Source organism: Streptomyces cellostaticus, from assembly GCF_023630175.1.
In the GTDB taxonomy this organism is placed as follows: domain Bacteria; phylum Actinomycetota; class Actinomycetes; order Streptomycetales; family Streptomycetaceae; genus Streptomyces; species Streptomyces cellostaticus_A.
The window spans coordinates 1-54,640 of record NZ_JALLIN010000011.1; the positions used below are offsets into that span (position 1 = coordinate 1).

Here is a 54,640-nt window from a genome sequence, read left to right on the forward strand (position 1 = left end):
CCGGGGGGCCGCCCCCCGACGCCGCGGGACCGTGTCCTCAGCGGATGCGGTTGCCGGCCGCGTCCTCGTGGGTGTAGTAGCGGTAGAACAGCACCACGAACGTGGGCACGGCGACCGCCAGGGCCAGGACCGCGGACTCCCACACACCGTGGCCGCGGCCGCTCAGGCTGTACAGGAAGCCGACCGCGATCCCCGTGAAGGCCGCCCACAGCAGCGCGTGCACCTCGCGCCGGCAGCGCGCGGCGAAGAACTCCAGGGCCCGGAACAGGGTGAAGAAGACGATGCCCGTCACCACCCCGAACAGCACGTTCCAGCCGGTGATGGGGCCGCCGTAGCGGGTGTTGGCGGCGGCCCAGTAGCCGTAGACGAGGCCGAGCACGATGGGCAGCACCCACCGGGCGATCGCGTGGGTCCGCTCGTCGAAGACGTCGGGCGGCCGGTTGCGGGCGGCCGTGTCCGGGCCGCCGAGTGCGGGCGGTTTCGTGTGCCCGGGCACGCCACCGGGCGCGGGTGCCGCTTGAGCCATGAGAGCACTCCTCTCGCTCCTCGCCCCCGCTCTCCAGAGCACACCCGGGAGGGACGGCCCGGCAAGTCGGCAGGACGGCCGGGGGCCCGGATGCGACGGTTTTGATCCCGTGCTTCGCTGAGGGGCATGGAGCGCTGCCCGCCGTGACGCAGATGGAGTCCTGGCGCCGGCGGCAGCCGCTGTGGACCGGCGGGCGGGCCGCGGTGCAGTTGCTGCCCCTGCTGCTCCTCGCCGGTATCACGGTGCTGGACTTCGAGACCGCCGAGTGGTTCCGGATCGTCTCCTGGATCGTCCTGGTCCCCGGCACGGCCGCAGCGCTCTGCGGGGTGTGGACGACCGCCGGGTACGCGGTGCTCTCCCTGTGCACGTACGTCGCCGTGGACCGGGCCTGGCCCAGCGAGCACCGGGCCGGTCTCGCCGACTTCCTGCTGGTCGCCCTCGGCGGCGCCCTCGCCACGCTGGCCGCCGCCGCGCGGGTGCGCAGGGAGCGGCAGATGCTGCACATGCGCAACATCGCCGACACCACCCGCCGCACCGTGCTGCGCGGGCTGCCGCCGAACTGGGGAGGGCTGGAGCACGCGGGCGCGTACCTCGCCTCCGACGTGGCCGCGCGGGTCGGCGGCGACTTCTACGACATCCAGCCCGGCCCGCACGGCACCCGCGTCCTCGTCGGGGACGTCCAGGGCAAGGGGCTGGGCGCGGTCGAGACGGCGGCCGCGCTCCTCGGCACCTTCCGGGAGGCCGCCTACCACGAGGCGGAGCTGACGGTCGTGGCCGAGCGGCTGGAGAACCGGATGACCCGGCACCGCCTGCACCGCATCGCGCTCGGCGAGGACGACGAGGACCGCTTCTCCACCGCCGTGCTGCTCGGCTTCCCGCAGGACGCCCCGGAGACGGTCGAGCTGATCAACTTCGGCCACGAGCCGCCGCTCGCCGTCGGCCCGCACGGCGTGCGCGCCCTGCCGGCCGGTGACGGCCTGCCGCTCGGGCTCGGCGACCTGGCGGCCGGACGTCCGCCGCTGCACCGGGTGCCGCTGGGCGGTGAGGAGACCCTGCTGCTGGTGACCGACGGGGTGACCGAGGCCCGGGACGGGGCCGGGGAGTTCTACCCGCTCGTCCCGGAGGTGACCCGGGCGGTCCTGGCCGATCCGGGCCGTGCCGAGCCGCACCGGCTGGTGCGCCGGGTCCGCGACGGTGTGCTCCGGCACACCGGCGGCCACCTGGAGGACGACACCACGGTGTTCGCCATTCGGCGGATGTGCGAAGACCCCGTACAGGGACGTTTGCGGTCCTGAGCCGACCCTTTGCAGCAGCAGCGGCTACGGTGCTGGCTGTAGGGCGATCCACAGGGGAGGGACGATGCCCGGAACCGTGCTGCTGCTCGCGGCCTCGCCGCTGGGCCGGGGGCGTCTGGTGGACGCGGCCGCTGTGCTGCCCGTCCTCGCCGCGGTCGCCCCCGCGGTGCTGTCCGGCACCGACACCGCGAACGTGGTCGAACTCGCCGACCCGCTCGAACCGCAGGCCGTCCTCACCCGGCTGCGCGCCGCCGCGGCCGCGCCCGGACCGCTCACCGTGTACCTCACCGGCCAGCTCCACCTGGACCGGCGCCAGCGCCAACCGCATCTCGGGCTGGCCCGCACCACCCCGGCGACCGTCCGCTACACGGCCCTGCCCTGGGCGTGGATCCGGGAGGAGCTGCGGCTGCGCTCCGCGGCCGACACCGCGCTGGTGGTCGATCTGCACGCCGACGCGGAGACCTGGCGGCACCTGGCCGAGCGCCCGCTGGACTCCGGGCGCACGACGTCGGTCCACGGCCGCATCGCGCCCCCGGCCAGGGGGCGGGGCCCGGCCGAGCCGGCGTACATGAAGGCGGTGGCGACGCTGCTGCGCAGCGGGCACCGGCCGCCCCTCGCCGAGCTGCACGAGCACGCCCTGGCCCGGATCGCCGAGCCGGGCCCGGTACGTGACCTGGTGCTGGCCGGTCCGGGGGGTTTCGCCCAGCGCACCGCCCCCCTGCCGGTGGTGCCCCGCCCGTACACGCCGGACGCCCCGCCGGCCGCGCCCCCCGCGCCGCCGGCCGCGCCGGGCGATCCGCACGCGGCCATCAGCGAGGCCGTCCGGGCCGGCCGGCACGCCGAGGCCGACGCGCTCGCCGCGCGGCAGGAGGAGGCCGCGGTGCGGGCCTTCGGACCCGCCGCCGGGGAGGCCCTGCACTGGGCGGAGGTCCGGGCGGACCTCGCCATGTTCGCGGGCGACGCGGCGCGGAGCTGCCGGGCCTGGCTGGTGGTCGCCGGGGTGCGGCTGGCGGCGGGGCAGACACCGGACACGCCCGCCGTGGAGGCGGCCGTGGACCGGGCCCATCACCAGTGGGGGAGCATCACGGACCCGGCGCGGGCCCGTGAGCTGGGGCCCGCGCTCGCGGAGCTGAGGCTGCGCGTGCCCGGCCGCCGGCGCGGCGCGCTGGAGAACGTCCAGCGGCACCTGCGGCAGCTCCAGGCGGGATGACCCCGCGCTACCAGGTGAATCCCGGCTGGACCGGCATGCAGGCGTCGGTCTTGCCGCCGTTCAGCACGGCCGCGGACTCGGGTGCCTTGGCCGGGGCCGCGGGCTTCGGGTAGCTGCCGCCGGTGCGCCAGTCGGCGCCCACGGTCAGGGTGACACCCTTGACGTCGGCGGACGGGCGCACCTGGGGCAGCGGGATGCCGAGGGCCTGGGCCACGGCCTGGGCGTCACCCTCCAGGTGGTGGTCCGGGTACAGGACGGTCGTGGTGGTCCCCGTCGCGGCCGTGGTGTCCACGGCGGCCTCGGTGTACCCCTTGTCCCGCAGCGCCCGGACGACGGCGTCGGCGCGGTGCGGCACGGGGGCCCGGGTGGTGGTTCCGGTGCCGTCGCGGACCTGTACGGCGAGGGCGCCGGCGGGGGCGGCGGGATCGTCCGACAACTGCTCCTTCGGCCCCGCCCCGCCGTCGAGCGGGGTGTCCGTGCGGACCATGGAGATGAGCTGGTCGGCGTCCTCGGCGGCGGGCACCAGCCGGTTGTGGTCCTGGGCCCACTGCACCGTGGGCAGCGTCGTCATCGTGATCCGCTCGGTGGGGACCTTCTGCAGCTCCGTGGACAGGTCGTACAGCTTCTTGACGGTGCCGAGACCCTCGTCGACCGTGAGCGCCTTCGTCGCGGTCTCCGCGAGCCGGCGCATCGCGGCGGGGTTGCCCAGGGTCGCGTTCTCACGGAGCTGGCGGACCATCGCGCTCATGTACATGTGCTGGGCGTGGGTGCGGCCGATGTCGGTGCCGTCCTCGAAGCCGTAGCGGGTGCGCAGCCACTGCAGGGCCTGCTTGCCCTTGACGTACGTGGTGCCCGCCTTCAGTTTGAGGCCCGAGCCGTGGCCCTCGGAGGTGTGCGACCAGACGTTCTCCTTGACGCAGACCGGGACCCCGCCGATGGCGTCCGCCATCGAGACCACGCCGGAGAAGTCGACCATCATGAAGTGGTCGATGTGGATACCGGTCAGCTTCTCCCAGGTGGCGACGGTGCAGCCGGGGCCCCCGCGGCCCAGCGACTCGTTGGCCATGGCCAGGTCGAGCGCGCCGTACACCTTGCCGCCGTCGGGGTCGGTGCACTCGGGGATCGGGATCATCGTGTCGCGCGGCAGGCTGACCACGGACATGTCGCCGCGGTCGGCCGAGACGTGCAGCAGCATCTGCACGTCCGCGAGCGGCGGACGGCCCACGTCGGCCCTGGAGCCGCCGAGCTTCAGGTCCGCCGCGGTGTTCCGGCTGTCCGAGCCGAGCAGCAGGATGTTGAGCGGGGTCTGGCCCGCGGCGTTCGGGGCCGCCCTGGGCGGCGTGGAGTCGCCGAGGTTGAGCCGGGCCTTGGTGATGTTGGCGTTGAGATGCTCGTAGTAGAGGTATCCGGCGACCGCGCCGCCGAACACGAGGGCCGCCAGGGTGAGGGCCGACCAGCGCAGTATCCGGCGCCCACGACGCGGTCCGCCGGATGTCCCCTCCTCGGTGCCGTCGTCGTGCCGGCCGGTCCCCTCCGGCCGCGCCTGTGCGTCCAGCGTCATTCTCTGCCTTCCCACCCCGACGGCGCCCGCCGCGTCTCCGGCTGCACCGGATCGCACACATTATCGGTGTGGCGCGATGGGATGGGGGGAGTGGTGAGAAATGCCACTCCCGTACAACCTTCGAAGGGGTTGACGAACTGGACCCGGGTCGCCTGCGGTTCGGGTGATGACGGGGTGTCAGGGATGGGCGCGGCCCACGGCCGGCGGGGCGGGCGCGTGGTCCGCGGCCCGGGCCGGCCCCGCGTTCGCCGCCGTGACCAGCGCCGCTATCGCGAGCACGGCCGCGGCGACGCCCCTGGCGGTGGGGGTCAGGCCGGCCGGGCGGGGCCGGACGGGGGTCGGTGCGCCAGGGTGTCCGTAGGGTTCGGATGTGCGTCCGGGCACGGCGACCTCGCAACGACAGCGGCCTGTTAAACATGCTTGATCCGCCGTTTAACCTAGAGGCTGACGGACGCGAACGGCAAGGCCCACCAAGCGAGTTGGGGGTGACGGGGAGATGCCGGAACGGGACGATCCGCAGGTCGTGGGGCGGCGCGTGCAAAAACTGCGCACCGAACGGGGCATGACCCAGAAGCAGTTGGCCGAGCCGGCCTACACACCCGCCTACATCTCCACCCTGGAGGCGGGCCGGGTCCGCGCCTCCGACGAGGCGCTGCGGCACATCGCCGGCCGGCTCGGGGTCGCCTTCGAGGAGCTGGCCGTCGGCCGGCCCGCCCATCTGGCCACCGGCCTGCGGCTGCGGCTCGCCGAGGCCCAGCGCGTCCTGGCCGACGGCGGCTGCGAGGAGGCCGCCGCCCGGTACACCGGACTGCTCGCCGAGGCCGAGGAGCACGGCCTGCTCGCCGAGGAGGCCACCGCGCTGCTCGGGCTGGGCGAGACCGCACTGCAGTCGGGCGAGCTGGGCCGGGCCCGCGAGCACTTCGAGCGGGCCGAGGAACGCCTGGCCGGCGAGTCGCTGCCGGCCCGGGTGCCGGCCGTCCGCGGCCGGGCGGTCTCCCACTACCTCGCCGGTGAACTCCGCTACGCCGTGTACCTCCTGGAATCCACCCTCGACGAGCTGAACCGCGGCGGCCTGCACGACCCGGACGCCCTGCTGCTCCTCTACGCCGGCGTCATCGGCCCCTACATGGACATGGGCGCCCACGCCCGCGCCGCCCAGGCCGCCGAGTTCGCCCTCGCCCTCGCGCCGCGGGTCGCCGACCCGGCGCTGATCGCCCGGATGCACCGCTCGGTCGCCCGCACGCTGCTCGCCGAGGGCCGCCTCGCCGAGGCCGACGCCTCCCTGGCCAAGGCCGCGGAGCTGAACCGGCAGCTCCAGCTCCGCACCGAACTCGCCAACTGCCACTGGATGCGGGGCTACGTCTGCGCCCAGAACGGCGAACTGGACCGCGCCGAGGCCGAGCTGCGGCAGGCCCTCGCGATGTTCTCCCGGACCCGGGCGGCCCTCTACCGCAGCCAGGCCGCCGTCGAACTGGCCGACGTCCTGCACCGGCGCGGCAGGTCCGCCGAGGCGGCCGAACTGCTGAACGGGGTCCTCGGGGACTTCTCCTCCGAGCGCGGCGCCGTGCACGCGGCCGCCGCGCACCGCCTCCTCGGCATCATCGCCGAGGACGCCCACGACACCGAGGCGGCCGAGGAGCACTACGTCCGCGCCCTCAGCCTGCTGGAACGGGCCGGGGCGGCCGGTGACCTGGCCGACCTGTGCCGGATGCTGGGCGACCTGCTGCGCCGCACCGGCCGGGTGGAGGCGGCCCTCGACGCCTACCGCACCGGCCTGGGCCACCGCACCGCCCCGGGCACCACCACCCTCGGCCCGGCCCCGGCCCAGCCCCCGCTGTGACGGTCCCCGGGCCGCGGTCCGGACGAGGTGCCCGCCGGGCGGGGCGGGGTCGGCCCAGCCGCCGGGCCCTTCGGCAAGGGCTCGGCTCCTCAGACCTGGGCGCGGCCCTGCCTGCGGACGTCCGCCAGGCGCAGCGCGCCGATCTGCACGGCCGCCTGGGTCGCCTCGTTCGGCACGTCGCCCAGGCCGCCGTTGGTGAGCGCGAAGGAGTCCTCTCCGACACGGACGGCGGCCACGTCCATCGTGAGGACGACGTCCCGGTCGTCGGACGTCGTGGTGTAGAGGGTCAGCCGCAGGCCCTGCCGCGCGTCCCCGACCTCCGGCAGCGGAGCCTCCTGCACCTGGACGTCCTCCACCAGGCCGTTCTCGGTGGTGGCGGTGAACCGCGCGCACCGCGCCGGCATCGTCCGCAGCCAGGCCAGGGCGGCGTCGACGTCGGCCGGGCGGCGCGCGCCGATCTGGAAGCGGAGCTGGGCGTCGGTGTCGGCGTCGTCCAGGCCGACGGCGACCCGGGCGGGGGCGCCGAGGAGTTCGTCGGCGTAGAGCGCGTCGAGCAGGTGCTGGCACTCCGCGGCCCCGGATCGCGCCTTCAGCAGGCCGTCGCGCCACGTGGCCGCCCCGCGCGTCGCCGCCCAGGGGGCGCCGAGGTCGTTCTGGGTCAGCAGCGCGGCCCGGGCCTGGTCGTCGCTGAGCAGGGCGCCGTCGCGCCCGTCGGGCGCCTTCGGCGTCGGTGAGGCCGGGCCGACGGTGGGCAGCGGCTGCTCGGCGGTCGGCGGGTGCTCCAGGCCGAGCGCCGCGCAGCCGGTGAGGCCGAGGAGGCCGGCCGCGAGAGCGGCGAGCGGAAGGGCACGGGGGCGTATCGCGGCGGTCATCGGTGGGCCTCCTGTGCGGGCCGGTGGTGGTGCCACCTCCCACGCCACCACCGCCCACACCGGCTCACCAGCGCTCCGGGCCGTCCGGGTGAGGAGACGCGGCCGACGGGGGACCCGCCCGGGACGAGCACCCGGCGGCCCTCCCGGGCGCGGCCGATCCGGCTCCGTCCCCGGCGGCCGGACGGGCGCGGAAGGGCCGCACGGTCCGGGCGCCCGGCCGTCCGGCCGGGCCGGGCCGCCCCTCCCGCGGGAGAGCGGCGCGGTCGCCGTGCGGCCGGGTACGGCGGGCGGCCGTAGGCTGAGGGGGCCTTCGTGGCGAGCCCTCGGGTCGAGGTGGGCGGAAGGAGACCTTCGTGTCCGGGCAGTCCGCTGTTCCTGTGATCATCGATTGCGACACCGGCGTCGACGACGCCCTGGCCCTGCTGTTCGCCGTACGCCACCCGGGGCTGGATCTGCGGGCCGTCACCTGTGTCGCCGGGAACACGGACGTGGACGGGGTGGTCCGCAACACCCTGACCGTGCTGGACCGGGCCGGTGCTCCCGACGTCCCGGTGGCGCGGGGCGCCGAGCGCCCCCTGATCGAGCCGGCCCGTCCGGCCCGGCATGTGCACGGCTCGGACGGCATGGGCGACCTGGGCCTGCCCGCGCCCACCCGCACCGCGGCCGACGTGGACGCCGTGACCCTGCTCCGCCGGGAGATCCTGGCCTCCGACCGTCCGGTCACCCTCGTGCCCACGGCCCCGCTCACCAACATCGCCCTGCTGCTGCGCACCCACCCGGAGGTGACCCGCAACATCGAGCGGATCGTGTTCATGGGCGGCGCGGTCGCCACCGGAAACGCCACGCCGGTCGCCGAGTTCAACGTCTGGCACGACCCCGAGGCGGCTGCGGTGCTGCTCACCGCCGGGGTGCCGATCACGATGTACGGGCTGGACGTCTTCCTGCGGGTCGTCGTGCCCGGCACCGATGTGCACCGGCTGCGCGGCAGCGCCGATCCGGGCACCCGGCTGGCCGGGGAGCTCCTCGCCCACCGGCCGGCCGCGCAGGGCGGCGCGCCGGAGGCCGAGGAGGCGGGCGGACTCGGTGACGCCGGCGCGGTGTGCGCGGTCGCCGATCCGGCGGGCATCACCACCCGGCTCCTGCCGGTCGAGGTGTCCCTGGCCCCCGGGCCGGCCCGGGGGCAGACGCTCGTCGACCGCCGCCCGCGCCCCGGCGAGTCCGAGATCCACGAGGGGGTACGCGAACAGGCCCTGGTGGACGTGGCGTTGCAGGTCGACGTGGACCGGTTCGTGAAGCTGTACCTGGAGACCGTCGAGGGGACCCGGGGTTCGGCCGGGTGAGCCGCGGGGGAAGGCCGCGGGCCCGGGGTCAGTCGGACGTCGCCGGGACCCGTGCCGCCCAGCGCTCCTCCACCCGTGCCAGCCGCCAGTACGCCAGCGCCGCCGCCCACACCACCACGAACAGCCCGACGATGACGTACCCGACGCTGTCCAGGTCCAGCCCGGCTATCCAGCCGGTCACGGCGTCGCCCAGGGCGAACTTCTCGTGCAGCACGCCGACCAGTTCGATGGTGCCGATGAAGAAGGCGACGGCGATGGACAGCCCGGTGATCGTGAGGTTGTAGAACACCTTGCGCACCGGGTTGGAGAACGCCCACTGGTAGGCGAAGTTCATGAACGTGCCGTCGAGGGTGTCGAACAGGCTCATCCCGGCGGCGAAGAGCAGCGGCAGGCACAGCACCGCGTACCAGGGCAGTCCGGCCGCCGCGCCCGAACCGGCCATCACCATCAGGGTGACCTCGGTGGCGGTGTCGAAGCCGAGGCCGAACAGGAAGCCCAGCGGGAACATCTGGCCCGGCCGGGAGACCGACCTGGTCAGCCGCCCCAGGACGCGGTTCATGAACCCCCTTGATTCCAGGTGCTGTTCCAGTTCCCGCTCGTCGTACGTGCCGGACCGCATCGCCCGGAACACCCGTAGGATGCCGGCCAGCGCGACCAGGTTGAGGGCGGCGATGAGGTAGAGGAAGGTGCCGGAGATCGTGGTGCCGGTCAGGCCGAGCACCTGGTGGGTGCGCGAGTGCTCGTCCATGACCCGGCCGGCGAGCCGGGTGCCGCCCGCGATCAGCAGGGCCAGCAGCACCACGACCCCGGAGTGCCCCAGCGCGAACCAGAAGCCCACCGAGACCGGCCGCTTGCCGTCGGCCATCAGCTTGCGGGTGGTGTTGTCGATCGCGGCGATGTGGTCGGCGTCGAACGCGTGCCGCATGCCGAGGGTGTAGGCGGTGATGCCGAGGCCGACGCCGAAGACGTCCTGGCCGACCCTGTAGTGCCCGGGGGCGACCAGCAGGAACAGCACTCCGAAGGCGACGACGTGCAGGGAGGCGATCACCGCCAGCAGCCCCGCTGTCCTGATCGTGTCCTCGCGTCGCCAGCGGAAGGCAGCGGCATGGGCCATCGGATTCACGCTCCAGCACCTCGTGGATCATCTCGTGAGCTGCCGTGGCCGGTCTCCTGGCTTACGGGGTGGTGCGTTCGCCGTCCCTGCCTTCCCAGCCGTGCGAACGGCCAGTGGCCCGGCGGACGCCGGACGGGACGGGAACTCCCCGATCACAGTGGCGAGGGCCGCTTCGGCATGGACCCCTGAGGGGCCGTCACCGACTTCCCGAGCACCACGGCCCGCCCACCGTAGGCGGGGCACCGCCCGCCCGTACAGCCGCGCACGGGTGCGGGTACCCAAGATCACACACGGCGCGACCCCCGCCGTCCCGCGGGCCTTGCGGCTGCCGCGAGGGGCGGGGGTCGTGGTGGGCGGGTGGCGGGGGCGGGCGGTCAGCCCTGGGCGCCCCGCCTGCGGCGGGCGAGGAGCACGAACGCGGCGCCGCCGGCGACGAGCACGGCGGCCCCGCCCGCGATCAGCCCCGAGTCGCCGCCGCCACCGGTCTCCGCGAGGTCGCCCCCGTCGTCACCGCCGCCGTTCGGCGTGGGGACCGAGCCGGCCCGCGACTCGGAGGGGGACGGGGCCGGCGCGGACTCCGAGGAGGACGGGGACGGTGCCGCGGACGACTCCGAGGCGCTCGGCCCGGGGCCGGCCGATTCCTCCGCGGGAGCGCTGGGCGACGGGGACTGCGGCTCCTCCGGGGTGCCGGTGCAGTCCTTGGCGCCGCCGTTCCAGGCCGCGATCAGCTTGTCCTTGATGACCGGGTGGTCGGGGCCCTTGGGCAGGTCCCCGTGCTCGAAGCCGTCGTTCGCGTCGGTCCTGCCGTCGAACCTGACCGCGCCCCGGTAGAGGTCGACCTGCGCGAAGCAGCCCGCGTCCGGTACCGCGATGTCGAGGGAGTCGGTCTCGCCCGGCTTGACGGCCACCGTGTCGAAGCCGACGAGGACCTGCTCGCCGGAGGTGGCGAAGCTCGCGCCGTGGGCGAGGTAGGAGGCGAGCGAGGCGGTGCAGCCGGCGGCGTCCTCGGCGGCGCGCACCTTGACGTGGACCTTGCCGTCCTCGGTCGGCCTGAGGTTCTGGTCGTCCACCTTCACCGAGTCGAAGAAGCTCACGCCGTCCAGCGAGAACTGGCAGCGGTCGGTGCCGGTCTCGGTACCCGCGCCGGTACCGGGCGCGTAGTGGCCGCCGGTCTTCCAGCCGTCACCGCCGTGCGTGCCGTGGGCCCAGGCGCCGGAGGCGGCGGCGACCGAGGCGGCGCAGAGGGCGAGTGACGCGGCGCCCGTCCCCAGCAGGCGGCGCGCGGTGACACGTCTGGCTATGGACATGGATATCCCATCGCAGAAGCTCGAGTGAGCGAAGAAGTCAGAAGAGACACGCGGCCCATTGGTCACATGCGCCACAGTGTGAGGCCATGGTGATCGGCCCTGTTGAAACCTGTCAACCTGCTTGAATACAAGGGTCGTTCATGAAGTCGTCACAACTTCATCACACCGGGAATGATCCGCTCCCCATCGTCCGAAGGTTCCCTTTCCGGGCAATGTGGACAGTCTCTGTACTGTCGTCCTTCCCGAAGGGAGCCCGTATGGCAGACCTCTCGTCCCGGAACCCCGACTGGTGGCGTCAGGCCGTCATCTACCAGGTGTACCCGCGCAGCTTCGCCGACGCCGACGGGGACGGGCTCGGCGACCTCAGGGGAGTCACCCAGCACCTGGACCACCTCGCCGCGCTCGGCGTCGACGCCCTGTGGCTGAGCCCCTTCTACCCCTCGGAACTGGCCGACGGCGGCTACGACGTCGCCGACCACCGGGGCGTCGACCCCCGCCTCGGCACCCTGGACGACTTCGACGCCATGGCCGCCGAGGCGCACCGGCTCGGTCTGAAGGTCGTCGTCGACATCGTCCCCAACCACACCTCGCACCGGCACCCCTGGTTCCAGGAGGCGCTGCGGGCCGGCCCCGGCTCCGCCGCCCGGGACCGCTACGTCTTCCGCCCCGGCCGCGGCCGACACGGTGAACTGCCCCCCACCGACTGGCAGTCGGTGTTCGGCGGCAGCGCCTGGCGGCGGGCCGCGGACGGCGAGTGGTACCTGCACCTCTTCGCTCCCGAACAGCCCGACCTGAACTGGGAGAACGACGAGGTCCGCGCCGACTTCCGCGCCACCCTGCGCTTCTGGTCCGACCGGGGCGTCGACGGCTTCCGCGTCGACGTCGCGCACGGCCTGGTCAAGGACCTCGCCGAACCGCTGCGGGACACCGGCGGCATCGGCGCCACCGGCGAGGAGGCCCTGCTGAGCGTCGCGCCGGGCAGCCACCCGTACTGGGACCGCGACGAGGTGCACGAGATCTACCGCGACTGGCGCAAGATCTTCGACGCGTACACCCCGCCCCGCACCGCCGTCGCCGAGGCCTGGGTCCCGGACTCCCGCCGCGCCCTGTACGCCCGCCCGGACGAACTGGGCCAGGCCTTCAACTTCGAGTACCTGCAGGCGGCCTGGGACGCCGACGAACTGCGGGACGCCATCACCGGCTCACTCGCCACCGCCCGCAGCGCCGGCGCCTCGGCCACCTGGGTGCTCTCCAACCACGACGTCGTACGGCACGCCTCCCGCCTGCTGCTGCCGCCCGGCACCGACGAGAACGCCTGGCTGCTGTCCGGCGGCAGGGCCCCGGCCGTCGACCCGGCGGCCGGTCTGCGCCGGGCCCGGGCCGCCACCCTGCTGATGCTGGCGCTGCCCGGCTCCGCCTACGTCTACCAGGGCGAGGAACTCGGCCTGCCCGAGGTCGCCGACCTGCCCACCGCGGTGCTGCAGGACCCGGTCTGGGAGCAGTCCGGCCACGTCCGCAAGGGGCGCGACGGCTGCCGGGTGCCGCTGCCGTGGACCCCGGACGGGCCGTCGTACGGCTTCGGCCCGGGAGCCGCCTGGTTGCCGCAGCCGGATTCCTTCGCCGCCCGCGCGGTGGCGGTGCAGGCCGGCGCGGAGGACTCCACCCTGGAGCTCTACCGCGCCGCCCTGCGGCTGCGCCGCAAGCTGCTGGAGGGCGAGACGCTGACCTGGACGCCCGCCGCCCCGGCCGGTGTCCTCGACTTCGCCCGCACCGGGAACTGGCGCTGCGTCACCAACCTCGGCGGACGGCCCGTACCGCTGCCGCCGGGCGAGGTGCTGCTCGCCAGCACCCCGCTCCCCGCGGCCGGCCCCCTCCCGCCGGACACCACCGTGTGGCTCGGCCGGGGTCTTTCGTTCGGATCCGGCCGGACCTCCGCGAACCCGGGGTGATCCGGGCGGGAGGCGCCAAGGGCTGTCCCGCGATCCCCGGCGGGCGCACGACCTCGGCCACGGCGCCTCGCCGCGTTGCCGGATCGCCCGAACACGCCCGGTACGAGGACGGCCCTGAGCCGTGCGGCGCACCGCATCCGACGCCGTGCGCCGACCCGCCGGGGATCACGGGGCCGGCCCTCGGTGCCGCGACGCGGCACTAGCCCACGGCCGGGCTGGGCGTGGGAGCCGGGGCGTCGCCGCCGGAGCCGCCGCCGTCGGCGGCGGGCTCGCCGATGTTCAGCGGGGTGGACGTGGCGTTCGGCGGCGGGGTGAGCACCACCTGCGGCTGGCCGGGAGCGGGCGGGGGCGGGGTGAGGTTGTCGGAGGGCAGCTTCGGCGGGGTGGTCTGCTGGAAGATGGTCTGGTCGAAGTCGACCAGACCGGTCTTCTCCATCACCGTGATGTGGTCCAGCACGGTGTCGTTGGCCTGGTCGGCGAGGGAGCGCACCAGCGAGTTCTTGGTGGTCGACCGGATCTTGGCGATCGTGTTGAAGATCGAGCCGTGCGTCATCCGCAGGATGTTGGCGAAGTCCGTGTCGAAGGCCTTGCCGCTCTCCGCCTTGAGCTGGACGACGAAGCCCTCCTGTTGCGGGCTCGCCACGTTGGGCAGCGTGATGTTCAGCATGGGCCCGATCTTGCGGCAGCTCGCGTCCAGCGCGGCGTGCCCGTCGATCAGGTGCTTGCTGGCCTCCAGAACGCCCTTCGACGCGCCCTTCTGCAGACCGATCTGACCGAGCGGGTACTCCCAGAGGCCGGCGGCCCGCACCTTCACCACGAAGTCCCGGTCGCCCTCGGTGAGCGGCCCCCACTGCGTCTGGGCGATGATCTGCGTCTGCGAGGTGGAGACGGTGTTCAGCCCCAGCATGCCCGGGTAGGCGAGCGCGCCCAGTGTCAGGGCCATCGCACCGCCCACGAAGAGAGTTCCCGTCGCGTTCCGCGAAAAGCGCACCGTGCCTCCTGCCCGGTCGTGGATCCCGCCCTCGACGACACGCGGGCAGTTCGTACGCACAGCAGTACGGACGCGAGGGCCGATCGTCTCTGTGTCGCGGGATAAAAGTCTCCACGGGGCGCCGACGGGCTCCCCGCGCCCGGCCATTGCGATCCGTTGGCGATCGATGGATGCACATGGCAGATGGTTGGGCGAAGGTTGACCCGCCGCCGGGAGAAGGCAGACCGGAGGCGGTCCTAGATTCGCCGCATGCCCCCGCAACCGTCCCCGAGGACGCCCGCCGCGCTGCCCGTCCTGCCCTACCGCAAGCCCACCAAGGGCCGTGACTACTGGGTGCTGGACGACGTCCTCCCGGACCCCGACGCGGTGCGGGAACGGTGCCTGGCCAAGGACGACTGGGCCAGGGGCCACCCGTACACCTCCGAGACCTGGCCCGGACTGCGCGCCATGCCCGGCCTCGAACCCCCCGAACTCGACCGCGTCGAGCGGCTGGTGAGAAAGGCGACCGGGGCCGGGAGGCTGTGGGTGCAGCGGGCGCCGGGCGGTGGCACCCTGAACCACAACTGCGTGCAGGTGGTGGGCGAGGGCGAGAGCGAGCCCCGCCCGCACACCGACTCGCGCGCGCTGTGCCGGTACGCGGCCGTGCTGTACCTCAACCCGGGCGTGCCCGCGGACTGCGGCACCGGCTTCTACCGCCAGTCCCTGCCCGGCGGCCGGCTCGGCGGCAACGTCGTCCAGGCCCCGCACGACAACCTCGTGGAGGCGCTCGGCACCCGCTTCGTGACCGCCGGCGCCTTCGAGGAGGACGTCCGGGTCCCGCACCGGTACAACCGGCTGCTCCTCTACAACGCCAACCTGGTGCACAGCGCGACGGGCTACTTCGGCCGGGAGCCGGCGCAGAAGCGGATGACGGCGGTCTTCTTCTGGATGGCCTGAGCCGGGGCCTCCGGCCGGCGGCCGGGCGGTGTGGCGCCGCGCCGACCCGCGGCTGCGGCGCGGCCGACTGCGCCGCGGGAGCGGCCCGGTGGCCCTTCCTCCGCCCGCACCGGACCTGGACCTCCCACAAGGGACCGTCTCCGGCGGGGGGGGGGTGGCCGCGGACCGGGCAGGCCGTTGCGCCAAGATCGGGGGCATGGACGAACTCATGGGGGAGGGAGCCGCGCGCGGGCGGCTCGGGGCGCGGTCCGTGCGGACGGCCGGTTGGCTGGCCGGCGGGGCCCTGCTGGCGGCCGGGGCCGCCTGGGTGGTGCGCGGGGTCTGGGAGATCAGGCTGGCCGTGGCGGGGGAGCCCGCCTCGGGGCCGCCGGACCAGGGCGGCGGGGTGCACCGGCCGCTCAACGGGCTCGAGGACTCGTACCACGTCGTGACCTCGCTGGGCGGTGGCGTCGCCTTCGTGTGCGCGCTGCTGTTCCTGGCCTGGCTGTGGCGGGTCCGGGACAATGCGCGGGTGCTGTCCGGGCGGCCGGCGAAGTACCTCGGGATCTGGGTGTACCTGGGCTGGATCGTGCCCGTCGTGAACCTCTGGTTCCCGCGCGGGATCGTCGCGGACGCCTTCCGGTCCACCGCCCCGGAGCGCAGGCTGCCGGTCTCCGTCAACGTGTGGTGGGTGCTCTGGCTGATCGGCATGTTCGGCGGAGTGGGCCTGGTGTCGCGTGACTCGACGGACGAGATCATCGCGCGGGCCTACGAGGAGGTGTGGCCGCTGCTCCTCGCCGACGCCGCCGTGGTCGGGGCCGCCGTGGCCGGGGCGTTCGTCGTGCGGACGGTCACCGCCGCGCAGGTGGAGCGGATCCGGCGGGAGCGCGGCCGCGGTGCGGCGCGGCAGCCCGTCGGGGCCGCCGGCGGGTGACGGGGCACTCGGGCTCGGCCGGTGCGCGGGCCTCGTCCCCGTGCGGGTGGTGAGGTGGCCGCGGGGCGGGGAGGATTTCTTCCGTGAGCGTCATCGCCATCGTCGGGGCCGGTCCCGGACTCGGGGCCGCCGCGGCCCGCCGGTTCGGGCGGGAGGGCTACGACGTCGCCCTCGTCGCACGGGACCCGGGGCGGCTGGACGAACTGACCCGTGAGCTGGCCGCCGACGGGGTCACCGCGCGCGGCTTCGCCGCCGACGTGCGCCGCCCCCAGGAGCTGGTGGCCGCGCTCAGGGACGCGGACGGCGCCCTCGGGACGGTGGAGGTGCTCCAGTACAGCCCGGTGCCGCACCGGGACTTCATGCGGCCGGTGCTGGAGACCCGGCACCGGGATCTGCTCGGGCCGATCGAGTTCTCGGTGTACGGGCCGGTCGCGGCGGTGCAGCAGGTGCTTCCGGGCATGCGCGCGCTGGGCCGCGGGACCATTCTCTTCGTCAACGGCGGTACGGCCGCCGTGCCGCACCCCGAGCGGGCCGGCACCTCGATCGCGTTCGCAGCGGAGAGCGCCTACGGCCACCTGCTGCACGACCGGCTGGCCGGCGAGGGCATCCACGTCGCCCAGTTGATCATCCCCGGGTCGATCACGCCCGGGCACGTGCGCAAGGACCCGGCCGTGCTGGCGGACACCCTGTGGGCCCTGCACCGCGACCGGCGCGGATTCCGGCACTACGCCGACGACCTCGACGCCTGAAACCCCAGGCGGGCAGGGGTCCCGGGCGCTGCCCTGCGTGAAGAGCATTTGTGCGCCAATATGGTGATGTTGGCCGCATTGCTCTCTTCGAGGGGGCCTCAATGGCTGTGGAAATCCCTACGCTCATCAAACCGTCCCGGCTCCGAAGCCGGGGAGGGCTGCTGGGCGAGTGTCTGGCGGAGTTCCTGGGGACCTTCGTCCTCATCTCCTTCGGCTGTGGTGTGGTCGCGATGGCGGTCGCCGCGCTGCCCGGCTCGGGCCGCGCCGCCACCCCGACGACGATCTTCCTGGCGGCCGGTGACTGGCTGCTGATCACCTGGGGCTGGGGCATGGCCGTCGTCTTCGGCGTCTACGTCGCCGGCGGCGTCAGCGGCGCCCACATCAACCCGGCGGTGACGCTGGCCATGGCCGTGCGCCGCGGGTTCCCCTGGGCCAAGGTGCTGCCCTACTGGTTCGCGCAGGTCGTGGGCGCGTTCGCGGGCGCGGCGCTGGTCTACCTCGTCTACCACCAGGCGATCAACGCCTTCGACGCGGCCGTGCCGGGACCGAAGGTGAACGGGCATACCAATGCCACGTTCTCGATCTTCGCCACCTTCCCGGCTCCGTACTTCCACGGCGGGGTCTGGGGGCCCCTGATCGACCAGATCGTCGGCACGGCCTTCCTGCTGATGCTGATCGCCGCCGTCCTCGACCTGCGCAACCAGGCCGTGAAGGCCAACCTGGCACCGCTGATCGTGGGTTTCGTCGTCGCCGCGATCGGCATGTCCTACGGCGCGAACGCGGGCTACGCCATCAACCCGGCCCGCGACTTCGGGCCACGGCTGTTCACCTGGGCGGCGGGCTGGGACAGTCTGGCCTTCCCGGGCAGTGTGGACGGCTCGTTCAGCGCGTACTGGTGGATCCCGATCGTCGGGCCGCTGATCGGGGCCGTGATCGGCATCCTGGTCTACGACCTGTTCATCGGCGATGTGCTGGTGGTCCGCGGCGAGTTGGGCGAACTTCCCGAACCGGGCCGCACCCGGCCCGTGCGGGAGGAGGACTACTAGGGGGTGTCGGCCGGGGTTCGCCGGCCGAACCCCGGCCGGCGCGGCACCAGGGCCTGTCCACAGGCTGTGGACCGGCCCCCGCCCTCGCGCCTCACCACCCGGTCATCAGCAGGTGGTTCAGGAGCAGGGCGAGCGCCGTCTGGGCCGCGAGCCAGGCCTGGGGACGCGGCAGGTACGCGCACGCCGGGAGCAGCCACACCGCGAACGGCAGCCAGATCCGCTCGGTCTCGGCCTTGCTCATCCCGGACAGGTCGGCGACGAGCAGGGCGACGAGGGCGGCGCAGACGAGGACCGCCGGGCGGACGGCGGCGCGGGACGCACGGCCGGTGAGCGCGGTCGCGGTCCGGCGCAGGCCCGCAGCCGTCGCCGGGCCCGTGATGAGCACGGTGCAGGCCAGGTTGGCCCACACCCAGTAGCCGTAGGGCCGGGTGCCGCCGACGCCCTGGTGGTAACGGGTCACCAGCAGGCGGTACGCCGTCCACCAGTCGAACCCGGCGAACGTGAACGCCAGGGGGACGACGGCCAGTCCGGCGAGGCAGGCCAGGAGCAGGGCGGGACGCCGGCGCACCTGGTCGCGGGCCACCCACAGCACCGCCGCGCCGGGCAGGGCGATGAGCGTGAGCCCGTACGACAGGTAGCAGGTCAGACCGAACAGCAGGCCGGAGGCGGCGGCCCACGCCAGGGAGCGCCGGGTGACCGCGAGGGCCAGCAGGGCGAGCGCCCAGGCCGCGACGGCCGTGAACCAGCCGTCCGCCGAGGTGCCCATCCAGACCGCGGCCGGGGCCAGCACCAGGAAGGGCGCGGCGCGGCGGGCGAACGCCTCGCCGGCCAGGGCCCGTACGGCGACCAGGACGGCCACGCAGGCGGTGGCCCCGGTGAGCACGCACCACAGCCCGGCCCAGCCGCCGCCGTGCAGCCCGGCCCGGTCGAGGAGGACGAAGGTGAGCGTGGCACCGGGCGGATGGCCGGCGACGTGGGCGGGCCAGGGGTCGGGGGTGCCGGCCACGATGTGGTGGGTGAAGTCGCGCAGGGTGGCGTGGATGTCGTGGAAGCGGCCGATGACCCGGAGGTACTCCTCGCGGGTGGTGAGACGGCGCGCGACGCCCCGGTGCCAGCCGTCGACCAGGGCCAGGGAGAGGATCCAGGCCGTCGATGCCGCCCAGGCCGCCGCGAGCAGGCCCCGCCAGGGCAGGCGGGCGGCGAGCCGCGGTCCGTAGGCCACGCCGGCCGCGGCGAGGAGCACGGCGGCCGGGGTGCCGGGCCCCAGGTGCGGATCCCACGTGGCCAGCACCGGCGGCCAGCGCACGAACAGGGTGTGACGGGTGAACTGGATGTGGCGGCCGATCAGCACGGCGGCCGTCACCAGCAGGACCGCGGCCCCGACGGCGTACAGGTCGCGGCGGAGGTCGCGGCGGGCGTCGGGGCCGTCGGGGCGGAGGTCGCGGCCGGTGTCGGGCGGGAGGGAGCGGGTCACGTCGGAACGGTAGGCCGCGCGCCGCCGCCGGAGCCGCCGCACGGCGCGGACGTCAGCGTTTCGTCATCGGTCGCGGGCCCTTCCCGGGGGTCCGCGCGGCCTACCGTCGGGACATGCGCGACCATCCCCGGCTTCCCACCGCCCCCGGCTTCTGGCGCAGCCCCCTGCGCGGGCCCTGGCTCACCTCGGTGCTCGGCCTCGTGCTGCTCGCCGGCATCACCGTGCTGTTCGTGACCGGCCTGCTGTCGTACGCCGCCTACAACCCGGACCTGTCCGCCGTGAACGACACCACGCCGGACAAGGGCCTCCTCGGCTTCTACCTCTTCGCCTGGCCGGCCGGCCCGGTGTGGCTGTACCGGTTCACCCAGGGCGTGCACGTCACCCTCGGCGTCACCCTGGTCCCGGTCCTGCTGGCCAAGCTGTGGTCGGTGGTGCCCCGGCTGTTCACCCTGCCGCCGGCCCGGTCCCTCACCCACGCGCTGGAGCGGCTGTCGCTGCTGCTCCTCGTCGGCGGCGGGCTGTTCGAGTTCACCACCGGGGTGCTCAACGTCCAGCTCGCCTACGTCTTCCCGGGCTCCTTCTACCCGCTGCACTTCTACGGGGCCTGGGTGTTCTTCGCCGCGTTCGTGGCGCACGCCGTGCTGAAGACACCGGCGGCCCTGCGCACCGTACGGCGCCGCCTGCGCGAGGAAGAGGAACCGCGGAGCGATCTGGCCGCCCCGCGCCCCGACCCGCCCACCGTCTCCCGGCGCGGGGCGCTCGGGCTGGTCGGCGGCGGCTCGCTGCTGCTGTTCCTGACCACGGTGGGGCAGAGCCTGGGCGGCCCGTTCCGCCGTACCGCCCTGCTCGCGCCGCACGGCGGAGCCGAGCCGGGGGGCGGCCCGAACGGCTTCCAGATCAACAAGACGGCCGCGCGCGCCGGGATCGACACGGTGGAGACCGGTGCGGACGCGTGGCGGCTCGTCGTCACCGGGCGGACCGGCACGGTCCGCCTCGGCCGCGCCGAGCTGCTGCGACTGCCCCAGCACAGCGCGTCGTTGCCCATCGCCTGCGTGGAGGGCTGGTCGACCGCCGACCAGCGGTGGCGCGGGGTGCGGCTGCGCGACCTCGCGGCGCTCGTGGGGTACGACGGCGACGTACCGGACGTGTTCGTGGAGTCCCTGCAGCGGCACGGTGCCTTCCGCCACGCGGCCCTGCGCGCCAACCAGGTGGCCGACGGCCGCTCCCTGCTCGCCCTGTCCGTCAACGGCGAGGACCTGTCCATGGACCATGGCTACCCGGCACGGATCATCGTGCCCGCGGCGCCCGGGGTGCTCAACACCAAGTGGGTGGCCCGGCTGACCTTCGGAGACCTGTGATGCGCGGCCGTCTTACCCTCGGAAGTCCCTTCCAACTGCTCCTGCTGGCCTGCTCGTTCGCCTTCGCCGGGTACGCGGGGGTGCGGCTGTTCGACGGTGACTGGCGCGGGATCGTGCTGTGGATCGTGGGCGCCGCCCTGCTGCACGACCTGGTGCTGCTGCCGCTGTACGCGGCGGCGGACCGGGCGGTCCTCAGCGGCCTCGGGGCGGCCGGCCGCCGTGCGTGGGCGCCGTACGTACGGGTGCCGGCCGTGCTGTCGGGACTGCTGCTGCTGGTGTGGTGCCCGCTGATCCTCAACCTGGTGGACACGCGGTACCGCGCGGCCACCGGCATGTCCGCCGACGTCTACCTCGGCCGCTGGCTGCTGATCACGGCCGTGCTCTTCGGCGGCTCGGCGCTGCTGCTGGTGCTGCGGGGGCCCGGCGTGCGCAGGGCGACGAAGCGGCGCCCACCGGCCGTCCACTGAGCGGCCGTCCGCCATCCGGCCCGGTCCGCGATCCCGAGCAGGGCCGGGGTGCCTATCCGGGCCCACGGGAACGGATCGCCGGCGGCTTCCCGGTCGTGGCGCACGACCCGCACCTCGGCGTGCTCGTCGACGTCCTCCGGGTCCGTCTCGGCGATCAGCAGGCCGCCGGGACGCAGGAGTTGCGCCATCCGGCGCAGCAGGGCGCCGGGGTCGCCGCCGATGCCGACGTTGCCGTCCATGAGCAGGACGGTCCCCCAGCGGCCCTCGGCGGGCAGCGAGCCGAAGACGGAGCGGCGCAGGGCCTGGCCGCCCACGGTGATGGTGCGGGTGACGGCGGCCTCGGAGACGTCGACACCGAGCACGGTGCGGCCCTGGGCGGCGAGTTCCGCGACCAGCCGGCCCGGTCCGCAGCCGACGTCCAGGACGGTGCCCTCGCAGCGGGCCAGCGCCGCCCGGTCCACCGCGTCCGCGTCGGCGCACCAGCGCTCCACCTCCAGGGGGAGCAGCCGGCCGTCGGCGTGGCGCAGGAACAGCGGGCCCCGGCCGCTGCGCAGGGCGGCGGTGTACGGATCGCAGGCCGCCCAGGCGGGCGGGGCGCCGGCCGTGCTCATCGGCCGGCCGCGCAGTCGGCGAGGCGCGCGGCGAAGGCGCCGTGCGGCGCCAGGGCGGCCACGGCGGCGGCGTCGGCGGCGGTGTCGACGTCCCGCAGGCTGGGCAGGTCCCGCACCCGCAGTCCGGCGGCCACCAGTCGCTCCCGCTGCACCGACCCGGTCGCCGCTGTGGACATGGGCACACCGCGCAGCAGCGCGGGCTCGGGGCGGGCCAGGCCCAGCGCCCAGAAGCCGCCGTCCTCGGCCGGGCCGAAGTACGCGTCGCAGTCCGCGAAGTCCACGGTGAGCAGGGCGGGGGTCACCTGCGGGGTGTCCATGCCGATCAGCAGGGCCGGGCCGGCGCAGTGCGCGAAGGCGTCGGCGAGGCGGTCGTCCAGGCCGCCCGCGCACTGCGGGACGACGTCGAAGCCGGGCGGGAGCCAGGGGCCGGGCCGCCCGTCCAGGACGAGGAGCCTGCGGGTCGCGGGGGTCCCGGCCACGGCGCGCAGGGTGTCGAGCAGGGAGGCCTCGGCGAGGGCGGCGGCCTGGGCGGGGCTGAAGGGCGGGGTGAGGCGGGTCTTGACCCTGCCGGGTCGGGGCTCCTTGGCGATGACCAGGAGGGTGGTCATGGTGCGGTCTCCTTCTGTGGCACGGGGCGGTGCGACTCCTCGGGGCGCGGGGAACCGCGCGCTCAGCCGCCGTCGGCGTCCGGCCGGGGGTGGACGGCGGGTGGCTCCTTCAGGACCGCGCTCATGTCCCGCACGGCGTGCCACGTGCCGCGCCAGGTGCCGGTGACCTTGGAGGTGCCGGTGCGGGGGAGATAGGGGACGTCGTGCTCGGCGACGCGCCAGCCGGCGTCGGCGGCGCGCACCACCATCTGCAGGGGGTAGCCGCTGCGCCGGTCGGTGAGGCCGAGGCCGAGCAGGGCCTCCCGGCGGGCGGCGCGCAAGGGGCCCAGGTCGTGCAGGCGCAGACCGGTGCGGTGGCGCAGCAGCCGGGCCAGCGCCAGGTTCCCGGCCCGGGCGTGGGCCGGCCAGGCGCCCCGGGCCTGCGGGCGGCGCCGGCCGAGCACCAGATCGGCCCCGCCGCCCCGGACCTCGCTGACGAACGGGACCAGGTGAGCGGGGTCGAGGGAGGCGTCGCAGTCGCAGAAGCACACCACGTCGGCGGTGGCGGCGAGCAGCCCCGCGTGGCAGGCGGCGCCGAAGCCCCGCCGTTCCTCGGTGACGACGGTGGCGCCGAGGGCGCGGGCGATGCCGGCGGAGCCGTCGGTGGACCCGTTGTCGACGACGAGGGCGCGCCAGCCGGGCGGAATGCGCTCCAGTACCCAGGGCAGGGCCTCGGCCTCGTTCAGACAGGGCAGGACGACGTCCACGCCGATGGGGGACGGTGAGGTGGTCACGGCGTTCACCCTACGAAGTCGAACCAGGACGAAAAGGACACCCGCTCCTTACGAAACCCGGACGTCGGAGCCGGGACCGGGCCGCGGCGGCGGCTTGGTGCCAGGGTGGGAGCATGCAGCAGCAGCCATACGCATCACCGGACACCGGACGGCGGCAGGACACCCGGGGCCGGATCCTCGTCGTGGACGACGACCCGACCGTCGCCGAGGTCGTCGCGGGCTATCTGGACCGTGCCGGGTTCGCCGTGGACCGCGCCGGTGACGGGCCGGCCGCCCTGGAGCGCGCCGCCGAGCACCGGCCGGATCTGGTGGTGCTCGATCTGATGCTGCCCGGCATGGACGGCCTGGAGGTGTGCCGCCGGCTGCGCGCGCGGGGCTCGGTGCCGGTCGTCATGCTCACCGCCCGCGGTGACGAGGACGACCGCATCCTCGGCCTGGAGGTCGGCGCCGACGACTACGTCACCAAGCCGTTCAGCCCGCGCGAACTGGTGCTGCGGGTGGAGTCGGTGCTGCGCCGCGCCCTGCCCGCCGCACCGCGCGGCCGGCTCGGCGCGGCCGGTCTGACCGTGGACCCAGAGGCACGGCGGGCCACCAAGGACGGGGTGGAACTGCTGCTGACCCTCAGGGAGTTCGACCTGCTCGCCTTCTTCCTGCGCCACCCCGGCCGGGCGTTCGGCCGGGAGGAGCTGATGCGGGAGGTGTGGGGCTGGGACTTCGGAGACCTGTCGACCGTCACCGTCCATGTCCGCAGGCTGCGCGGCAAGGTCGAGGACGATCCCGCCCGGCCCCGCCTCATCCAGACCGTGTGGGGCGTCGGCTACCGCTTCGACGCCACGGGGAAGGAGGCGGTCTGACGTGCGCGACAACCTCCTCATCGCCCTCTACGCGTTCCTCGGCGCCGCCGCCACCGGCCTCGTCGGCGCGGCCGTGCTGCGCCTGATCCGCAGACGCTCCCTCACCGCCTCGCTCGCCGTGGTCGCCGCCGTCGGGGTGATGGCCATGCTCGCCGGGACCATGGCCGTGGCCCAGGCGATGTTCCTGTCCGCGCACGACCTGCGGGTCGTCACCGCCGTCGTCGCGATGGCCGCCGTCGTCTCCCTGGCCACCGCGCTGCTGCTGGGCCGCTGGGTCGTCGCCCGCAGCCGGGAACTCACCGACGCGGCGCGGCACTTCGGTGACGGAGGCGCCTTCGCCGCGCCCGCCGTCCCGGCCACCGCCGAACTGGACGCGCTGAGCCGGGAGCTGGCCGCGACCAGCGCCCGGCTGGCCGCGTCCCGGGACCGCGAACGTGCGCTGGAGACGTCCCGGCGCGAGCTGGTCGCCTGGATCTCGCACGACCTGCGCACCCCGCTGGCCGGGCTGCGGGCCATGTCGGAGGCGCTGGAGGACGGGGTGGCCACCGATCCGGACCGCTACCTCAAGCAGATCCGCACCGAGGTGGACCGCCTCAACGAGATGGTCGGCGACCTCTTCGAGCTCTCCCGCATCCACGCCGGGACGCTCCCCCTCAGCCCGGCCCGTGTCTCCCTGTACGACCTGGTCGGCGACGCCCTCGCGGGAGCCGGCCCGCTCGCCCGCGAGCAGGGGGTTCGGCTGGTCGGGGACGAGGTGGAGCCGGTGCCGGTGGAGGTCGACGGCAAGGAGATGAGCCGGGTGCTGGCCAATCTGCTGGTGAACGCCATCCGCCGCACCCCCGCCGACGGCACGGTCGCCGTGGCCGCCGAGCGCGCGGCCGGCGGTGTGGTGCTGTCGGTGACGGACGGCTGCGGCGGCATCCCCGAGGAGGACCTGCCCCGCGTCTTCGACACCGGCTGGCGCGGCACCGACGCCCGGACACCCCCGGCGGGGGCGGGGCTCGGCCTGGCGATCGTGCGGGGGATCGTGGAGGCGCATCGGGGCCACGCCTCGGTGCGCAACATCCCGGGCGGCTGCCGCTTCGAGGTGACCCTGCCGGCCGCCACCCCCTGAAGGCCGCCCCGCGGCCCCCGGTGGCTGAGCGCACGGCGCCGGACGCGGCGCGCCGCACGGCGGAGGGCCGGCCTCGGGCCGGGCGCGTTCGGGCGAGTCGACCACGCGGCGCGCTGCCGTGGCCGTCGTCGAGCGACCTGCGGGGACCGCGGGCCGGCCCCGCGGCGCTCGCACGGGCGCCGCGACGGCTCCGCTCGGTGCGGCGGAAGCCGGCGCGCGGCCGCGGCCGCGCGACCGCTCACCGCACCCGGGTGAACTCCCGCATCCCCTCCGTGAAGCCCACCTCCGGCTTCCAGCCGAGTTCCGTGCGCAGGCGGGAGGAGTCCGCCGTGATGTGGCGGACGTCGCCGAGCCGGTACTCACCGGTGACCAGCGGCTCGGGGCCGCCGTGGGCGGTGGCGAGGGCGCGGGCCAGGTCGCCGACCGTGTGCGGCTCGCCGCTGCCGGTGTTGTACGCGGTGAGCGTCCCGGGGGCGGCTCCGGCCTCCAGCGCGGTCACGTTGGCGGCGGCCACGTCGCGCACATGGACGAAGTCCCGGCGCTGCCGGCCGTCCTCGAACACCCGTGGCGGCTCACCGCGTTCGAGGGCCGAGCGGAAGAAGGAGGCGACGCCGGCGTAGGGGGTGTCGCGGGGCATCCGGGGGCCGTACACGTTGTGGTAGCGCAGCGAGACGGCCGTGCCGCCGGTGCAGCGCGCCCACGCGGCGGACAGGTGCTCCTGGGCGAGCTTGGTGGTGGCGTAGACGTTGCGCGGGTCGGCCGGGGCGTCCTCGGCGACCAGTCCCGGGGTCAGCTCGGCCCCGCAGGCGGGGCAGTCCGGCTCGAAGCGGCCGGCCGCCAGCGCGGCCTCGGCACGCGGGCCGGGACGTACGACGCCGTGCGCGGGGCACTCGTAGCGGCCCTCGCCGTACACCACCATCGAGCCCGCCAGCACCAGCCGCCGCACACCCGCCCCCGCCATCGCGGAGAGCAGGACGGCGGTGCCCAGATCGTTGTGCGAGACGTACTCGGCCGCGTCCGCGACGCCGTCGCCGAGGCCCACCATGGCCGCCTGGTGGCAGACCGCGTCCACTCCGGCGAGCGCCCGGGCGACCGCCGCCGGGTCGCGCACGTCGGCCCCGGGATCGTCCCGGACGTCGTACACGACCGGCTCGTGCCCGCGTGCCCGCAGGGCGTCGACGACATGGGACCCGATGAACCCGGCACCGCCGGTGACCAGTACACGCATACGTCCACGCTAGGCCCGGTCCCGGTCCCGGCCCCGCGCGGCGGACGGCGCGTCACCGGTCCGTAAGGATCCCGCCATCGGCGGCCGGGCCGGGCCGGGGCGCGCCGGGCTGCGGCCGGGACGGTGCCGACGGCGGAGCACGCCGTCCGGGTGAGCCGTGTCCGGCGTCCCGTCCCGGCCGTGCGCGGCCCCCGGTGCCCGGACCTCGCGGGGGAGCGCCGCTTCAGCGCCGCGGGCCGGCCGCCGCGGGTTTCGGGGTCTTCGCGGACGGCACCTTCACCAGGTCCACGTCCTGCTCGCGGACGTAGGCGAGCCGGTGCCCGAACTGGATCTCGAAGTAGCGCTCCCGCCCCTTCACCACCGGGTTGGGGACGGCGCCGAAGGACTTGCCCGCCCAGGAGCCGAGCACGCTGGACCGGGTCACGTACCGCTGGCCCGCGCGCAGGTCGTACGGCAGCGGCGACTCGGGCTGCTCGTCCACGCCGTCCGGGTAGGCGCTCTCGTCCGGCAGCGCGCGCCCGAAGACCGGGATCTCGCTCAGGCCCTCCTTGGGCGTCACCATGCGGCCGGCCGCGCCGACGGCCGTCGGGTGCTGCTTCGGGTTCTTGAACCAGGCCTTGTTGCCCTGGAACCAGATCGCCGTCCAGTCGCCGCTGCGCCCGGCGACCGCGAACGTCTGGCCGGCCGAGACCCGTGAGCCCAGGTCGTTGACGTCCTCCGTGGAGTCCTCGCCGTCCGGGTGCCGGCCCATGTCCTGGATCAGCGGCGCGTCGTCGGACGGCTCGGTGCGCAGGCGGACGGCGCTGGACCCGTGCGGGGCGCACGGGTCGCCCTTGCCCGTGCAGCCGGTGAACTTCGGCTTGTGGGTGGCGTAGTCGGGCAGCACGGTCACCATGGGGCTGTCCGCTCCGGCCGTCGCCTTCAGCGGGGCGCCGAGCAGGTCGAAGTAGTGCCGCCAGTCCCAGAACGGGCCGGGGTCGTCGTGCATGTCGGGGATGGAGTCGGCGGTCGGGGCCGGCACGTTGTCGTGGCCGAAGATGTGCTGCCGGTCCAGCGGGACGCCGTACTTCCTCGCCAGGTAGCGCACCAGGCGGGCCGAGGTCCGGTACATGGTCTCGGAGAACCAGGCGTCGGGCTGGGTGAGGAAGCCCTCGTGCTCGATGCCGATCGAGCGGGCGTTGACGAACTGGCTGCCCGAGTGCCAGGCCTCGTCCTTGGTCTTGATGTGCTGGGTGACGTGCCCGTCGTGGGAGCTGATCGAGTAGTGCCAGGAGGCCTCCGTCGGATCCTGCACGGTCTGGAACATGTTCGGCAGGATCGCCTCGGTGTCGTGGATGACGATGTAGTCGATCTTCTGGTCGCGGGGCCGGTCGGCCAGGTCGTGGTTGCCGTAACCGCCGTCGTCGTCGGTGACGTCGTAGGACGCGCTCAGCCAGGAACAGGACAGCTCCGGCGGGCACTCGGGGTCCTGGGCCCGCTGCGGGCCCGACCGGCCGGCGGGGTTCCAGCGCACCTCGGGGCGGGCGGCCAGGCTGACCCGCTGACCGACGTCGGTGGTGCGGTGCGCGCCCTGCCGGATCACCTCGAAGACGTCGTGCGCGTACGTCGCCGCCTCCGCCTTGTCGCTGGAGCCGGAGAAGCGGGTCACCGCGTCCCACCAGTCCGCCGGGTTCTTGCTCAGCGGTTTGCCGAGCGCCTTCTGGGTCGCCGCCAGCAGGGCGGCGCCGCCGCGCACGTTGGCGGCGGCGTCCAGCCGCAGCCGGTCCGTCGCCTCCCCGGTCAGGCGGGCGGCCCGGTGCAGGTCCGCCGCCTGCTGCTCCGGGCGGCCGCGCGCGGGCCGTGCCGCGGGGCGCGGCGAGGGTCCCGCCGCCCCCGTGATGCCGGTGTCCACCAGGTGCATCGGACCGTAGCCGCCGCCGGTGCTGGGGACGCCGGGATGGGAGTCCCAGCGCGACTGCAGATAGGACACGCCCATGAGGACGCTCACGGGTACGTGGTAGTGCTGCGCGGCGGCCGCGAAGTCGTCCTGGAGCCGCCCGTCCTCCGCCCCGCCGTCGTCGGACGGCGGCCAGGCCAGCAACGGCAGCAGCAGCGCCGCCGAGGCGGTGGCGCAGATCAGGCCGTTGCGTCCGCGTACGGCGCCGGGGACACGGGACATGACACGACTCCACATACGCAAGTGCCTCCGACCGCGCTCGTGCTGCACAGAGGGGGAGCGAGTGCTCCACGCCACCCCTCGTACGCTGCCGTGCCCACCGCGCCACGTCGCGCCAAGGGTCACCGGCGTGGACCAGTGACCCCGCCCAGGCCACCCGGTCGGCGGCGTGGCCGCCCGGTGGCTCAGTCGCTCTCGTCCTCGACCGGGTCCACCCGCCAGTCGGGGTGCCCGGGCATCGGCGGGGTGTGCGGCCCGTACAGCCACGGCCTCAGAAACGGTCCCAGATCCCGTCCGGTGACCTCGGAGGCGAGCGCGACGAAGTCGGCGGTGCCGGCGGCCCGGCCCCGGTAGCGGGTCACCCACGTCCGTTCGATCCGCTCGAAGGTCTCCTCGCCGACCTCCTCCCGCAGCGCGTAGAGCACCAGCGCGGAGCCGTCGTAGCGGATGTTCCGGAAGAGGGCCGGCTCGGTGGGCTCGGCGGGCGCCCCGTCGTCGTGCCGCCACTGGTCGTGCTGCGCGTAGGCGTCCCGCATCGCGTCCTCGAGGGAGACCCCGCCGTGCGCGTCGGAGTAGAGGCGTTCGTAGAAGCGGGCGTGCCCCTCGCTCAGCCACAGGTCCGACCACCGCCGCAGGGCGACGCTGTCGCCCGTCCACTGGTGGGCCAGCTCGTGCACCAGGTCGCGCTCGGCGTGCACCCGGTCGCCCAGCAGGCTGTCCCTCGGCACGACGGACAGCGACTGGGTCTCCAGCGCGACCGGCAGGTCGGTGTCGGCGACCAGCACGCCGTAGCGGCGGAACGGGTAGGGGCCGAGCCGCTGTTCCAGCCAGGACAGGTGCTGCGGGGTGAGGGAGCGGTACTCCCCGGTGTCCGCGACCAGGTCCTGCGGCACCACGTCCCGCACCGGCAGCCCGTGCGGCCCGGTGCCGTCGGCGAACTCGAACCTCCCGATCGCCACCTGGACGAGCTGGGCCGCGATCGGCTCCTCGGAGTCGTAGGTCCACCGGACGCGTCCGCCCGGCTGCCGCTTCCGCTCGACGAGCCGGCCGTTGGCCACCGCCTGGCGGTCCGCCGGGGTGGTGATGCGGAAGGTGAACGGCGCCCGGACGCTGGGGTGGTCGTCGGCCGGGAAGATCATCTTGGCGCCGTCGGGCTGCGGGTAGAGCACGGTGCCGTCGGGGGTGGGCACCCAGCCGTACTCGCCGATCGCGTCGCGGCGGTGGCGGCGCAGGCCCGGGTCGGCGGTGTAGGTGACCCGCACGGTGAAGGCGGCGCCGTCCGGGACCGGCCGCGCCGGGGTGACGACGAGTTCGTCGCCGTCGCGTTCCGCCCGCGCGGTGCGTCCGTCGACGGTGACCGTGTGCAGCGTGTTGCCCGCGAAGTCCAGGTCGAAGCGGGACAGGGCCTGGGTGGCGGTGGCCGTGATGGTGGCGCCGGCCTCGAACGGCGTGCCCGGCGCCCGCCAGTCGAAGGCGAGGTCGTAACGGCGCACCGTGTAGCCGCCGTTGCCGTCGAGCGGCAGCAGCGGGTCGCCGATGCCCCGGGCGCCGGGGGAGGGGGCCGCACCCGGCGCGCCCGCGCCGGAGCCGGGGGCCCGGCGGGCCGGGTGGGGGGCGACGTGACCGCTCTGACAGGAGAGGGCGCCGGCCACGAGGACGGCGCAGGCGAGCCCGAGGGCCGTACGGCGGCCGTGCGGGCCTGCGGAGCGGGCGGGGCTGCCGGACCTCGTGTGGTTCATGGCCGCACTATGTCAGCAAAGCGGTGAATCATCTCTTATTTTCCTATCAACACTTTCGTGCCTGTCTGTCACTTTCTCGGATGGTTTGCGGCATAGTGGCGGGCGTCTTGGCACCGGCCCCAGGAGGAAACGCATGCTCGGCACCGACTTCCGCACCGGATCGCCTGTCTGGCTCGACCTCGGAAGCCCGGACACCGACGCGAGCGCGGCCTTCTACGGGGCGGTCTTCGGCTGGCAGTTCGCCTCCGCCGGGCCGGAAGCGGGCGGCTACGGGTTCTTCCTGAAGGACGGCAGGACCGTCGCCGCGCTCGGGCACCTCACCGAACCGGGCGCCGCCCCGGCCTGGATGACGTACTTCCACACCGATGACATCCAGGCCACGGCTCGTGCCGTGGTCGCGGGCGGCGGCACGGTGCGCGTCGAGCCGATGAGCGTGGGCGAGGGCTCGATGGCCCAGTTCACCGACCCCCAGGGCGCCCGGTTCGCGGTGCTGCGGTCCCCCATGGGGCTGCAGCGGACCTCCGAGGACGACGCCCTGGTGTGGGTCGAACTGCACACCACCGACCCCGACGCCGCGGTCCGGTTCTACGGCGGGGTCTTCGGCTGGCGTTCGGCGGACATGACGGCGCCCGGCATGACGTACCAGGTGCTCAGCATCGCCGACGGCGACCAGCAGGAGGGCGCCTTCGGCGGGGTGGCCCCGCTGCAGGGGGGCCAGGGGGACCCGCGCTGGGTGCCGTACTTCGCCGTGTCCGACCCGGAGGCCGTCGTCGCCGCCGCGCGGGCCGCGGGCGCGACGGTGCTCATGCCCGCGGTGGACGTCCCGGACGTCGGCACCATCGCCTGGCTGAGCGCGCCCGACCGGTCCGTGTTCGCCGTGCTGCGGCCGAACCCGCGCCAGGGCTGAGGCGTCCCCCGCCGGGCGGACCGGCCCTCGGCCGCCCGGGGTGTTCTGTTACGCCGTTCCGGTGCCCCTCCCGCCGCAGTTCGGCGCTCCGTCCCCGCGCCGCGCATTGAATGCACCGTGCCGCGTGAAGGGCGTCCGCTCCGTGCCGTCCCGTCGCGCGTCCACGAACATGCCCGCGTAGCCGGTGCCCCGCGGGCACCGGAGGAGAAGGGACTCGGATGCGCGTACTGCGCCGTCTCCTGTGGAGCGCGCTCGCCTCGACGCTCCTGCTGTTCGGGGCCGTGCCGGCCCCCGCCCAGGCCGCCGGAGCGCACCTCCGCCACGACAGCCGCGCCTGCCCGGTCGCCCACCGGACGGCGAGCCTGACCAAGGCGCCGCCCGCCGGGCTGCAGAACTACTACCGCGACGACTGGCGGCTGGGCCCCAGCCACCTGCCCGGCAGCGGCCCCGTCGCGCGGATGCTCAAGGGCTGGAAACCGCAGGACGGCACCTCCTCCTACTGGTTCCTGGGCTGCTACTGGCAGACCGACCAGCAGAACGTGTCCGGCTGGTGGTACCCGGACAACAACGGCTTCGTGCTGCGCGACGGCCGCCCCGTGCAGAAGGCCGAGACGCTCCGCAGGGGGCGGCTCGTCGACCTGTTCGGCAGCGGCCGCGGCAACTTCCTGGCGCCGGCCGGCACGCCGTACGCCGAGCGGGCCATCCCGCCGACCAACCTGGACGAGTACGACCCGGCCGCCCCGCCGTTCAACTACCACCTCTACCGCGTCATCGAGGACTTCACGGTCCAGGCCGGCCCCATCAGGCCCTGGTTCGGACAGCCGGGACTCGGCCGGCAGTTCATGACGGCCAGGAGCGTCCCGGACCTGATCGCCACCGGGAAGCTGAAGGAGATCACGCGGGCGGCGTAGGTCCCGGACGGCGGGCCCGGCCCATCGGCCGGGAGCGCGGAACGCCACCTGCCGGCGGGCGGCCCCGCCGGTCTCCTCGAGGGTGGGCAGCGGGGCGGCCCGGGTGTGCGGGGCGCCGCCGGCCTCGACGGTGAGGCCGACGGCGGCCATGGACGCCGCGTCGGGGAGGTCGACGACGAGCACGACGCCGTCGGCCCCGAAGGCCCGAGCACACCCGGTACGCGGGCTTCCGGCCGGCACGCCGGGAGGCGCCCACCGGACGCCGCTCCTCTACGGGCGAAGCCTGCCCGGCGCCGCACCAAGGGCCGTCCCGTGATCCCCGGTGGGGGCGGCGCACGGCGTCGGATGCGGTGCGTCGCACGGCGGAGGGTCGTCCTCGTGCCGGGCGTATTCGGGCGATCCGACAGCGCGGCGAGGTGCCGCAGCCGTCGTCGTGCGCCCGCCGGGGATCGCGGGACAGCCCTTAGGATCCGTAGTCATGGCACTGACCGTGCACGACGTGGACCGGTTCGAGGCGTCCAGGCCCCGCCTCGAGGCCGTCGCCTACCGCCTGCTCGGCTCGGCGGCCGAGGCGGAGGACGCCGTGCAGGAGACGTTCCTGCGCTGGCAGGCCGCCGACCTCGGCCGTATCGAGGTGCCCGAGGCCTGGCTGACGAAGGTGCTCACCAACCTGTGCCTCAACCAGCTCGCCTCGGCCCGTGCGCGGCGCGAGACGTACGTCGGCCAGTGGCTTCCCGAGCCGCTGCTCGCCGGGGACCCGATGCTCGGCCCCGCCGACACCGCCGAGCAGCGCGAGTCGGTCTCGTACGCGGTCCTCACCCTCCTGGAGCGGCTGTCCCCCAACGAGCGCGCGGTGTACGTGCTGCGGGAGGCGTTCGACTACCCGCACCGGGAGATCGCCGAGATCCTCGACCTCACCGAGGCCGCCAGCCAGCAGATCCTCCACCGCGCCAGGAGCCACCTCGCGCGGGGCAGGGCCCGCACCGAGATCGACGAGGCCGCCGCCCGGCGGATCGTGGAGGAGTTCCTGGCGGCCGCGACCAGCGGCCGGACCGAGCCCCTGGTGCGGCTGCTCACCCAGGACGCCGTCGCGATCGGTGACGGCGGCGGCAAGGTCCCGGCCCGCAGCAAGGCGTTCGAGGGCGCCGTCGCGGTCGCGAAGTTCCTGCGCGGACTGTTCAAGCCGGGCAAGGCCAAGCGGGCCCTGGTCGGCGGCTCGCCCGAGGTCCACGCCGCGACGGCCAACGGCGGCCCGGCCGTCGTGGTGGTCCTGGACGGCCGGGTCATCGGCGTCCTGTGCCTGGAGGTCACCGCCGACGGCATCGCCGCGCTCCGCAGCCAGATCAACCCCGACAAGCTGCAACGCGCGACCGGTCGCTGGGCGGCCGCCGACCACGGAGCACCCCTGTTCCACGCCTTCTGAACCCGATGTGACCCGCTTCACATCGGGAACCTGTCAGGAAACGGCGGGCCGCCCGGTTCAAGGGGCGAATCCGCTGAAGACAGGAGCAGGGACATGCAGCACCGCATCGTCGTCCTCGGAGCCGGATACGCCGGGGCCGTCGCCGCCGGACGCCTCGCCCGGCGGCTGCGCCCCGAAGACGTCGCCATCACCCTCGTCAACGCCCAGCCCGACTTCGTCGAGCGCGTCCGGATGCACCAGCTCGCGGCCGGCCAGGAGCTGCGGCCCCGGCCCCTCGGCGCCATGTTCGCCGGCACCGGCGTCCATCTGCGCCTCGGCGAGGTCACCGGCGTCGACGCCGACCGGGCGAAGGTGGCCGTCACGACCGCGGACGGCGCCGAGGAACTGGCGTACGACACCCTCGTGTACGCCCTCGGCAGCGGCTGGAGCGACCAGGGCGTCCCCGGCACCGCCGAACACGCCCACGAGATCGCGGGCCGTGCCGGCGCGCTCCGGCTGCGCGAGCGGCTGGCCGGCCTGGAGGCCGGCCGGGCCGTGGTCGTGGTCGGGGGCGGACTCACCGGCCTGGAGGCGGTGACCGAGATCGCCGAGGCCCGCCCCGACCTCGACGTGGCCCTCGTCGCGCGCGGCGGCCTCGGCGACCGGCTCTCGCCCAGGGGCGGCCGTCACCTGCGGAAGGTCCTCGGCCGGCTCGGCGTCACCGTGCACGAGCACGCCACCGTCACCGCCGTCGAGGCCGACCGGGTGGTGACCGCCGGCGGCGGGACCATCCCGGCCGCGGTCACCGTGTGGACCACCGGCTTCGCCGTCCACCCGATCGCGCGGGCCACCACCCTGGAGGTCACCGGCACCGGCCGGATCGTGGTCGACGGCACCATGCGCTCGGTGTCCCACCCGGACGTCTACGCCATCGGCGACGCGGCCATGGCGACGGGCGCCGCCGGCCTGCCGCTGCGGATGTCCTGCGCCTCGGGCGTGCCCACCGCATGGCAGGCCGCCGACGCCATCGCGGCCCGCCTGACCGGCGGGAAGCTGCCTAACGTGCCGCTGCGCTACGTCAACCGGTGCGTGTCACTGGGCCGCGGCGAGGGCCTGATCCAGTACGTCACCGCCGACGACCGGGCCGTCCGGGCGGCCCTGACCGGACGGCTCGCGGCCCTGTACAAGGAACTGGTCTGCAAGGGCGCGGCCTGGGGCGTCGCCCATCCGACGCTCGGCGTCCCCGGCCGGCGCCGCCGCGTCGTGCGGCAGCCGGTCCGGGCGGTCCGGACCGCCGCGTGACCGCGCGGGCCGGGACACCCCCGCGGTGACGGTCGCCGCTGCCACGCCTCTCGGGTCTCCCTGGTCCCGGTGGCGGCAGCGCGGCGGTCCCCCCGGCATGCGCGGCCCGGCGAACACTGCCGGGCACCGGCAATGCGCCGGCCGCTGCCGGTCGGGCAGCATGGCGGGCGGGGAGCAGCACGGACGGCTCCGGTGCCGGCACCGGCAGGTGCCCGGCGCCGGGCCGCGTTCGCCTGCCGTCGACCGTGCCGCCCGCGCCGCCGGCCGGCGCGGAAGGCCGAGAACGTCCGTACCCGGGAGGCCCGATGATGACGTCGTTCCTGATCCCACCGGCCGTCGCGGCGCTGATCACGGCGCTCTGCACGGCCGTGCTGATCCGCCGGGACCGCCGCCGGATGACGTCGTGCGCCGAGCCCCGCGACGACCCCTCCGGCCCCCGCCCGCCGGGGAGTCGACCGGTCGGACCGGTACGGGGCGGGTCCCGGGACGCCTCGCGGGCGGACGGGGCGGACACGTTCCGCAAAGGCCGTGTGCCGCCGAGGGAGGACCCGCCGGCCCGGAGCGCCGTCCGGCCGGTGTAGTTTCGCGCCGTGTCCCCGGCCTTCGTCCTCCTCGGTGCCCTGGCGGCCCTGCTCGCCGTGATCAACGCCGCGCAGGCCGTCCTCGGCCGCCAACTCGTGAGACCCTCGGCGAGCACCCGCCCGGCCCGCCGGCTCCGCGCCGAGTCGGCGGTGGCCGCCGTCGTCCTGTCCGGCGCCTCGCTCGCGGCCTTCGGTGTCCTGGCGGGCGGTCCGTGGCCCGCGCTGGGCGGCGCCGTGATGCTGGCCGGCTGGATCGCCCTCGTCCTGGTGCGCCGGCGGTTCACCGCCCGGGCGTAGCCGGCCCGCGGCCCCTCAGGTGAACCCGACGGCACCGGGGCCAATCCGTCCTCCGTCCTGCTCCGGATTACCCGCGCAAGGCTGATCACGCAGCGCGGAGGAGAGACGATGGAGCGGACGTCGCAGGTCCCCGACGGCCCGGCACACACGACGCGCGCCGGACGGCGGACGGCGGTGGTGGGGTCCGGGGTGGCGGGACTGACCGCCGCCCACCTCCTGGCCCGCGCCGGTCACGTCACCCTGTACGAGGCCGACGACCGGCTCGGCGGACACGCGCACACCCACGAGCTGACCTCCCCCTCGGACGGCCGGGTGCACCGTGTCGACTCCGGCTTCATCGTGCACAACCGGCGGACCTACCCGAACCTGCTGCGACTCTTCGACGAACTCGGCGTCGAGACGCGGGAGTCGGAGATGAGCATGTCGGTGCGGTGCGAGGGCTGCGGTCTCGAGTACGCGGGCGCCCGCGGCCCGGCCGGGCTCTTCGCCCAGCCCCGCAACCTGCTGCGCGGCCGCTATCTGCGGCTGCTGTCCGAGGTGCCCCGCTTCCACCGGGCCGCCGGAAGGCTCCTGGCCGAGGGGGCCGACGAGAGCCTCACCCTGGGCGGGTTCCTGGACCGGGAGGGTTTCTCCGCCTACTTCCGCGCCCACTTCATGACGCCGGTGGTGTCGGCCGTGTGGTCCTGCGACGCCGCCACCGCCCAGCGCTACCCGGCCGCCTACCTGTTCCGGTTCCTGGAGCACCACGGGATGCTGTCGGTGACCGGGTCGCCGGTGTGGCGCACGGTGAGCGGCGGTTCGCGCGAGTACGTCGACCGGATCGCCAAGCAGCTCCCCGAGGTCCGTACCGGCACGCCCGTGCGAGCCGTGCGGCGGCACACCGACGGGGCCGACGTCACGACCGGGGACGGCAGCACCGAGTCGTACGACGCCGTGGTGATCGCGGTCCACCCGGACCAGGCCCTGCGGCTGCTCGCGGACGCGAGCGGACCGGAGCGCGAGGTGCTGGGGGCCTTCCGCTACTCCCGCAACAGCACACTGCTGCACACCGACACCGCGCTGCTGCCCCGGGCCCCGGGCGCCCGCGCCTCCTGGAACTACCTGATGCCGGCGTGCGCGGCCGACGCGGACCGGGTGCGGGTCAGCTACGACATGAACCGGCTGCAACGCCTGGACGCCGACGAGACGTTCGTGGTCACGCTCGGCGGTGAGGACCGCGTCGCACCCGGCCGGGTGCTCTCCCGCATGGTGTACGAACACCCCGTCTACACGCCCGAGTCGGTGGCCGCGCAGCGGCTCCTGCCCGAACTGAACGGCCCGGTGTGCGCGTTCGCGGGCGCCTACCACGGCTGGGGTTTCCACGAGGACGGCTGCCGCTCCGGCGTGGCGGCCGCCGCCGCGCTGGGAGCGCGCTGGTGAACACCGCGAGCGCCCTCTACCCGTGCACGATCACCCATGTGCGTACCGGCCCCACGCGCCACGCGCTGCGGCACCGCACCTACCTGTGGCTCGTCGACCCCGACCGACCGCCCCGCCTGCCGCGCCTCCTGCGGCCGCTCGCCCGGTTCGACCCCCGCGACCACTTCACCGGCGACCAGCCCTCGATCCGGGCCGGTCTGGACGCCTTCCTCACCGAACACGGCGTCCGCCTGGACGGCGGACGCGTCACGATGCTCACGCACGCCCGCGTCTTCGGGCACGTCTTCAACCCGCTCTCCCTGTACTGGTGCCACGGGCCCGGCGGCGAACTGCGCTGCGTCGTCGCCGAGGTGCACAACACCTACGGCGGCCGGCACTGCTACCTCCTGCGTCCGGACGCGACCGGCACGGCCCGCACCGGCAAGGAGTTCTACGTCTCGCCGTTCTTCCCGGTCGACGGCGCGTACCGCATGCGGCTGCCACCACCGGCGCAACGGCTGGACCTGACCGTGCACCTGGACCGAGCGGGCGGCCGGGCCTTCACCGCGACGGTGCGCGGCACCCGGCGGGCGGCGACCCCGGCGGCGCTGCTGCGGCTGGCCCTGCGCCGCCCCTGGTCCACGCTCGCCGTCTCGGCCGCCATCAGGGCCCACGGCATACGCCTCTACCTGCGGGGACTGCCCGTCCAGCCCCGGCCCCACGACCACCGCATCCCGGAGAACACGACATGAGGACAGCAGGACCCGGCACCACCCCGGACGGACGCGGCGCACCGGCGGCCCCCACCGCCGGCGTACCCGTCGCACGATCGGCGCCGCACGCCCCCGCCGCACCCGGCGCACGCCCGGCGGGGAGTGCTCCCGCCGCCGTGCCCGCCACCGCCGGACCCGGGGCCCGGACCGGGCGCGCCACCGCCGACCCCGGCCGCTGGCCCGACGTCGCCCGCGTTCCCACCGCCTCGCGGGCGCGCACCGCCGTGACCGGGGCCCTGGTCCGCCGGGCCCTGCGCGGGCTGCCGCTGCGGGCCCGGTTCGCCGGCGCGGAGCCCGTCGGCCGGGGTGGGCCGCTGCTGGAGGTGCGTGATCCGGCCGCCTTCCACGCCCGCCTCGGCACCGGCGGCCTGGTCGGGTTCGGCGAGTCGTACATGGCCGGTGAATGGGACGCGCCCGACCTGGTCGCCGCCCTCACGGTGCTCGCCGCGCACGCCGCCGATCTCGTCCCGGCGCCGCTGCAACGGCTGCGTGGTCTGTGGGCGCCGCGGCACCCGGGCGAGGAACGCAACACACCCGACGGCTCCCGCTCCAACATCAGCCGCCACTACGACCTGTCGAACGACCTGTTCGCCCTGTTCCTCGACGACACCCTCACCTACTCCTCCGCGGTGTTCCGAGGCTTCCCCGCGAGTCCGGAACAGCTCGCCGCGGCCCAGCGGCACAAGATCGACCGGCTGCTCGACCTGGCCGGCGTGGGCGAGGGCACCCGCCTGCTCGAGATCGGCACCGGCTGGGGCGAACTGGCCCTGCGCGCCGCGGCCCGCGGCGCCCGGGTCACCTCGCTCACCCTCTCCCGGGAGCAGCGCGAGCTGGCCCTGCGACGGGTGCGCGCGGCACGGCTCGACGACCGGGTCACCGTCGAACTGCGCGACTACCGCGAGGCACGCGGCACGTACGACGCCGTGGTCAGCGTGGAGATGGTCGAGGCGGTCGGCGCGGAGTTCTGGCCGGTGTACTTCCGCGCGCTGGACGACCGGCTGGAACCCGGGGGCCGGGTCGCGCTGCAGGCCATCACCATGCCGCACGAGCGGATGCTCGCCGCCCGGGACACCTTCACCTGGATCCACAAGTACGTCTTCCCCGGCGGCATCATCCCCTCCACCCGGGCCATCGAGGAGACCGTCCGCGACCACACCTCGCTGCGCCCCGTGCGCCGCGACGCCTTCGGCGCCCACTACGCGGAGACCCTGCGCCTGTGGCGGGAGCGGTTCACCGAGCGCGCCGAGACGGTCGGGGCGCTCGGCTTCGACGAGACCTTCCGCCGTCTGTGGACCTTCTACCTCGCCTACTCCGAGGCCGGCTTCAGGGCCGGCTACCTCGACGTACAGCAGTACCTCTTCACGAAGGAGGGCACCGCCCGATGACCGCTCTCCAGCCTGCCGCCCGGCGCGGTGCCGCGCACCGGCTCGCCGCCCTCGCCGCGGAGACGCTCGGCGGCCCCCTGCCCGTGCGGTTGCGCGCCTGGGACGGCAGCGAGTCGGGCCCGGCGGACGCGCCCCTGGTCGTGCTGCGGTCCCGCCGCGCGCTGCGCCGCCTGCTGTGGCAGCCCGGTGAACTGGGCCTGGCCCAGGCCTACGTCACGGGCGAACTCGACGTCGAGGGCGATCTCGGCGACGGCCTGCGCACGATGTGGGCGGCCGCGAGGGAACGCGGCCTGCGCCCGCCCCGGCTCACCCCCGCCGACCGGGCCAGGGCGCTCGCCGCCGCCGTACGCCTCGGCGTCGTGGGCCCGCCGCCGCCCACTCCCGCCTCCCAGGCCCGGCTGCGCGGCGGCCTGCACAGCCGGATCCGGGACCGGGCCGCCATCAGCCATCACTACGACCTGTCCAACGAGTTCTACGCCCTCCTCCTCGACGACACCATGGCCTACTCCTGCGGCTACTGGGCGAGCGACGCCCCCGGTTTCACACCCGCCGACGCCCAGCGGGCCAAACTGGAACTGATCTGCCGCAAGCTCGCCCTGAAGCCCGGCGCCCGGCTGCTGGACATCGGCTGCGGCTGGGGGGCGCTGACCCTGCACGCGGCCGAACGGCACGGTGCCCTGGTCACCGCCGTCACCCTCGCGGCCGAGCAGGCGGCGTACGTGCGCGAGCGGGTGCGCGAGCGCGGCCTGACCGACCGGGTGGAAGTGGTGTGCCAGGACTACCGGGACATCGCGGGCGGCGGCTTCGACGCCGTCGGCACCATCGAGATGGGCGAGCACGTCGGCGACGCCGAGTACCCGGCCTTCGCCGCCGCCCTGCACCGGCTCGTCCGGCCCTGCGGTCGGGTGCTGGTGCAGCAGATGTCCCGCGGCCGCAGCGCCCCCGGAGGCGGGCCCTTCATCGAGGCGTACATCGCCCCCGACATGCACATGCGCCCGCTGGGTGGGACGACCGGCCTGCTGGAGGCGGCCGGTCTCGAGGTCCGGCACACCGAGTCGCTGCGCGAGCACTACGTCCGCACGATCACCGCCTGGCACCGCACCCTGGAGCACCGCTGGGCGGACTTCACCGCACTGGTCGGTGAGGAGACCGCGCGGGTGTGGCGGCTCTACCTCGTCGGCGGGGCACTGGCCTTCGAGGAGGGACGCATGGGTGTCGACCAGATCCTGGCCGTACGGCCCGGCCGGGACGGAGCCTCCGGTATGCCGGCGACCACGTCCGGCTGGTACGAGGGGCTGCGGAAGACGTGAGCGGTTTCCCGTGGGAGGCGTTCGCCCTCAACCTGGCCCGGGCCGCCGCCACGGTCCTCGCGGTCATGCTGGTGACCTTCGCCGTCGCCGTGCGCGCGGGCGTGCACCGGATCGTGGACGTCGCCTGGGGCATCGGCTTCACCGCCGTGGCCGCCGTGACCTTCGCGTCCTCCACCGGGCACGGAGACCCGGTGCGCAGGGTCCTGGTCACGGCGCTGACCGCGTTGTGGGGACTGCGGCTGGCCGTCCACATCGCCCGGCGGGGCCGGGGCCACGGTGAGGACCCGCGCTACGAGGCGATGCTGGCCAGGGCGCCCGGCAACCGGAACGCCTACGCGCTGCGCATGGTCTACCTGCTGCAGGCCGCCCTGGTCTGGCTGGTGTCCCTGCCAGTGCAGGCGGCGCAGTACGTGCCCGGACCGCCGTCCCTCCTCACCTGGGCGGGCGCCGCGCTGTGGGCGGCCGGCCTCGCCTTCGAGGCGGTCGGGGACGCGCAGCTCGCGGGGTTCAAGGCCGATCCGGCCAACCGGGGAAGGATCATGGACCGGGGGCTGTGGGCGTGGACCCGGCACCCGAACTACTTCGGGGACTTCTGCGTCTGGTGGGGCCTGTACCTCCTGGCCTGCGACTCGCCCGCCGCGGCGGCCGTCTCCCTGGTGTCCCCGGTGGTGATGAGCGTGCTGCTGGTGCGCGGCAGCGGCAAGCGGCTGCTGGAACGCCACATGGCCGGCAGGCCCGGCTGGGCCGCCTACCAGGCCCGCACCAGCGGCTTCTTCCCCCGCCCGCCGAGGCGTCCGTGACCGGCCCGGGCCGGCAGCCGGCGCCGGGCGGCGCCCTCGTACCGCTGCTGCTGCCGAAGCGTCCCCGCGCCGCCGTGCTCGTGCTGCACGGCGGCCGGGCGAACGACACCGGCCCCGCCCGCCCCTGGCACCCGGCGGCCCTGCGGATGCGCCCCTTCCACCGGGCGATCAGGGCCCGGCTGCCGCACGAGGACGTCCTGCTCGCAGCGGTGCGCTACCGCCTGCGCGGCTGGAACGGCGCCCACGCCGACCCCGTGCCGGACACCCTCGAGGCGCTGGCCGCCCTCGCGGGACTGGCGGGCCCCGTGCCCACGGTGCTGGTCGGCCACTCCATGGGCGGCCGGGCCGTGCTGCGCGCGGCGGGACATCCCCAGGTGCGTGCCGTGGTCGCCCTGGCCCCCTGGTGGCCGGCGGACGAACCGGTGCACCAGACGACGGGCCGTCACCTCGTCGTCCTGCACGGGGAGCGGGACCGCGTCACCTCACCCGCCGATTCGGCGGCCTGCGTCCGCCGGGCGCGCGGCACGGCGGACCGGGCGGCGATGGCGCTCGTAGGGGACGGTGATCACGCGATGCTGCGCCGGTACCGCCTCTGGCACGGCACCACCGCCGCCGTCGTCGCCCACCTTCTCGACCCCGCCGGCCACCCCGATCCGCTGCCGCCGCGGTGCTACGCCTCCGGGAGCGTGCCGGTGCTGTGACGGGCGGTGGGGTCCCTGCCGAGTTCGGCGGTGAACTGCGCGCCGGTGAGCAGGGCCAGGTTGGACAGCCACAGCCAGACGAGGAAGACCACGATCCCGGCGAGGGAGCCGTAGAGCCTGCTGTACGTGCCCAGGGTGGAGGCGTAGAGGGCGAACCCGGCCGAGACGACGAGCCACAGGACGGCCGCCAGGACACCGCCGGGCACGCTGTGGCCGTGCCGGCGGGCCTCGGCGGGACCGGTGTGGAAGACGACCACGACGATCAGCGCCACCAGGCACAGCAGCAGCGGCCGGCGCAGGACGTTCCAGGCCCAGGCCGCGGTGGTGCCCAGCCCCAGGACCCGGCCGGCGGTCTCGGCCAGCGGTCCGGTGAGCAGCAGCGCGAGGGAGCCGGTCAGCAGCAGGGCGAGCAGCGCGAGGGCGGTGAGGACGATGCGGTGCGCCTTGCGCCAGGGCGAGCGCACGTCCCGCACCCGGTGCATGAGGTGCAGGGCCCGGCGGAAGACGGCGAGGTAGCTGGAGGCGGACCACAGAGCGCTCGCGAGAGCGGCCACCAGCAGCGGCCATGTACCGCCGTCCACGGCCAGCATGCGGACGAGGGCGGCGTGCAGGTCCGCGGCGGACTCGGCGGGCGCGTACGCGGTGACGTGGGTGACGAAGTCCCTGGCGGTGTCCGGACTGATCAGGCCGAACGCCAGTACGGCGACGAGCATGGCGGGCAGCAGGGCCAGGATCGCGTAGTAGGTCAGCGCGGCCGCGTAGTCCGAGATGTCGTCGTTCCACAGGGACACCGGTGTGCGCCGCAGCGCCGGCCACCACGCGGCGAGCGGCCGGGCGCGTTCGGTACGACGGTCCGCGTCGTCGGGGAACGGGTCAGCGGACATGCGGCGTCCGGTGCCGGATGGCGCTGACGCGCAGCCGGGTGTGCGCGGTGTACGGGGCCGCCGACCGCTCCGCCTCCGCCGTCACGGCGCACAGGGCCGGGAGCACGTCGGCCGGCCGGGTGCCGGGGCCGAGCCAGACACGCAACCGCACCTCCAGGCGGCGCCGCGACCTGGGCACGACGCGGGCGCGGCCGCGGGCGACCCCGGGGACCGCCGCCGCGCGCAGCGCCAGCGCTTCCGCCAGGGCCCCGGAGCGCACCGTGCCGCCCGGTGCGGCCAGCGGCAGCGACCGGGCCGGGCCCGAGCGGAACTGGGCCAGGAACCACCAGGTGAACACGGCGGTCAGCACGGCAACGGCACCGAGGAGGGAGGGCGGCCACCAGTCCTCGCCGCGCAGCCGGTCCAGCCGGTCCGGGGCGGGCAGGCGGCCGCCGGACGGCACGGGCCACCCCGACGGCAGCCGGCGTGCGAGGGACGTGCCGGTGACCGAGAGCCACACGCCCATCGGCACGAGCACGAGACCGGTGACGCCGAGGAGCGACCGGTTGACGACGGTGCGGGTCCGGCGCATCACGACCTCCCTTCCACGACGCCGCCGGGGGCGGGGCCAGGGGCACCGTATCCGGCCTTCTCCCCGTCCGTCCGCGTCTCCGTGTCCGTGTCCGTGTCCGCGCCCGTGTCCGGTGCCGGTGGCTGCCACACGGCCTCCTGGACGAGCCCCACCCGCAGCCGCGGCGAGCGGCGCAGCGCGCAGGAGGTCAGCGCACCGCCGGCCGCGGCCGTGACGGCGGCCCGGGCTTGCGCGTGCTCCCCGAACAGCAGTCCGGCCCGCACGGTCACCCGGCGACGGCGCATCCGGACCCGGACCGGCCCGACGCCGGGCACCGCGGTCACCGCGTCACGCACCAGGGACTCGACGGCCGTGCGGTCCACCGTCGCCACGACCCCCGGCGCCGGGGTGCGCACGGTCGCCCGGCGGCGCAGCCCGGGAGTGGCGGCGAGGACGGCCAGCCACAGCCCGAGCAGGGCCGTCAGCACGCCCGCGGCGACCACGGCCGCGTCGCCCGGCCCGTGCCCGGGCAGCCAGTGCACCGCGAGGACCCGCCAGGCGGAGGCCGGCCGGTGCGCGGTGCGCACCCGGATCAGATCGGCGCCCAGGGCGCCGCAGAGCAGGGCCGCCGCCGCGGCGACCACGGCCGCCGGCAGCCGGCGCCCGGACCACGACCGCCTGGGCGTGTGTACCGGCGGGGCGGCCGTGGGCGCGGTCCCGCCCCCCGGGGCCGCCGTGTCCCCATCGCCCGGGGCCTGCGCCTGCCCGCCGGTCGCCGCGGGGCACAGCGCGGTGACCTCGATCCGTGCGGGGGGCACGTCGAGTCCGCTCAACTCCCGCGTGCGGAACGACACATGCTCCTGCACGCTCCGGACCGTCTCCGCCAGGGGCGCGGGATAGGGGAGCGTCATGCCGAGCGCGACCCCGGCCCGGCGCCCCCGCACGGACGCGGCGCTCTTCGTGGTCCGCGCGCCGGCCCGGCCCCGCAGCGCCTCGTCGGCCGCCCGCTCGCTGATCCGGCGCACGGCCCGGTCGGTGACCGTCGTGGTGCCCCGCCGGGCGGCGGTGGTCATCGGCGGCTCCGCTCGAACATCTCCCGCAACTCCCGGGCACCCGCGCCGCCCCCGGCCCAGCGGCCCGCCGCCCAGCCGGCCCCGCCGAGCGCGGCCACCAGCAGGAACGCGCCGAAGCCGCCGAAGTATCCGGCGAACGCCAGGGCCATCCCCGCGATCATCCCAACGAACGGCGCGTCCACGCCCGTTCACCTCCCGACTGGTTCCGCTGCCGCCTGCGCATTCCCCCGTACCGCTACTCCACGCGGGCCTCGGCGCCGGTGGTGGGCTCCTCCTCGTCGGGCAGCCGTACGTCGTTGACGGTGATGTTCACCTCGACGACCTCCAGCCCGGTGATGCGTTCCACCGCCGCGATGACGTTCTCGCGGACGTCCCGGGCCACGTCGGTGATGGGGACGCCGTACTCGACGACCAGGTCCAGGTCCACGGCCGTCTGCCGCTCGCCCACCTCCACCTTGACGCCGCGCCCCACGTTGGGCCGGCCGCCCGGGACCCGGTCGCGGACGGCGCCGATGGTGCGCGACAGCCCGCCGCCCATGTCGTGGACGCCCGGGATCTCCCGGGCCGCGATGCCCGCCACCTTCACGACGACGAGGTCGGCGATCGAGGTCCGGCCGCGGTTCGCGGCGGGCTGGTCCGCGCCGGCGGAGCCGCCGGCCAGCGCCGTGGTGCCCTCGGTCCTGCCGCCGGTCCCGGCTGCGTGGGTGTCCTTGACGGTGACCGTGCTCTGGGTGGTCATGGTGGTGTCCTTCCCGCGTCGGCTCGTTCCTGTGGTGCCTGCATGTCTTCGGACCCGCTCCGGCCGCCGTTGTGACGCGGAAGTTCCCGGAAGGGTCCGGTGGAACGCGGACGGGGGCCCGGACCGAGCGGTCCGGGCCCCCGTCGGGCGCACCGTCAGGAGGACGGCATCAGCACCGTGTCGACGATGTACACGTTGGCGTTGGCGGTCTTGACGTTGCCGCAGACGACCTTCGAGGAGTCGTTGACGGTGTAGGACTCACCGGAGCCGGACGTGGCGAGCTTCGACTTCTCCAGGGTGGGGAAGGAGCCGTTCTCCAGGTCCTTCGGCGCGAGCTTCTGGCCGACGACGTGGTAGGTGAGGATCTTCGTCAGCTCGGCCTTGTCGGCCAGGACCTTGTCCAGGGTGGCCTTGGGGATCTTCTTGAAGGCGTCGTTGGTCGGGGCGAACACGGTGATGTCCTGCGCGTTGTTGAGCGTGTCGACCAGACCGGCCTTCTGCACGGCGGAGACCAGGGTGGACAGGGCCGGGTTGTTGGAGGCGGCGGTCGCCACCGGGTCCTTGGCCATGCCGTCGAAGGAACCGGCACCGTTCTCGGGCACGGAGGAGCAGGCGGGCCCGAACGGCTCGTCCATCGCCGAGGCGGAGCTGCCCATGCCGTCGTCCGAGGCGCCGGCCGGCGCCGGCGCCGACGCCTTCGACGCGGAGTCGGACTTGTCGGAGTCGCTGCCGCCGTCGGAACAGGCGCTGAGCGCGAGCGGCAGGACGGCCGCGGCGGCCAGGGTCACGGCGATCCGGCTGATACGGGTGTTCATGCGGTTTCTCCTGTGGGTAGCGGCAGCACGAGCTGCCCTGTGTGAGGGAAAAGAGGTGGTTCAGGGGGTCACTCGACGGTGACCACGACGGAGTGCCGTCCACTGGCACCGTCGGGGACGGTCCGGGTGCGTCTGTCGGTCTGCACCCGGCCGGAGCGGTCGGTGGCGCGCACGGTGAGCGTGTGACCGCCTTTGGTGGCCTGCCAGGGGAAGGACCACTGGCGCCAGGTGTCACGGCTGTCCTCGGTGGCCAGCCGGGCCTCCTGCCAGGGGCCGTCGTCGACCCGTACCTCGACCTTGCCGATGCCGCGGTGCTGGGCCCAGGCGACCCCGGCGACCATGACGGGACCGGCCCCGGGCCGGGCGAACGGCCTGGGGGTGTCGATCCGGGACTGCGTCTTGACGGGTGCCTCGCGGGCCCAGCCGCGCTCGACCCAGTAGGGGTCGTAGGCGTCGAAGGTGGTCAGCTCGATGTCGGTAATCCACTTGCAGGCGGAGACGAACCCGTACAGACCGGGCACCACCATCCGTGCGGGGAAGCCGTGTTCGAACGGCAGCGGCTCCCCGTTCATGCCGACGGCGAGCAGCGCGTCCCGGCCGTCCATGACGTCCTCGACCGGGCTGCCGATGGTCATGCCGTCCACCGAGCGGGCCACGAGCTGGTCGGCCGGGCCGCCCCGCGACGGCGGCCGCACCCCGCACTCGGCCAGCAGGTCGGCCAGCCGGGCGCCGGTCCAGCGCGCCGTACCCACGTACGGGCCGCCGACCTCGTTGGACACACACGTGAGGGTGATGTCGCGTTCCACCAGGTCGCGGCGGAGGAGATCGTCGAAGGAGAGCTCGACCGGACGGGACACGCCCCTGCCGTGGACGCGCAGCCGCCAGGTGGTGGCGTCCACCTTCGGGACCACCAGCGCGGTGTCGACCCGGTAGAAGGAGCCGTTGGGGGTGATGAACGGGCTCACGCCGGGGATCCGCAGACCGGCGCCCCGGGGCACGGCGGCCGCGGGCGAGCCCGGCGCCGGCAGCACCAGCCGGTCGCGGGAGGCGACCGCGCCCCGGGCGCTCGCACCGTTCAGCGCCCGGCCCAGCGTTCCGGCCCCGGCGGAGGCGGCGGCCGCCACCGTGGCGGCGATCACGAACCCGCGCCGGTCCCAGTCCTCCCGGGCACCCGGATCGGACGGCCCGCCGGAATCCGGCTCTCCGCCCGATGCGGGTCGCCCGGACACGGGTCGCCCGCCGGAGTCGGGCTGCCGCCCGGCGAGCCGTCCCGCGAGGACGAGGAGGACAGCCGCCCCGGCGCCCGCGCCCACCAGCGAGGGCAGGGCGTCCGGCAGGCCGCTCGAGTCGGGCCGGCCGGTCGCCGCCAGCGCGCCGACCACGCCGAACAGCACAACCCCCGCCGCGCCGGTCCGCCGGAAGCGCAGCGCGGCGATTCCGAGGGCGAACGCGAAAAGCGCCAGCAGCGCCAGAATTCCGCATTGCAGCACCAGCTTGTCGTCGGTGCCGAAATTCCGGACGGCCCAGTCCTTCACGGCGGCGGGCGTGCGGTCGATCGCCGCCCCTCCCACCGCGACGACCGGTCCCGCCTGCGGACGGACCGCCGCCGACACCAGCTCGGCCGTGGCCAGCGAGGCGAAGCCCGCCACGGCACCGGCGAGCGCGCCCGCCGTCACCCGGATCGGCCCCAAGGGCCCGCGCGGTTCCTTCTCGTCGTCGGTCACGTGGGGAATCCGGTTCCGCGGGGGTTCCGGATTGGCCGTCCCCTCGATCGAGTGAATCTTTTTTCCGCACCCATCCGCGTGCCGCACCGCTACGGAGACAAGAGAAAAAATCGAGTGTCCCGGACTCCCGGGCCCTTCCGGTCGTGCATCCGCCGGCGCCTGACCGCCGAAGAGGTCACGCGTCACAGGCTCGGCGCACAGGTGTCCAACCTGGAGAGACCGGACGAGAGGAGCCGCCCAGTGGCGGGGGCCCGCACACCGACCGCACCACCGGACGTCGGGGGCGTCACCGACGACGCCCTGCTGACGGTCCGGGCCGCGGAGGGCGACGAGGACGCCTTCGCGGTGCTCGTGCAGCGCCACGCACCGGCGCTCATCCGGCTCGCCACCCGACTGCTGGGCACCCCGGCGGAGGCGGAGGACGCGGTGCAGGAAGCCTTCCTGAGCGCCTGGCGCCGGCTGCCCGAGTTCCAGGGACGGGCGTCCTTCGGCACGTGGATGTACCGCATCGTCACCAACCGCTGCCTGAACGTGCTGCGGGCCCGCAGACCCGTGGCGCCCCTCGAGGCGGCCGGGGAGGTGCCGGCGGCCGAGCACACCACCTCCCCCGAGCGCCTCGCCGAGTCCCGCGACGCCGTCCGCGAGCTGCGCGAAGCCCTCGACCGCCTCTCGGCCGAACAGCGCACCTGCTGGGTGCTGAGAGAACTGGACGGCCGGTCCTACGAGTTCATCGCGGACGCGGTCGGCCTCAGCCAGGAGGCCGTCCGGGCCCGCGTCTTCCGCGCACGCCGCTGCCTGACACGAGCACTGGGGGCCTGGCGATGACCACCCACACCGACCCGCCCGACGACGCCCGTGTCCACGGCGACGACGAACACCTGCCGTGCGGGAGGCCGTTGTCCCGGGTCTGGGACGACTGGGAACGGCGGACGGAGGACCCCCACCGGACCGGCTGCCCGCACTGCCGCCGGGCCGTACGGGAACTCGACGAACTGGAGACGGCCGTGCGCGGCCTGCGCGAGGAGTTCCCGGGCACCGACGCGTACGACGCCGGGCCACTGACCCGGCGGGTCATGGACCTCGTCCGCCTGGAGCTGCGGCCCGGCCGGCCGCTTCCCCTGGGCGAACCGGCCGAGGACCTGTGGATCATGGAAGCGGTCGCGGCCCGCGCGCTGCGCGAGGCCGCCGAGACGGTCGACGGCGTCCGCGCGGGCTCCTGCCGCCTCGCGCCCGCCGACGGCCCGGACACCGGCGCCGTCGAACTCCGCCTCGACATCCACGCCCCGGCCGGCGCCGGCCTGCCGGAGCTCGCGGAGCGGGTGAGGCGGCGTGTGCGGGAAACCGCTGACCGGCACCTGGGCATGGTCATAGCGGCCGTGGACATCCGGGTCACCGACCTCGTCGACGCCCCGGCCGGCGATCAGGAAGGGCGAACCGCATGACCGCGCACATCGCGCACGACACGCTCGTCGAGGACGTCGCCGGGGTCGTGGAGGGCGTGCCCGGTGTGGCCTTCCTCAAGCCGGGCCTGGCCGCCCGGCTCCGCTCGGCGTGGTCCGGCCCCGCCGCGGGGCCCGGCGCCGGCCGCCCGCCGGCCGCGGGAATCCGTCTGACGCCCGGCCCCGAGGGCTGGCACGTCGACGTCCAGGTGGTGGCGTCGCGCCGGGACCGGACGGTGGACGTGACCCGCGCCGTCCGCGACGCCGTCCAGGCACACCTGGCCGCGCTGTCCCCGGGCGGCCCGCCGGCACGGGTGACCGTGACGGTGACGGGCCTGGTCTGATCCGGGGCGGGATCCGGCACCGCGCCCGGGCGCACGCCCCGGCACCTCGCCGCCGGGCGCCCGCCCCGGCACCGGCCCGGCACCGGCCCGGGCCCGCGTCTCAGGTGGGGAAGCCCAGCAGCGCGACCGGCGTGGAGCTCGGCTCCGCGGAGCCGCCCGCCGGTTCCACGGTGACCCCCATGCCCGAGGCGCCGTCCACCCCGCCGCGCAGCAGCACCGCCTGATCGGTGCGGCCGGGATCCATGAAGCCGGCCGACCGCATGGTGCCGTCGTCGTCGTACCAGAGCTGGTAGACCTTGCCCCCCGCGGGCCGGGCCATCCCGGAGGCGACGAACACGGCCCTGTCCCGTTCCCGGGAGACCACGACGCTGCCGGTGGCGCCGTCGCCCAGGTCGGCGGTCCGGGTCCGCGCGTCCGGCGCCGCCAGCACGGCGGCGATCTCGGCGGTGCCCTGCCGGGCGCTGCGCGCCTGCCGCAGGGCGTCCTCGGCCCGCTGGTGCTGCCACACCGTCGTACCGCCGAGCGTGGCGGCCGCCGCGAGACACGCGGCCAGCGCCCATCGGGACAGCAGCCGCGCCCGGCGTCCGGCCCGGACCGGACGCGTCCCGGTCGTGCCGGGCGGCACCTGCCGGACGGAGGAGATCCGGCGCAGGACCTGCCCGCGCAGGGCGGCCGAAGGCGTCACGGTGGCGGCGAGCCCCAGACGCGCCGCGGTCGCGGACAGCTCGGCGGTCTCCTGCGCACACGCCTCGCAGTCCGCCAGGTGACGCTCGAACGCGGCGTGTTCCTCGTCGGACAGGGCGTGCAGGGCGTAGGCGCCGGTCATCAGGTGCAGGTCGGCGGTGGTGGTCACGCGGTCACCCCCAGGCAGTCGCGCAGCCGGATGAGACCGTCCCGCAGCCGGGTCTTGGCGGTGCCCAGCGGAAGGGCGAGCGCCTCCGCGACCTGGCGGTAGGTCAGCCCGCGGTAGTAGGCGAGCGTGACGGCCTGCCGCTGGATCTCGGTCAGCGTGCGCAGGCACCGCCGTACCTGTTCCCGTTCCAGCCTGGCCTCGACCTGTTCGGTCACCTCGTCGAACTCGGGCGTCCGAGCCAGCAGGGCCGCCTTGTGGTCCCTGACCGCCGCCGCCTCCACCGAGCGCACCCGGTCCACCGCGCGGCGGTGCGCGAGCGTGAGGACCCAGTTGAGGGCGGTCCCGATCTCGGACCGGTAGCGGGGAGCGGTCCGCCACACCTCGACCAGTACCTCCTGCGCCACTTCCTCCGACTGGGCCGGGTCACGCAGCACGGCCTGCACGACCCCGAGGACCGGACCGGCCACGGCGTCGTAGACGGAGGCGAACGCGTCCTCGTCGCCCAGGGCGACGCGGCCCATCAGCTCCTGCAGATCAGGTCGGGACGAGGGATTCGCGCCGATGTACACGGCTTCTCTCACAAGGTGCCTCCGCGGTTGCGACATCTCCGGACGTAATCCGATCCCGGGGAGGCGGCGGATTGGTCCTGACGGGGAAAGAGTGCGGATACCCCGACGGGGCCGTCCCACGCCCCGGTACCGGACGGCCGTCACCCCGGCTGGGCGGGCCCCATTCGGAGGAGCCGAGCGGGTGGCTGTACGCGGGGCGTCCCACGTTCCCGCTGGTCCGGAAGGGCCTGCCGCGGTCGTCGACGCGTACGGTGCCGTGCCGGTCGCCGCCGGACCAGTCCAGCTCCAGGTACCAGCTCACGTTGTGCGCCCGCGCGTCCGCGAAGACGTAGAAGACCTCGGGGTCGGACTCGCTCACCTTGTACGGGAAGTCGCGCTGACCGGCCTTCGGGGTGAGCGTGGGCCGCCCGGCGTCGAGGTCCGTCCCGAACGCCGCCGTCCCCACGCCGCCACCGCACCCGACCCCCATCTCGAAGTCGTTCCAGGCGAGCGGCGCGCTCTTCTCCACCACCCGCACATGCAGGTCCTCCAGCACGACGGCAGCGGCCACCACGGCCACACGGCCAAGTCCCTCGAGGTCTACTTCGACACGGGCGCACGGGCCGCCGCACGTCCGTCGCTGCCCGCGAAGGGCGTGTACGTCGACGACTCGATCCGGGTCTCGTACTGGCAGTCGACCATGGACGACGCCCTGAACCGGTGACACGCGAATGGGCCGGGGCCCGCACCCCAAGGGTGCGGACCCCGGCCCACGGCGCGCGAACCAGCGGCTCGCGGCGCTTCGCGTCGGCGTCAGGCGGGAACGATGTTCTCCGCCTGCGGGCCCTTCTGGCCCTGCGTGACGTCGAAGGTCACCTTCTGGCCTTCCTGAAGCTCGCGGAAGCCGGTGGTGGCGATGTTCGAGTAGTGGGCGAACACGTCAGCGCCGCCGCCGTCCTGCTCGATGAAGCCGAAGCCCTTTTCCGCGTTGAACCACTTCACGGTGCCAGATGCCATATTGAATCTCCCTTGAGGGGCGGTGCCGGACCCGCGTTTTACGGATCCGAGTGGTCGCGATGATCACCCCTCCGGAAAGATCCGGAAAGCTGTGCAAAGAAAAAATCTCCGGTAACCAAAACAGCAACCGGCAGCAAGCTAACACAGGTACCGGTCGCAGCACCTGAGCACTTTCCGGAGCGTCGGGCCGTTCTCGTCCGCCGCCGTCCGCACTTGCGTGCCGGCGCAACTCGACATCGCGCCGAGTCCGTTGGGCCTCCGGCGTGTTTCCCGGTCCGGGCGGAGTACGTCGTCGACCGGTCCCCGAAGGGGCGCCCGCGTGCCCGGCGCCGGACGCCCGCCGTCCGGACACCGGACGCGCTGGGCGGCCGTCAGGGCGCGTCGGGGTGGACCGTGGGGCCGGGCAGCTCCAGGCCGGTGCAGCCTCGGCGCTCGGCCTGATCCGCCGCGAACGCGTTGAGCAGGTGCCGTACGTCGCTCATCGGCAGCACCGACCGGGAGGCGTTCGGGGAGTGGCTGTCGGCGAGGAAGTTGGCGACCTCCCCGGCGCAACGGGCCTTCGCACGGCCGAAATGCGTGCCGAGCAGCGCCTCGCTCGCGCTGTGCCTCTCGGGGATCCGCGCGTTGGAGGAGAGCAGCCGCTCGAAGGGCTCTTCCGCCCAATCGCCGTACCAGCCCGTGAGCCGTACGGCCGTCTCGCCCGTACCGGAGTCGACCAGCGAGCAACTGGTGATCGGCGCCCGCTCGTCCGTGGGGGCGACCACCTGCCATTGCCTGCCGGACGGGCTCCTGGGCAGCGTGTCCCGGGCCAGCCAGCCGCACATGGTGTTCCGCGCCCGGCCCAGGGACAGCTTTCCGGCGGATGCGACGTGGTCCGGCAGCGGCAGCGGTTCGGCCCCGCAGCCGATCTCCACGTTGGCGCCGTTGGCGATGCGCACGGCCGTGCGCAGGGACTCGCGTGAGGGGGCGCTCTCCACGCCGTTGGCGAACACCCTGGTGACGAGGCGCCGCTCGCGGCCCTCGGCATCGGGGCGGAGCTTCGGGCACTCCTGGATGATCACCGGGCCGAACAGGCCGTAGAAACCGGGTACCGACCGGGGGAAGGCGTAGTCGAGCTCCCTCGGAATGGCGAACTCCATGTCCAGCGGACCCAGCCGCTTCCCCGTGTCGGTCTCCGCCTCGATCAGGAGGGCGAAGTGCCGGCCGTCGCTCTTGTCCACCCCGCACCGCAGCGAGGAGCTCCCGGAGCCGAAGGTGTCCTTGCCCGCCCGCAGCCTCTCGTCCGGCAGCAGTTCCGCGAGTTCGCCGCCCGACAGGTTGCCCCCGCACAGCTTCGCCGCGTACCACCAGGGCTGCCACACCGGCTTCGCCGCCCAGGTCGCGCCCGCGACGACGGCGAGCACCACCGCCACGATCCCGAGCACCCGCCTGCCGGGCAGCAGGCGCCGCCCCCGTATCCCCCGTGCCATGACCTGCGGTCTCTTCCTTTCCCGGGTCCTGCGCCGACAGGCGCAGCCTATGTCACCCCACGCGTGCGCAGCGGTGTCACGGAAGGTCGCCGCGCCCCAGCCACGACGGCCTGACGGGCACACCGTCCGCATACCGTTCGACATCCGGCTCCGGCTCCGGCTGCGCAGTCCGCTCCGGTCCGGGCGGCGCGGGCACGGGGCCGGCCGCCGCCCGAACGGTCCCGCCCGCCGGCTGCTCGGCCGCGAGCTGCGGGGCGGCGGGCGCGGCGGAGTCCTCCAGCAGCTCCGCCACCGTGAAGCGCGTGGCGAACGACTGCCACGCGCCGTCGACGACGAGCAGGAACCCGTCGCCCTGCCGCAGCAGCCGACGGCGCCTGGCACTGAGCGGATGCGCGGGCAGGTGGACGCGGGCCCGCCGCTCCAGCTCCGCGAGCGCCTCCGTACGGGATCCGGTGACGTGCGCCACCACGGACGCCTCCATGTGCTTGCGGTCCCCGGTCCCCACGGTCGTCTCGACGACGAGTCCCCATGTGGTCACTGTCTCCCCCTCTGCCCCGCCCCCCCCTGCCGTGGGGAGCGAGGGTCGCACGACTGCATGTGGCTGTTCCCGCGGTCCCAGGGGCGGCGCGGCCCGGCCGCACGCCCCCTGACGCCCGCGACCGCGCGGACGCCGGCACGCTCGCCGTCGCCGCCGCGGCGAGCGGCGGGGAGGCGAGCGTGCCGGCGGCTGCCGGTCCGGGCGGGGGCGTCAGCCGCTGATCTCGATCTTCTCGCCGGTCTCGGGGGTACCGGCCTTCTCCGCCCGGTCGTCGCGCCCGCGCCGGGTGATGCCCTGCAGCATCTCCGCGAGGTCCACCCCCGTGGTGGAACCGAGGAGTTCGAGTCCCTGCGCCACGTTGTTGGCCACCGTCCGGGGAAGCTGCCCGGCTCCGTCGGTGGAGATGACCGTCATCTTGTCCACGGCGCCGAGCGGTTCCGCCGCCTTGGCGACGACCTGCGGAAGCACCTCCACCAGCATCTGGAGGATCGCGGCGTCGCCGTACGCCCCGAACGCGTCCGCCTTCTTCTGCATCGCCTCGGCCTCCGCGGCGCCCTTGGCGCCGATGGCCGCCGCCTCGGCCTCACCCTCCAGCCGGACCGCCTGTGCGACCGCCGCACGCCGGGCCCGCTCGGCCTCACCCTGCTTCAGACCCTCGACGGCCTCCGCCTCCGCCAGTGCGGACCTGCGCTGCTTCTCACCCTCACCGGTCAGCCGCGCGCGCTCGGCCTCCGCCTGCGCGGCGGCGATGCCGGCCAGCCGCTCGGCCTCCGCCTGCTTCACCCGCGCGACCCGCTTGGCCTCCGCCTCCTGCTCGGCGGCGTAGCGCTGCGCGTCGGCGGGCTTGCGG

At 74.9% G+C, this 54,640-nt stretch carries 53 protein-coding genes, 1 pseudogene and 1 riboswitch (1 of these 55 cut by a window edge); of the genes and pseudogenes, 27 read left to right on the top strand and 27 right to left on the bottom strand.

The window, feature by feature from the left end:
- Positions 1-37: 37 nt before the first annotated feature.
- Positions 38-526 (bottom strand): hypothetical protein, encoded by a 489-nt coding sequence (locus tag MXD57_RS09170; protein ID WP_250400834.1) that lies wholly within the window; start codon positions 524-526, stop codon positions 38-40.
- Between the two features lie 152 nt (positions 527-678).
- Here MXD57_RS09170 and MXD57_RS09175 point away from each other — a divergent pair, with 152 nt between their 5' ends.
- Together MXD57_RS09175 and MXD57_RS09180 are read left to right on the top strand one after the other, a co-directional pair.
- The gene (locus MXD57_RS09175; protein WP_250400962.1) at positions 679-1,821 is read left to right on the top strand and encodes a PP2C family protein-serine/threonine phosphatase; all 1,143 of its coding nucleotides are present in this window, start codon (positions 679-681) and stop codon (positions 1,819-1,821) included.
- A gap of 64 nt (positions 1,822-1,885) precedes the next feature.
- Positions 1,886-3,031, top strand: coding sequence for a hypothetical protein (locus MXD57_RS09180; RefSeq protein ID WP_250400835.1), 1,146 nt, complete (start codon positions 1,886-1,888; stop codon positions 3,029-3,031).
- A gap of 7 nt (positions 3,032-3,038) precedes the next feature.
- On the opposite strand, the gene MXD57_RS09185 is transcribed toward MXD57_RS09180, so the two are convergent.
- Positions 3,039-4,592: an LCP family protein gene (locus MXD57_RS09185; protein ID WP_250400836.1), complete on the bottom strand. Its 1,554-nt coding sequence runs from the start codon at positions 4,590-4,592 to the stop codon at positions 3,039-3,041.
- Between the two features lie 496 nt (positions 4,593-5,088).
- Between MXD57_RS09185 and MXD57_RS09190 the strand changes: the two genes are divergently transcribed.
- Entirely contained in the window at positions 5,089-6,432 is a 1,344-nt protein-coding gene (locus MXD57_RS09190) for a helix-turn-helix domain-containing protein (protein WP_250400837.1), read from the top strand.
- Positions 6,433-6,521: 89 nt separating this feature from the next.
- On the opposite strand, the gene MXD57_RS09195 is transcribed toward MXD57_RS09190, so the two are convergent.
- Positions 6,522-7,304, bottom strand: a complete 783-nt coding sequence (locus MXD57_RS09195; RefSeq protein WP_250400838.1) for a hypothetical protein — start codon at positions 7,302-7,304, stop codon at positions 6,522-6,524.
- Between the two features lie 353 nt (positions 7,305-7,657).
- Between MXD57_RS09195 and MXD57_RS09200 the strand changes: the two genes are divergently transcribed.
- The gene (locus MXD57_RS09200) at positions 7,658-8,644 is read left to right on the top strand and encodes a nucleoside hydrolase (RefSeq protein ID WP_250400839.1); all 987 of its coding nucleotides are present in this window, start codon (positions 7,658-7,660) and stop codon (positions 8,642-8,644) included.
- 28 nt (positions 8,645-8,672) lie between these two features.
- Here the strand turns inward: MXD57_RS09200 and MXD57_RS09205 are convergent, their stop codons facing one another.
- Both MXD57_RS09205 and MXD57_RS09210 read right to left on the bottom strand, forming a co-directional pair.
- Positions 8,673-9,758 (bottom strand): HoxN/HupN/NixA family nickel/cobalt transporter, encoded by a 1,086-nt coding sequence (locus MXD57_RS09205; RefSeq protein ID WP_250400840.1) that lies wholly within the window; start codon positions 9,756-9,758, stop codon positions 8,673-8,675.
- A 29-nt stretch (positions 9,759-9,787) separates the two neighbouring features.
- A riboswitch (cobalamin riboswitch) is annotated at positions 9,788-9,992 on the bottom strand.
- Positions 9,993-10,132: 140 nt separating this feature from the next.
- A complete protein-coding gene (locus MXD57_RS09210) occupies positions 10,133-11,065 on the bottom strand; it encodes an LAETG motif-containing sortase-dependent surface protein (protein WP_250400841.1) in 933 nt (310 codons plus the stop codon).
- A gap of 257 nt (positions 11,066-11,322) precedes the next feature.
- On the opposite strand from MXD57_RS09210, the gene MXD57_RS09215 reads away from it, so the two are divergent.
- The gene (locus MXD57_RS09215) at positions 11,323-13,014 is read left to right on the top strand and encodes a glycoside hydrolase family 13 protein (protein ID WP_250400842.1); all 1,692 of its coding nucleotides are present in this window, start codon (positions 11,323-11,325) and stop codon (positions 13,012-13,014) included.
- 199 nt (positions 13,015-13,213) lie between these two features.
- Here MXD57_RS09215 and MXD57_RS09220 read toward each other — a convergent pair whose 3' ends face one another.
- Complete coding sequence (locus MXD57_RS09220; protein WP_284505317.1) at positions 13,214-13,957, bottom strand: DUF4142 domain-containing protein; 744 nt, start codon at positions 13,955-13,957, stop codon at positions 13,214-13,216.
- Between the two features lie 297 nt (positions 13,958-14,254).
- Here MXD57_RS09220 and MXD57_RS09225 point away from each other — a divergent pair, with 297 nt between their 5' ends.
- The 4 genes from MXD57_RS09225 to MXD57_RS09240 all read left to right on the top strand — a co-directional run bounded on the left by MXD57_RS09225 (position 14,255) and on the right by MXD57_RS09240 (position 17,649).
- Positions 14,255-14,941 (top strand): DUF6445 family protein, encoded by a 687-nt coding sequence (locus tag MXD57_RS09225; RefSeq protein WP_250400843.1) that lies wholly within the window; start codon positions 14,255-14,257, stop codon positions 14,939-14,941.
- Between the two features lie 196 nt (positions 14,942-15,137).
- Positions 15,138-15,854 (top strand): DUF4328 domain-containing protein, encoded by a 717-nt coding sequence (locus tag MXD57_RS09230; protein ID WP_250400844.1) that lies wholly within the window; start codon positions 15,138-15,140, stop codon positions 15,852-15,854.
- An 83-nt stretch (positions 15,855-15,937) separates the two neighbouring features.
- Positions 15,938-16,603, top strand: coding sequence for an SDR family NAD(P)-dependent oxidoreductase (locus MXD57_RS09235; RefSeq protein ID WP_250400845.1), 666 nt, complete (start codon positions 15,938-15,940; stop codon positions 16,601-16,603).
- 101 nt (positions 16,604-16,704) lie between these two features.
- The gene (locus MXD57_RS09240; protein WP_250400846.1) at positions 16,705-17,649 is read left to right on the top strand and encodes an MIP/aquaporin family protein; all 945 of its coding nucleotides are present in this window, start codon (positions 16,705-16,707) and stop codon (positions 17,647-17,649) included.
- A gap of 91 nt (positions 17,650-17,740) precedes the next feature.
- On the opposite strand, the gene MXD57_RS09245 is transcribed toward MXD57_RS09240, so the two are convergent.
- Positions 17,741-19,042 (bottom strand): hypothetical protein, encoded by a 1,302-nt coding sequence (locus MXD57_RS09245; protein WP_250400964.1) that lies wholly within the window; start codon positions 19,040-19,042, stop codon positions 17,741-17,743.
- A gap of 194 nt (positions 19,043-19,236) precedes the next feature.
- Between MXD57_RS09245 and MXD57_RS09250 the strand changes: the two genes are divergently transcribed.
- Entirely contained in the window at positions 19,237-20,481 is a 1,245-nt protein-coding gene (locus tag MXD57_RS09250) for a molybdopterin-dependent oxidoreductase (RefSeq protein WP_250400847.1), read from the top strand.
- A gap of 346 nt (positions 20,482-20,827) precedes the next feature.
- On the opposite strand, the gene MXD57_RS09255 is transcribed toward MXD57_RS09250, so the two are convergent.
- From MXD57_RS09255 to MXD57_RS09265, 3 genes are all read right to left on the bottom strand, one after another.
- Positions 20,828-21,559, bottom strand: coding sequence for a methyltransferase domain-containing protein (locus MXD57_RS09255; RefSeq protein WP_250400848.1), 732 nt, complete (start codon positions 21,557-21,559; stop codon positions 20,828-20,830).
- The gene (locus tag MXD57_RS09260; RefSeq protein ID WP_250400849.1) at positions 21,556-22,167 is read right to left on the bottom strand and encodes a TIGR04282 family arsenosugar biosynthesis glycosyltransferase; all 612 of its coding nucleotides are present in this window, start codon (positions 22,165-22,167) and stop codon (positions 21,556-21,558) included. Before MXD57_RS09260 ends, MXD57_RS09255 begins: the two co-directional genes overlap by 4 nt.
- A 62-nt stretch (positions 22,168-22,229) precedes the next feature.
- On the bottom strand, positions 22,230-22,949 hold the full coding sequence (locus tag MXD57_RS09265; protein WP_250400850.1) for a glycosyltransferase family 2 protein: 720 nt from the start codon (positions 22,947-22,949) through the stop codon (positions 22,230-22,232).
- A 104-nt stretch (positions 22,950-23,053) separates the two neighbouring features.
- Between MXD57_RS09265 and MXD57_RS09270 the strand changes: the two genes are divergently transcribed.
- The gene (locus tag MXD57_RS09270; protein ID WP_250400851.1) at positions 23,054-23,794 is read left to right on the top strand and encodes a response regulator transcription factor; all 741 of its coding nucleotides are present in this window, start codon (positions 23,054-23,056) and stop codon (positions 23,792-23,794) included.
- Position 23,795: 1 nt separating this feature from the next.
- A complete protein-coding gene (locus MXD57_RS09275) occupies positions 23,796-24,908 on the top strand; it encodes a sensor histidine kinase (protein ID WP_250400852.1) in 1,113 nt (370 codons plus the stop codon).
- Between the two features lie 238 nt (positions 24,909-25,146).
- Here the strand turns inward: MXD57_RS09275 and MXD57_RS09280 are convergent, their stop codons facing one another.
- From MXD57_RS09280 to MXD57_RS09290, 3 genes are all read right to left on the bottom strand, one after another.
- On the bottom strand, positions 25,147-26,136 hold the full coding sequence (locus tag MXD57_RS09280; protein ID WP_250400853.1) for an NAD-dependent epimerase/dehydratase family protein: 990 nt from the start codon (positions 26,134-26,136) through the stop codon (positions 25,147-25,149).
- Positions 26,137-26,359: 223 nt separating this feature from the next.
- Positions 26,360-28,294, bottom strand: coding sequence for an N-acetylmuramoyl-L-alanine amidase (locus tag MXD57_RS09285; protein WP_250400854.1), 1,935 nt, complete (start codon positions 28,292-28,294; stop codon positions 26,360-26,362).
- Positions 28,295-28,476: 182 nt separating this feature from the next.
- Positions 28,477-30,030, bottom strand: coding sequence for a M1 family metallopeptidase (locus tag MXD57_RS09290; RefSeq protein ID WP_250400855.1), 1,554 nt, complete (start codon positions 30,028-30,030; stop codon positions 28,477-28,479).
- A gap of 133 nt (positions 30,031-30,163) precedes the next feature.
- On the opposite strand from MXD57_RS09290, the gene MXD57_RS09295 reads away from it, so the two are divergent.
- The 11 genes from MXD57_RS09295 (at position 30,164) to MXD57_RS09345 (ending at position 41,797) form a co-directional block, all read left to right on the top strand.
- The gene (locus tag MXD57_RS09295; protein WP_250400856.1) at positions 30,164-30,937 is read left to right on the top strand and encodes a VOC family protein; all 774 of its coding nucleotides are present in this window, start codon (positions 30,164-30,166) and stop codon (positions 30,935-30,937) included.
- A gap of 218 nt (positions 30,938-31,155) precedes the next feature.
- Positions 31,156-31,848, top strand: a complete 693-nt coding sequence (locus MXD57_RS09300; protein ID WP_250400857.1) for a TNT domain-containing protein — start codon at positions 31,156-31,158, stop codon at positions 31,846-31,848.
- 478 nt (positions 31,849-32,326) lie between these two features.
- Positions 32,327-33,271 carry an RNA polymerase sigma-70 factor gene (locus MXD57_RS09305; protein ID WP_250400858.1) on the top strand — a complete coding sequence of 315 codons (945 nt, stop codon included), beginning with the start codon at positions 32,327-32,329 and terminating at the stop codon, positions 33,269-33,271.
- A 93-nt stretch (positions 33,272-33,364) separates the two neighbouring features.
- Positions 33,365-34,552, top strand: coding sequence for an NAD(P)/FAD-dependent oxidoreductase (locus MXD57_RS09310; RefSeq protein WP_250400859.1), 1,188 nt, complete (start codon positions 33,365-33,367; stop codon positions 34,550-34,552).
- A gap of 590 nt (positions 34,553-35,142) precedes the next feature.
- Positions 35,143-35,430 carry a hypothetical protein gene (locus MXD57_RS09315; protein WP_250400970.1) on the top strand — a complete coding sequence of 96 codons (288 nt, stop codon included), beginning with the start codon at positions 35,143-35,145 and terminating at the stop codon, positions 35,428-35,430.
- A 108-nt stretch (positions 35,431-35,538) separates the two neighbouring features.
- A complete protein-coding gene (locus MXD57_RS09320; protein WP_250400860.1) occupies positions 35,539-36,849 on the top strand; it encodes an NAD(P)/FAD-dependent oxidoreductase in 1,311 nt (436 codons plus the stop codon).
- Positions 36,846-37,580, top strand: coding sequence for a DUF1365 domain-containing protein (locus MXD57_RS09325; RefSeq protein ID WP_250400861.1), 735 nt, complete (start codon positions 36,846-36,848; stop codon positions 37,578-37,580). Before MXD57_RS09320 ends, MXD57_RS09325 begins: the two co-directional genes overlap by 4 nt.
- Entirely contained in the window at positions 37,577-38,986 is a 1,410-nt protein-coding gene (locus MXD57_RS09330; RefSeq protein WP_250400862.1) for an SAM-dependent methyltransferase, read from the top strand. Before MXD57_RS09325 ends, MXD57_RS09330 begins: the two co-directional genes overlap by 4 nt.
- A complete protein-coding gene (locus MXD57_RS09335; protein WP_250400863.1) occupies positions 38,983-40,296 on the top strand; it encodes an SAM-dependent methyltransferase in 1,314 nt (437 codons plus the stop codon). The genes MXD57_RS09330 and MXD57_RS09335 overlap by 4 nt, the downstream gene beginning before the upstream one ends.
- Positions 40,293-41,096, top strand: coding sequence for a DUF1295 domain-containing protein (locus tag MXD57_RS09340; protein ID WP_250400864.1), 804 nt, complete (start codon positions 40,293-40,295; stop codon positions 41,094-41,096). The genes MXD57_RS09335 and MXD57_RS09340 overlap by 4 nt, the downstream gene beginning before the upstream one ends.
- Complete coding sequence (locus MXD57_RS09345; RefSeq protein ID WP_250400865.1) at positions 41,093-41,797, top strand: alpha/beta hydrolase; 705 nt, start codon at positions 41,093-41,095, stop codon at positions 41,795-41,797. The genes MXD57_RS09340 and MXD57_RS09345 overlap by 4 nt, the downstream gene beginning before the upstream one ends.
- Here the strand turns inward: MXD57_RS09345 and MXD57_RS09350 are convergent.
- The 7 genes from MXD57_RS09350 to MXD57_RS09380 form a co-directional block, all read right to left on the bottom strand.
- Positions 41,767-42,681 (bottom strand): YihY/virulence factor BrkB family protein, encoded by a 915-nt coding sequence (locus MXD57_RS09350; protein ID WP_250400866.1) that lies wholly within the window; start codon positions 42,679-42,681, stop codon positions 41,767-41,769. The genes MXD57_RS09345 and MXD57_RS09350 overlap by 31 nt on opposite strands.
- Entirely contained in the window at positions 42,671-43,252 is a 582-nt protein-coding gene (locus MXD57_RS09355; protein WP_250400867.1) for an alkaline shock response membrane anchor protein AmaP, read from the bottom strand. Before MXD57_RS09355 ends, MXD57_RS09350 begins: the two co-directional genes overlap by 11 nt.
- Entirely contained in the window at positions 43,252-44,304 is a 1,053-nt protein-coding gene (locus MXD57_RS09360) for a DUF6286 domain-containing protein (protein WP_250400868.1), read from the bottom strand. Before MXD57_RS09360 ends, MXD57_RS09355 begins: the two co-directional genes overlap by 1 nt.
- Positions 44,301-44,486, bottom strand: coding sequence for a hypothetical protein (locus MXD57_RS09365; RefSeq protein WP_250400971.1), 186 nt, complete (start codon positions 44,484-44,486; stop codon positions 44,301-44,303). The genes MXD57_RS09360 and MXD57_RS09365 overlap by 4 nt, the downstream gene beginning before the upstream one ends.
- Before the next feature lie 53 nt (positions 44,487-44,539).
- Entirely contained in the window at positions 44,540-45,043 is a 504-nt protein-coding gene (locus MXD57_RS09370; protein WP_250400869.1) for an Asp23/Gls24 family envelope stress response protein, read from the bottom strand.
- A 155-nt stretch (positions 45,044-45,198) separates the two neighbouring features.
- Positions 45,199-45,858, bottom strand: coding sequence for a fasciclin domain-containing protein (locus MXD57_RS09375; RefSeq protein ID WP_250400870.1), 660 nt, complete (start codon positions 45,856-45,858; stop codon positions 45,199-45,201).
- A 68-nt stretch (positions 45,859-45,926) separates the two neighbouring features.
- Positions 45,927-47,582 (bottom strand): molybdopterin-dependent oxidoreductase, encoded by a 1,656-nt coding sequence (locus tag MXD57_RS09380; RefSeq protein WP_250400871.1) that lies wholly within the window; start codon positions 47,580-47,582, stop codon positions 45,927-45,929.
- 240 nt (positions 47,583-47,822) lie between these two features.
- Between MXD57_RS09380 and MXD57_RS09385 the strand changes: the two genes are divergently transcribed.
- The 3 genes from MXD57_RS09385 to MXD57_RS09395 are packed head-to-tail and all read left to right on the top strand — an operon-like array spanning position 47,823 to position 49,365.
- A complete protein-coding gene (locus MXD57_RS09385) occupies positions 47,823-48,407 on the top strand; it encodes an RNA polymerase sigma factor (RefSeq protein ID WP_250400872.1) in 585 nt (194 codons plus the stop codon).
- On the top strand, positions 48,404-49,024 hold the full coding sequence (locus MXD57_RS09390) for an Asp23/Gls24 family envelope stress response protein (protein ID WP_250400873.1): 621 nt from the start codon (positions 48,404-48,406) through the stop codon (positions 49,022-49,024). The genes MXD57_RS09385 and MXD57_RS09390 overlap by 4 nt, the downstream gene beginning before the upstream one ends.
- Positions 49,021-49,365: a hypothetical protein gene (locus MXD57_RS09395; RefSeq protein ID WP_250400874.1), complete on the top strand. Its 345-nt coding sequence runs from the start codon at positions 49,021-49,023 to the stop codon at positions 49,363-49,365. Before MXD57_RS09390 ends, MXD57_RS09395 begins: the two co-directional genes overlap by 4 nt.
- 100 nt (positions 49,366-49,465) lie before the next feature.
- Here MXD57_RS09395 and MXD57_RS09400 read toward each other — a convergent pair whose 3' ends face one another.
- The 3 genes and pseudogenes from MXD57_RS09400 to MXD57_RS09410 form a co-directional block, all read right to left on the bottom strand.
- Positions 49,466-50,191, bottom strand: coding sequence for an anti-sigma factor (locus MXD57_RS09400; protein WP_250400965.1), 726 nt, complete (start codon positions 50,189-50,191; stop codon positions 49,466-49,468).
- 23 nt (positions 50,192-50,214) lie between these two features.
- Positions 50,215-50,799, bottom strand: a complete 585-nt coding sequence (locus MXD57_RS09405) for a sigma-70 family RNA polymerase sigma factor (RefSeq protein ID WP_250400875.1) — start codon at positions 50,797-50,799, stop codon at positions 50,215-50,217.
- Positions 50,800-50,944: 145 nt separating this feature from the next.
- Positions 50,945-51,331: pseudogene (locus MXD57_RS09410) on the bottom strand (transcriptional regulator); the annotation flags it as partial.
- On the opposite strand from MXD57_RS09410, the gene MXD57_RS09415 reads away from it, so the two are divergent.
- Positions 51,305-51,490 carry a hypothetical protein gene (locus tag MXD57_RS09415; protein WP_250400972.1) on the top strand — a complete coding sequence of 62 codons (186 nt, stop codon included), beginning with the start codon at positions 51,305-51,307 and terminating at the stop codon, positions 51,488-51,490. The pseudogene MXD57_RS09410 and the gene MXD57_RS09415 sit on opposite strands and share 27 nt — an antisense overlap.
- Before the next feature lie 89 nt (positions 51,491-51,579).
- Here MXD57_RS09415 and MXD57_RS09420 read toward each other — a convergent pair whose 3' ends face one another.
- From MXD57_RS09420 to MXD57_RS09435, 4 genes are all read right to left on the bottom strand, one after another.
- A complete protein-coding gene (locus tag MXD57_RS09420) occupies positions 51,580-51,783 on the bottom strand; it encodes a cold-shock protein (RefSeq protein ID WP_030736617.1) in 204 nt (67 codons plus the stop codon).
- Between the two features lie 371 nt (positions 51,784-52,154).
- Positions 52,155-53,252, bottom strand: coding sequence for a hypothetical protein (locus MXD57_RS09425; protein WP_250400876.1), 1,098 nt, complete (start codon positions 53,250-53,252; stop codon positions 52,155-52,157).
- Positions 53,253-53,328: 76 nt separating this feature from the next.
- A complete protein-coding gene (locus tag MXD57_RS09430) occupies positions 53,329-53,733 on the bottom strand; it encodes a hypothetical protein (RefSeq protein ID WP_250400966.1) in 405 nt (134 codons plus the stop codon).
- Between the two features lie 267 nt (positions 53,734-54,000).
- Positions 54,001-54,640 carry the end of an SPFH domain-containing protein gene (locus MXD57_RS09435; protein ID WP_250400877.1) on the bottom strand. It continues 893 nt past the right edge of the window, so only the last 640 of its 1,533 coding nucleotides appear in the window; its start codon lies beyond the right edge, outside the window; the stop codon is at positions 54,001-54,003.

What these genes read in the sequence shown, in the direction of transcription:
- MXD57_RS09305 (WP_250400858.1), top strand. Translation starts at nt 32,327, where the DNA reads ATGGCACTGACCGTGCACGACGTGGACCGGTTCGAGGCGTCCAGGCCC.
- MXD57_RS09195 (WP_250400838.1), bottom strand. Translation starts at nt 7,304, where the DNA reads ATGACCGCCGCGATACGCCCCCGTGCCCTTCCGCTCGCCGCTCTCGCG.
- MXD57_RS09375 (WP_250400870.1), bottom strand. Translation starts at nt 45,858, where the DNA reads ATGAACACCCGTATCAGCCGGATCGCCGTGACCCTGGCCGCCGCGGCC.
- MXD57_RS09360 (WP_250400868.1), bottom strand. Translation starts at nt 44,304, where the DNA reads ATGACCACCGCCGCCCGGCGGGGCACCACGACGGTCACCGACCGGGCC.
- MXD57_RS09400 (WP_250400965.1), bottom strand. Translation starts at nt 50,191, where the DNA reads ATGACCGGCGCCTACGCCCTGCACGCCCTGTCCGACGAGGAACACGCC.
- MXD57_RS09225 (WP_250400843.1), top strand. Translation starts at nt 14,255, where the DNA reads ATGCCCCCGCAACCGTCCCCGAGGACGCCCGCCGCGCTGCCCGTCCTG.
- MXD57_RS09240 (WP_250400846.1), top strand. Translation starts at nt 16,705, where the DNA reads ATGGCTGTGGAAATCCCTACGCTCATCAAACCGTCCCGGCTCCGAAGC.
- MXD57_RS09390 (WP_250400873.1), top strand. Translation starts at nt 48,404, where the DNA reads ATGACCACCCACACCGACCCGCCCGACGACGCCCGTGTCCACGGCGAC.
- MXD57_RS09335 (WP_250400863.1), top strand. Translation starts at nt 38,983, where the DNA reads ATGACCGCTCTCCAGCCTGCCGCCCGGCGCGGTGCCGCGCACCGGCTC.
- MXD57_RS09415 (WP_250400972.1), top strand. Translation starts at nt 51,305, where the DNA reads ATGCAGGTCCTCCAGCACGACGGCAGCGGCCACCACGGCCACACGGCC.
- MXD57_RS09370 (WP_250400869.1), bottom strand. Translation starts at nt 45,043, where the DNA reads ATGACCACCCAGAGCACGGTCACCGTCAAGGACACCCACGCAGCCGGG.
- MXD57_RS09355 (WP_250400867.1), bottom strand. Translation starts at nt 43,252, where the DNA reads ATGCGCCGGACCCGCACCGTCGTCAACCGGTCGCTCCTCGGCGTCACC.
- MXD57_RS09295 (WP_250400856.1), top strand. Translation starts at nt 30,164, where the DNA reads ATGCTCGGCACCGACTTCCGCACCGGATCGCCTGTCTGGCTCGACCTC.
- MXD57_RS09215 (WP_250400842.1), top strand. Translation starts at nt 11,323, where the DNA reads ATGGCAGACCTCTCGTCCCGGAACCCCGACTGGTGGCGTCAGGCCGTC.
- MXD57_RS09230 (WP_250400844.1), top strand. Translation starts at nt 15,138, where the DNA reads ATGGACGAACTCATGGGGGAGGGAGCCGCGCGCGGGCGGCTCGGGGCG.
- MXD57_RS09190 (WP_250400837.1), top strand. Translation starts at nt 5,089, where the DNA reads ATGCCGGAACGGGACGATCCGCAGGTCGTGGGGCGGCGCGTGCAAAAA.
- MXD57_RS09270 (WP_250400851.1), top strand. Translation starts at nt 23,054, where the DNA reads ATGCAGCAGCAGCCATACGCATCACCGGACACCGGACGGCGGCAGGAC.
- MXD57_RS09180 (WP_250400835.1), top strand. Translation starts at nt 1,886, where the DNA reads ATGCCCGGAACCGTGCTGCTGCTCGCGGCCTCGCCGCTGGGCCGGGGG.
- MXD57_RS09395 (WP_250400874.1), top strand. Translation starts at nt 49,021, where the DNA reads ATGACCGCGCACATCGCGCACGACACGCTCGTCGAGGACGTCGCCGGG.
- MXD57_RS09350 (WP_250400866.1), bottom strand. Translation starts at nt 42,681, where the DNA reads ATGTCCGCTGACCCGTTCCCCGACGACGCGGACCGTCGTACCGAACGC.
- MXD57_RS09255 (WP_250400848.1), bottom strand. Translation starts at nt 21,559, where the DNA reads ATGAGCACGGCCGGCGCCCCGCCCGCCTGGGCGGCCTGCGATCCGTAC.
- MXD57_RS09185 (WP_250400836.1), bottom strand. Translation starts at nt 4,592, where the DNA reads ATGACGCTGGACGCACAGGCGCGGCCGGAGGGGACCGGCCGGCACGAC.
- MXD57_RS09210 (WP_250400841.1), bottom strand. Translation starts at nt 11,065, where the DNA reads ATGTCCATAGCCAGACGTGTCACCGCGCGCCGCCTGCTGGGGACGGGC.
- MXD57_RS09330 (WP_250400862.1), top strand. Translation starts at nt 37,577, where the DNA reads ATGAGGACAGCAGGACCCGGCACCACCCCGGACGGACGCGGCGCACCG.
- MXD57_RS09205 (WP_250400840.1), bottom strand. Translation starts at nt 9,758, where the DNA reads ATGGCCCATGCCGCTGCCTTCCGCTGGCGACGCGAGGACACGATCAGG.
- MXD57_RS09290 (WP_250400855.1), bottom strand. Translation starts at nt 30,030, where the DNA reads ATGAACCACACGAGGTCCGGCAGCCCCGCCCGCTCCGCAGGCCCGCAC.
- MXD57_RS09170 (WP_250400834.1), bottom strand. Translation starts at nt 526, where the DNA reads ATGGCTCAAGCGGCACCCGCGCCCGGTGGCGTGCCCGGGCACACGAAA.
- MXD57_RS09280 (WP_250400853.1), bottom strand. Translation starts at nt 26,136, where the DNA reads ATGCGTGTACTGGTCACCGGCGGTGCCGGGTTCATCGGGTCCCATGTC.
- MXD57_RS09260 (WP_250400849.1), bottom strand. Translation starts at nt 22,167, where the DNA reads ATGACCACCCTCCTGGTCATCGCCAAGGAGCCCCGACCCGGCAGGGTC.
- MXD57_RS09250 (WP_250400847.1), top strand. Translation starts at nt 19,237, where the DNA reads ATGCGCGACCATCCCCGGCTTCCCACCGCCCCCGGCTTCTGGCGCAGC.
- MXD57_RS09175 (WP_250400962.1), top strand. Translation starts at nt 679, where the DNA reads ATGGAGTCCTGGCGCCGGCGGCAGCCGCTGTGGACCGGCGGGCGGGCC.
- MXD57_RS09285 (WP_250400854.1), bottom strand. Translation starts at nt 28,294, where the DNA reads ATGTCCCGTGTCCCCGGCGCCGTACGCGGACGCAACGGCCTGATCTGC.
- MXD57_RS09310 (WP_250400859.1), top strand. Translation starts at nt 33,365, where the DNA reads ATGCAGCACCGCATCGTCGTCCTCGGAGCCGGATACGCCGGGGCCGTC.
- MXD57_RS09300 (WP_250400857.1), top strand. Translation starts at nt 31,156, where the DNA reads ATGCGCGTACTGCGCCGTCTCCTGTGGAGCGCGCTCGCCTCGACGCTC.
- MXD57_RS09425 (WP_250400876.1), bottom strand. Translation starts at nt 53,252, where the DNA reads ATGGCACGGGGGATACGGGGGCGGCGCCTGCTGCCCGGCAGGCGGGTG.
- MXD57_RS09430 (WP_250400966.1), bottom strand. Translation starts at nt 53,733, where the DNA reads ATGGAGGCGTCCGTGGTGGCGCACGTCACCGGATCCCGTACGGAGGCG.
- MXD57_RS09220 (WP_284505317.1), bottom strand. Translation starts at nt 13,957, where the DNA reads ATGGCCCTGACACTGGGCGCGCTCGCCTACCCGGGCATGCTGGGGCTG.
- MXD57_RS09420 (WP_030736617.1), bottom strand. Translation starts at nt 51,783, where the DNA reads ATGGCATCTGGCACCGTGAAGTGGTTCAACGCGGAAAAGGGCTTCGGC.
- MXD57_RS09320 (WP_250400860.1), top strand. Translation starts at nt 35,539, where the DNA reads ATGGAGCGGACGTCGCAGGTCCCCGACGGCCCGGCACACACGACGCGC.